The following is a 57,671-nucleotide window of genomic DNA, read 5'->3' as shown; positions in this document are numbered from 1 at the left end:
ATATTCCTTGTAATCCAGAAGTAAACTGTCTATTGGAAGGGCTAAAGTTTGTAAGGAATCTTCGGAAAATTGGTCAAGTTTTGTAATAATGGTTATCAAATCTCTGTCAATCTTGGCCAGCCTTCCACCCATTGAAGGGCTCTCATCGCCTTTTAGAAGATCACCTTTTAACAGAGTTATTTCCTTTAAAATATCTTGTTTGAAATCGAGCAATATGCTATCAATCTTTGGATCTGATTTTTGAATTGAATCATTGGAAAGTAAGTCTAACTTTTTACTCACTGCGTGCAATTCCAAGTTGACTTCCTTTAATTGATCGGCCAAAGATTCGAATTGACCATTTATTCTTTTCGCTTCGGTAATTTGATTGGTCTGAATCCAAACAACAATTGAAAATAAAACAATGTAAAGTACTTGAGTCTCTAATCTAATTAGAGAAATTGCTTTCTTAATGCTCTTAAGGGACATGGTTCATTTTTAAATAATATCTAACCAATAATAATGGTTGGTGGAAATAACCCCTAATATCTTTACCAAAACTTATCTAATAAGCCATTGCTATCAACCTGAATAACAATCATTATGGATCTTAGGCTCCCATTTTTCCTTTTAAGGAACCATTTCAAGTACTGGATTTATGGATTCATTCAACTTGAATCTAGAATATGAGTCCTGACTTTTAATTTAGCCCTTTTTGAGACCTTTACTCAATTATCAAAACATTTCAAATATGTTGTACCGTCGCTTTTAACAATTTTACGTAAGTCCTTGCATTCCATATGCGTGACATCCATTACTCGAAAGTTTTTGATCCTTAGATTATCCATTCCTCTTTCTTTCAAGATTGTATTGAATGCTTCATAGATGTCGCTAATGTTTTCCTTTAGTGCTTTGTGATTTTTTGCATCCATGATTATAATAGAATTTGAATAAATTAGATTTTATTGATTGGGAAGCACGAAAATCTTGATTTCCTCTTCTACCCCCAATGATTCATCATTTAAGTTATAGGCCTCAAGTCGTAGTATGATATCCTGATTTGGTGTTATTTCCCCTGGGCTATAGCTAAAACTGACCTTACTTTCTTCATTCAAGGTTAATTGAGCATTTCTAAACCTGCCATTAACCGGGGTGCCGTTAGTCAATTCGTCAAAAACCTTCACCTTTACGCCTTGAGAAACTTTTCTATTACGTTCATTCAGTAAATTAGCTTCTACAGTTATTTCCGATGCAAAGGAATTTCTAACAGTTAATGCATTAGGTGTAATTTGTATTCTATCGGGAAGCGATGGGTCCGATCTAATATTTTCTTTGATAAAATAATCATTGACATTGAACACCAACTCAACCGTTTTGTTTACCGTAGTGCTTCTGATGGTGAAGATGGCCACTATTTGATTGTTTGAATCTTTGAAGGGTTTTAGAGTAAACGTATCCATATCATTATCGGAAAAAACACCATTGGTAACTTCCCCGGATGCCTTGATATTTTCAATTTTGGCATCTGAATTAAAAACCATAGTATATCGACGTTCATCAACGCCATCTGCAACTAGAAAAGTTTCACCAGGTCTAGGGAAAATACCTAAAACAACTTCATTAAAGGAAAGTTCCTCATCACCACATGACAAAAAAACTGTTAGTATGGTTAAAATATATATTCTTCTCATGACTATTTAAAAACCGTTGTTATCAATTGTCCCAAGTATTGTTGCAATTCCAAATCAAATGAAAGATTGACATATGGAGCAAATTCAATAGGCTCACGGGATATAATTGGATTTATATTTTTTTCACGTAAGATCAATGTGCCTACTCCGACGCGTATTCTTGGGGCTAGCCTAACATTTGCTCCAATTGTCGGAGACAATCCATTGAAAAAATCCGTAAAACCATCTTCGTCTATTCCCCCAATAGTTATACCTATCGACAAGGAAACCATATTTAGAAACTTTCGCTGTTCTATCTCCCTAATTTTCAAATCACGGTCGATGCCTCCCCCAAAGTAAATGTTGATACCAGTGTATGGTCTTGCTAAAAATTCAAACTCACCCCTGTTATTTTTTGGCAAAAATCCTACTAAGCCAAAATCCGAAACAATCGTTCTTCCTGTCTTGACCTTTAACCCTGTACCCTTAGTTTCGGCGCTGAAAGTTCTAGCATGAGAATAATGGGCATCCACAATCTTTCGTAACTCCTTTGATGCTTTCTCTAAGACGGCAACATTTAATGTGGCAACCGTTATATAATCCTTAACCCTATCTCTAAAACCCTCAACGTTTTGGTTATCTGAAACCAGTATCAGTTCAGCTAGTTGATGGTTAAGTTCCTTCAACTTTGTAATAACTGATTTCAATGCTCTAATTCTTAAGTCGACCTGATAGGCTTCTAGTTTCTTTACTTCTTCCAATTGGATATACCCTCTCAATAAGTCATTAAGCGATTCCCTATCCAAGAAATAGTCATAAAACAGCATCAGTTCGTTCTTAATTTGGCTTTGTTTAAAGGCTTTGGAAATTGATTTGAGATTTGACAAAGAGTCAGGGGACACTTTATTATCTATGTTGGCATCTAACTTTAGTCTTAGTTCTTCAAAGGCACTAACAAACAATGGATAAACTATAGTATCAAATTCCATAAAATTTTTGTCCATAAGCCCCGTTGTAATTGTATTTAGATTAGGGACGTTTCTAAGGGATTTTTCAATGCTTTTAATCTGAGAGTCATATATACTTTGACCTTCTTTATACTTGACCAGACATTCTTCCTTTTTATCATCGCAAAAAAGCAAGGAATATACTTTTAACAAGCTATTTAATTTATCATTCGAAAATTTCACTTCAAACATAAATTCATAGATTTTATCAGGGTCTAAAGGTGGTACGATTGTTCTATAAAGTGAGTCTTTAACTCGCACCAAAGACAAAGGCTTTGCTTGGGTTTCTCCATTCCCTTTTCTATCTACTTCAAAGGATTCATAGTTTCTATTGGTTTCCCCATCTTTTCGCTCAAAAACAACCCGAAAAAGAAACAAAGTATCGGCTAGCTTATTATCCTTACTGATAACATCCATGGGGAAAGAGCGATCAAATGGTAAGGTCTCAGATAATTTCCGATTGTCTAAATTCAAACTATAAATTTTGACTTCATCAGAACCTGAACTTACTTGTCCATAGGTATATGTTAGGCATAACCCAACAACAAATACTACTAATGCTTTTGATTTCATTACAAATGCCTTTTATTCCGAAGACTTGGATTGAACAAAATTGAGTTCGTTGCTTGACGGGGGAGAGTGCAAAAACCCATAACCAAAAAAGTTATGGCAAGCGAATGATAAATTATTTAAGGCTCTTAAAATTAAGAGATTAGATGCAATTTCAATTACACAAAATCCTTAAAAAAAATAGGGGTTTTCCTCAATTAAGGTTAAGTTTTCGTAAAGTCACCAATCCCGACTGTTTAAAATCCATTCAACTATTGGTATCCAAGCAATTACTATTTAAATATTATGAATGGGACAATTCACTTGTGAATAGTCAAAGTTGATGAGTCAATTAGAATATCTATTCGGCTTAAAAGCATATAATATTTAAGTTAACTATTTGGATTTATCCATCCATTAAACTCCAGTCCAATGACCTCATAAAAAAGGTGGATTGATAATTATACTAGTTTTGTAGAAAACCTGTCCAAAAGGTTGGAGCAACTACAACAAACAATGCGAGTTGAAAATTTGATTCGGAAAATTACCAAAACGTATTATTCTATTACGGGAATACAATGTCAATATACAATACTTGAAAAAGGAGATACACATAAACCTTCAATGTTGGGAAAAGGAGAACAAGGAGTATATGTTTTCTATAATAATGACATCTGTTTTAAAGTTGGAAAAGCCGGTCCTAAAAGTAAAGCTAGATGGAATTCCCATCACTATAACCTGGATACAACAACTCCAAGCACTATGACCAAATCTATTATAAAGGACTTAAATTCATTTAAAGAACTTTATGACAATACACATCTAACTGATATTGATATGCATCCAAAAAATATTAAGGAGTGGGTAAGGAATAATACTTCCAGAATTGAATTTAAAATTGCAGCATCTGAGTCCAAATTTGCATTGGGCTTATTAGAAAGTTTAGTCCAATTTTATTTCAATCCAATATTTGAACGTACAACCAATATAAACAACAGAATTAAGTACAAATAAACGATTCATACATAATGATTGCTATGACCAAAACTGCTCATTTCTGGGTCAGTAAAAAATTCGTCTCTTAAATGATCAATTATAACCTCTAGCATATGATTTAATCCAAAGCCGAATACAAACCTCCATTTTGTATTAAAATCCATCATTTTTAATGTTAAAAAGGTTAAAGTTTGTTAAAAGGTGAGCAATTCGGTGCCTCCCATTTTAAACCCTCTCGGAAGCCCTATGAATTGGGCATTTTATATAAAAAGTTCGAGTCCCGTCCAGACCGCTCGGAGAAATCCAAATATGTATTAAAAGCCTGTAAATCAATAGTTTACGGGCTTTTTTATTTTCAGGAAATTCCCAGTGATTCATTCGAAAGCAAATAGGAGGGCCTCTCCATCAACCTCTGAAAAATAGCTTTACACCGTATAACCCATAGCCTTTGGGTCCCGGTTTTTTTTCAGCCTTCGGTTCTATAATCGTATTGCGAAGCGAGCTTGCAGCACGAAACTTCGTTTCGCTCGCTTCTTAAAAATTTCCAGTTACAACGAAATTTGTAGTACCATAAAAGGTGAATTACCTAAACTACTAAAAGAGACCAGAAATAGGACACGTTACATAAAGGTCGTCTAGATTGAGAAGAGTGTTTCTTAAAACGGCCGTTTTATGGAAACGGATAATTAGAAAAAATCATAATGTTTAAGATGGTAGATTCTTATCTTAGGTTGTAAGTGATGAAACTGACATCTTACCGACTAAAAGGGTGTATTCACTTTTTAAAATCAAGTCCTACTTCATTGTGAAGCTCGCTATTTTAAAGCGGAATTGAAATAAAGATTGTAAACGAACGTTTCTTTTTATTCAAGAACAACCTCACAAATATTTCGCTGAAAAAGAAGAGCCTAATTTCACTCGTTTATCAGCTGTCAATTTATCCTAGATTAAACCACTTGGTTTTTAGATAGTCTGATTACAAAAACAATTTAATTATGAAAACCAAATCTAATAACCTATTAAGAATAACCTATGCGCTCTTTTTAGTAGTTTTTCTAACAGTCCTTGGCTGCAGTAAAAGCGAAGAGGCAACCGCAGGTATTGAGCAAGTAGAGCAGATTCAGGATAGTGAGGATACAACATCTGACCCAGGTGATTCAAATGGGCCATCTGAAGCTGTTGATTTGACGAGATTGCCCTTTGGTGGTACCGGGGAAACTAAAGTTTTAATTCGAAACGAAGGTGACCGATTTCCAGATTTCTTATCCTTATGGCTCTGTGGTCTCCCAACTGATGGAGCTGGTGCGGATGATGCTGGCGATTGGACCAACCCTGATGGTACTTGGAGTTACGAATTAAAGCCACAAGTTGAGGGGAATGTTACCTGGGATCATGTTTTTGATATTAGTTTAGATGGAAATGGAAATCGGATTATAACAGGAAATAATCTGCCAGACCACCCAACTGGCATATTTCCAATTCAGCAAGGGACCGCAGCTTTTGAATACGATAGAAATCCTAACATTATCTCTGAACAAGTGGTTAATTACACGCTCCCTGCAATGCCGGAAGTTGCCGATGAAGCTAATTGTGTGTTTTTTGGGCCTGCTGGATTTTCAATAACGGGTGCTGCTATATATCATGGTGCATCTACTTTAGGTACCGATGCAGCGGCACACGAAATGTTGGATAGATTCGGTGGTCATACAGATGGCACGGAAAGATACCATTATCACTTTCCTTCCCAAGACCTTCAAGATCACATTCACGAACACGAATCTGGTCACGGAGCGCTTATGGGATATATGTTAGATGGTTTTGGGATATATGGTCCTCAAGGTGAGAATGGCGAAATATTAACTTCGGCAGATTTGGACGAATGCCACGGTCACAAACATCCTGTGATGTGGGATGGAGAGATGATTGAAATGTATCATTATCATTGGACTTACGATTTTCCTTACAATATAGGATGTTTCAAAGGTACACCTCAATAAAATTGATATGACAAATAAGAAATCAACTATAGTTTTATTCAGTATTCTTTTGGGCCTAGTTATTTTTTCCTGTTCAAATGAAGCGTTTGATGTCATAAAGGATACCGATGAGATTGCCGACACGGCTAACACCAACGAAGAAACTATCGATACACCAAATTCAACTTCATCGTCTCCTAATATTTTGTTCATTATAGCTGATGACTTGGGAAAAGATGCCATTAACGGGTTTACTGAAGGTAGCATAAAGCCAAATACCCCAAATATCGATGCCATCAGAACCGATGGAATATCATTTCAAAATTTCTGGACCAACCCGACCTGTACCCCGACAAGAGCCTCTATACTTACGGGAAAATATGGCTACCGAACAAATGTGAAAGGTGCAGGTGATATTTTGGCACAATCGGAAATTTCTTTACAACAATATATCAGCGAGAATACTAATGATGCTTATTCCTCTGCGGTCGTTGGAAAATGGCATTTGGCAGGGAACGATTCCAATGTAAATCCGGAGGATTTCGGCATTGATTATTATGCCGGATTAATCCGTGGTGCCGTTGATGATTACTACCGATGGCAACTTACCGAAGATGGTACGAGTAGTTTGCAAACCGAATACACCACCGAGGTTTTTACCGATTTAGCCATTAACTGGGTCAATGAGCAATCAAAACCTTGGTTTTTATGGTTGGCCTACAATGCGCCGCACGCACCGTTTCACATTCCCCCGAGTAACATGCACAGTCAAGGTAATTTACCTGAATATTCAGATAATTTAGACCCATTGCCCTACTATATGGCCGCTATCGAAGCTATGGATTTTCAAATTGGTAGGTTTTTGGATGCTATTCCTTTGGAAGAAAAAGAAAACTTGGTCATCATCTTTATTGGAGACAATGGTACACCAAATCAAGTAGCCCAGAGTCCCTATTCAAGTAATAAAGTAAAGAACACCTTATATCAAGGCGGTGTAAACGTACCCATGTTCGTTTCGGGAAGCTCTGTTTCTCGTATTGGAACAGATCATAATCTTATCACTAGTACAGATTTATTCGCGACCATAGCCGAAATTACAGGAATCCCTACGCGCGAGATTCACGATAGTAAAAGCTTCAAAGGCTTATTGACTATTGATACGCCAACTAGGGAATTTCAATATTCAGAAATGAACAATGGCTTAACCGACGAATGGACGGCCAGCAATGGTGTGTATAAGTTTATTATTGATTCAAGTGGCGATGAGCAACTGTATAATCTTATGGGTGATTCCTATGAGGAAAATAACCTGTTAAATGGTACTCTGTCTTCAACGGAGCAGGATGCTAAAACTTTGTTAGAAGCTGAACTTAGTGCCATACGAGATTGATATAACTACCTACAAGAAGCACCATGAGGATTTATCTTTTTATTTTTATAGGAATTCATAAGTAGCTAGTAGTCTATTTCTTGAATTGAAATGGTTTATGCCAACCAAATCGCGATACCTTGCGAGGATGTCAGTAACAACGCTTGGTTATTCCTTTAAAACCAAGGTTTCTCGGGTCTTGGCGCATATTCTTCATCAATCCCAACAATTGGCCGATTTTCGGAATAAAAAAACCTGTTTTTCAGGCAACCATTCAGCTAAATTTTGCGTCTTTTTATATGGATGGCCTTAACCAAATTCTACTGGATGGAACCCAATTAACTTCATCTTTTCCTCGTAGTAACGATTTCCATCAACTGTCTAGGAAAAGCAAGTCATTGCAAAAAGTCCAATGCTGGATTTGCCGCTATTAGCTTTATCGATTCGGCCCGAACCTGCAGACCGCATACGGGTTCGGCGGAGAAGCTTCTCCATAGAGAGATAGATGCAAGCCTTTGGTATCCATCTTATGAGAATGTGCATAATACCCTCTTATTTTGCTTTAAAAAACCGTAAAGATTGGAAAAGAGGTAACTCAATACTAAAAAAAGGAATATACGTACCGGTACTTATATAGGATTGTTGGCAACTATTTAAACCAAAAAAGCATTATTCTGTTTTATGAAAAAATTTCACCTTACCCTTATTCCTATTGGCTTCTTATTGGCTTTCTCCAAAAGCAAGGCCCAAGAAAACTACCTGAACTACCATTCGAAAGTAATTGAATGCGAACAGTTAATTGTCGAAGAAAAATACACTTCCGCAATTAATATTTTCGACTCCCTCTTTAAACAATATGATTTCTTGTTCCTAAGGGATATCAAGGTTGCTGCTGAACTTAGTGCATTCGAAAAAGATTATAAATCAGGATTAAAGTTCACCAAGCTCGGGATTAAGGCTGGTTGGACACTGGAAAGCATTAAAAAAAATGACAACTTGCGATCTTTAAGGGAACAACCGGAATGGGCTAGAATAATGTCAACATATGATTCTCTTCACAATATCTACCTATCAAGACTAAACGTTCAGATTAAAGAACAAGTCCATGATATGTTTAAGAAGGATCAGAAAAAGGCGCTAGCGGCATTACTTAGAATTGGACAAAAGGCTAAAAGGAGATATTCTGAAAGAAAATTTGCTCCCCATAGCGAACATCAGTTAGAGAAACTGGAGCAAATCTTAAATGAATATGGTTATCCGGGTGAACGACTTATTGGGAATAACTTATGGAGTTCAGTGATTTTAAGCCATCATAATTCAATTTCGGTGGATTACAATTCCAAAGATACTCTATATGCTCAATTGAGGCCAAAGTTATTGAACTCACTAAAAAAAGGCGAAATATCACCATATGAACTAGCTCAAATAGAAGACTGGAGAATTGCTGCCTTGAACAATCATGAATTAACATCTTATGGGTTTCTCGGAAGCATTCCCGACAATTCTGAACTCAACAAAGTGAATAGAAATCGATCAGAAATCGGTTTAAGAAGTATTGAACTTCGAAACAATCTAATTGATATTGAAAAGTCTACAGGACTGAATTTGTATGTACCAAAAGGATGGCAAAACGGGGAAATAAAAATCGAAGAAAAATAAACAATTACCAATAATAATATTTTACAAAGAGCTCAAAGGTAGTTCCATAAAACCAACCTTTTTCGGTACTCCCATTGTTCGGTTTTTATGATCCTTCAACTGGCCGTTTTGAAAACAGAAAGAAACGTTATAAATACGCGATAAGTTAAAATTTACCAATAATCATACGATTTGTAGGTAGTATAAGGACAACTCTATAACTTTACAAAAAACAAAAGTTGAACCGTTTCATCGCCATACTTCTTTTGATTAGTTTCCATGCGCAACCGGCTATGGTACTTTCCGTATGGGTTGACTACTGCGTGAACAACGATTATATCAGGGAAGTACTCTGTATCAATAAAGAGAAGCCCAAATTGCAGTGCGACGGAAAATGCTACCTTGCCCAGCAATTGAACAAGCAGTCTCAGAAAAAAGAAACCGGTGAGCAAGGGCTCATAATCGAACAAAGTTTTACCCCGGTCTTTTTTGTTGACATCCAAGAGGTGCTATTTGACCACCGAATATATAAGGCGTTCTCTTCCGAGAATTTCAACTATTCCGATCACTATCGACTACTTATCGATAAGGAAAGTGACAGACCACCCAAGTTTTCTTGATTGCTTCGCGACATCGACATATTCCGTCGATCAACCAAAAATAATTCTATAACTACGACACGAAGGTAAGGCGTTCGCTATGCCCGTACATTCGTGCTCAAGAAAATAAACAAATGAAATTTTCATATTTTTTCATAGCTATGTTGCTATGTTCGGCACTCATCTCTTGCTCAAACGATGATGAGCCCACCGGATCCCTAGAGGGACAAACCGGTACTTTGGTCGTAAAATTCGATAATGGGGTAGGCGACCAAGATTTTATATTCGGAACGACCTATACCAAATCGGGCGGGGAGTCCTATGAACTGGAAACCCTGAAGTACATCGTCAGCAATATCGAACTTACGGCTACCGATGGCACGACTTTTATATACCCTGAAGCTAAAAACGTTTTTATCATAGATGAGGCCGATGGCAACAATGCCGGGGAAATTTGGTTGACCCTAGACGACGTGCCAGCGGCCGATTACACCAAAATATCGTTTGGCATTGGCATCGACCAGGAGCGTTATAGTAAGGGTGCTGAAGGCCAAGGCGATTTTCTACAACAGGCCCAAGACGAGGAGATGCTGTGGTCTTGGGCGACAGGTTTTCGTTTTGTACGGCTAGACGGGGTGTATTCCGACGCCACTTTGACCGACGAAGCCCTGAACGTTCATATGGGCAGTGTAGGGACCAGTCTTGACAATTACAGGGAGGTAGGCCTAGACTTGCCCAATTCGGTATTGGTCCGTGAAACGGCCAATCCGCAAATACACATAAAAGCCGATATCGCCAAAGTCTTTGACGGGCAGACCTCGGTCAAATTTTCGGAAGGTTTTAGTCAAGTACATACCGATGAGGCCACTACGCCTGTTATTGCCGATAATATGATGGGTATGTTCACGGTACACCACGTTCATAACAATTAGAAATGGAGATGTTATGCCGTAGGCCACGGCCTACGGCATAATTTAATTGGAATGTTATGGAGAAAAAAATCGTTTTAATTTTTGTGTGCTTGACCTCTTTTTGGAGCTGTGGGCATGACGGCCTTGAAGATGAGTATATGCCTATAGCGCTTCAGGTGGAGCTTCCGGAGAATTTCCCGGAAATACAATATGAACTTGGCAACAATCCTGTTACACAACAGGGTTTTGAACTGGGAAAGAAACTGTTCTATGATGGCAGGCTTTCGTCGAACAATTCCATTCCGTGTGCCTTTTGTCACGAACAGGCTTTTGCTTTCACCCACCATGGCCATACGCTGAGCCATGGGGTGAACGGTGGCATAGGTTTTAGAAATTCACAACCCTTGCAGAACCTGGCCTATTTTTCAGAGTTCATGTGGGACGGTGCCGCCTCTCACCTCGATCTGCAACCTATTATACCCATTACCAGCGAGTTGGAAATGGGCGAAACCTTATCCGGCATTACCGAAAAGTTGAAAGAAGATCCGTACTATCGACAGCAGTTCGCCCTTGCCTTTTACGACGGTGAAATTAGCGGTGAGAACGTATTGAAAGCACTTTCCCAATTTATGCTAATGATGGTCTCTTCCAACTCTAAATATGATAAATATGTCAGAAATGAGGAGGGGGTTACGTTGTCGGAAATTGAACTTCAAGGGCAGATGGTATTTCAAGACAAGTGTGCCTCCTGTCACGCCACCGATCTGTTTACCGACCAAAGTTATCGCAACACGGGGCTACCCGTCAATCCGAAATTGGATGACAAAGGTAGGTTTAGGGTTCTCGAAAACCCGTCGGATCTATACAAGTTCAAAGTACCTAGCCTACGAAATGTAGAAAAGAGCTTTCCGTATATGCACGATGGTCGTTTTGCCACTTTGGAGGCGGTGCTCGATTTTTATGATAGTGGCATGGTTGACAATGGCAATGTGGACGAAAGCCTGCGACGAACCGATGGTAGTTTCGGTATTTCCCTTACCGAGGGAGAAAAGGGACAGCTTGTGGCCTTTCTGAAAACTTTAACCGATAATGAATTTTTAAATGATACGCGCTTTGCAGAATTCTAGACCCTACATCCTTTCATTGATTTCGATTTTTATGGCCTTCCATATCGGTTGGGGGAAAGAAACCCGCTCTTGTAACTTATCCCACGAAGGAATTATGAAACCGTTCTGTGACCTTTGCGGATGTGCTACCAATAGTGGAAGTTTTGGGTTCGGCACCCTTTCCAACAGCAATTTTATCGGGCTCAGGTACGTGCACCAAAGTTTTGAATCCCGTGATGGGATTTTTAGCGATTCCCCCAGTAGTAATGAGTATTTGAACACCTATCAATTGTGGGCACAAATACCGATACTCCAGAATATCTATGCGACGGCAAGTTTACCGTACCAAGACCTTAAAAGGAAATTCGAAAACCGCTCCATCGAGGAGGCGTTGAACGGAATTGGCGACGCAAGCGTGATGGGATGGTACAAATGGCAATTCTATAAAAAAGAGGATACCGTTGCGGTACCCTATCCGGTCACAAGACCGCTCTCCAAACATTCCATACAGTTCGGTGTAGGGGCCAAACTGCCAACGGGGGAGTTCGAAGAGCGCCTTACAGATCGCGTAAACCCTGGCTTTCAGGTCGGAACGGGAAGTTTTGATGGTATTTTTTCTTTGGGATACAATTATGGTGGGGATAAAATCGGTTTCAATGCGCTGTTAACGTATTATCTAAAGGGAGCGAACAAAAATGACTACCGATTCGGCAATCAGTTCAGCTATGTAGGAACCAGTTTTTACAGAATACCTTTCAACAAATTCTCATTAATGCCCTTTTTAGGGATATCAGGGGATATCTATAATGAAATTGAACAGTTTGGGGAAAGGTTGGCCGATACCGATGGTCGAATTTTAAATGGGACAATCGGCGCGGAATGTACCCTGAACAGAGTTATCCTCGGGGCCAATTTGGCAGTACCGGTGGCCCAAGATTTGTTCGGTGATAATGTGCAGGCCCAAGAACGTCTATCGTTCTACGTTAATTTTTCTTTGTAGTACTTAAAATATATCAAACACTTATTTCTCACTGGTTCCGTGAAGTATGGGGTGCCTTGAGTGAAAAATCTTCATTTATAGATACCATATTTTGAAAAATTGATTCATTTAAAGGCATATTGTCCGCTATTTGACCTTTTAAATCGATTTCAAGTTTGGCTCAAATTTGTTTTATATCTTTATGCCTCGATTGTCGAGTGAAAGGAAAAAATTAGTGAACACCGGAAAGCAAATAGGGAAGGCCATTTCATCAATTGTGCTAATAGCGGCATTGATGTTGCCTTCCGTTATCCAATTTTCCCATATCTTCAAAGGTCACGGGCAGGTCGACTGTAAAGAGCAGAGCACCCATTTCCATAGAGACGTTCAGGATTGTGACATCTGTCATTTTCATTTCACGTATTGCGATTACACAATTAACAGCTATTCCGATTTTGCACGTCCTGTACCGCAGGGCGATAGTGTAATCGAATTTTCTCCCCTTGTACTTCATTCTTTCAAGTTCACCAACACCCAGTTGAGGGCGCCCCCACTTTTTCTTAGTTAAAAAAACGGATTCGGTTTTATTTTAAGTAAGAATATCTATGCGCTTTTATGTTATAGTAGTACTGCTATGCTGCAGTATACCTTTATTTTCACAAGACTGTGACTATACCCTTTCGGGCACCGTGGTCGATATGCACGATGGGTCCTTATTGCCAGGGGCTACCCTTATCGTAGCGGGCACGGAACAGGTCGTACAGACCGATTTGGAAGGAAAATACACCTTGCCCAACGTATGTGAAGGAACGTTTTCCATTCAGGTTTCCCACCCCTATTGTCTGACCAAGGGGTATACCGTGACCATTGCGGGGAATACGACCAAGACCTTTCGGTTGGAGCACCATGTAGAAGAGTTGAACCAAGTGATTGTTGAGGGCAAGGCCTATGGCAACAAGACCAAAACGGTGTATGAAAGTGCCCTCTCGGAAGATGAGCTGGAGCGCTTCAGTAGCCGTTCACTTGGCGATGCGCTAAACAGCCTTAGTGGCGTTTCTTCCCTGAATACGGGGAATACCGTGGTCAAACCCCTGGTCAACGGCCTTCACAGTAGTAGGGTCGTGATTATCAACAATGGGGTTCGAATGGAGGATCAAGAGTGGGGTGCGGAACATGCGCCCAATGTAGATATCAATACGGCCGGAAACGTCATTTTGATCAAGGGTGCCGGTGCACTGCAATATGGCGGTGATGCCGTAGGCGGTACTGTTGTTGCCGAGGCGGCAAAGGTGCCGGTTAAGGACAGCTTGTACGGTAAAACCTTGGCTACCGCCGCATCGAACGGTAGGGGCGCAACAGTGACCTCGCAACTGACAAAGAGTTATCAAAGCGGTTGGTATGCGTCGGTTCAGGGTACCCTGAAGCGCTTTGGTGATTTTGAGGCTCCCGACTACATTCTGAGCAATACGGGTACCTTCGAACGTAATGCCTCGTTGCGGATCGGCCTGAACCGCTTCAACTACGGCCTGGAAGGTTACTATTCCATATTTAAAAATGAAATCGGAATCTTGAGGGCTTCCCATCTTGGGGGTGCGCAAGATCAGGTCAGAGCCATCAACGGCCAACGCCCGTTGATCATCAGGGATTTTACCTATACCATTGCAGCACCGAAGCAAGATGTAACACATCATTTGGCACGGCTAAAGGTCTTTAAAAGGTTCGAGGGTCTAGGTAGGCTGAGCCTGCAATATGATTTCCAGCGGAACAACCGTTTGGAATTCGACATACGAAGGGGTGATGATGCGGACAAGGCCTCCCTCGATTTGGATCTTGAAACGCATACGCTGATGCTCGACCTCGATGGGGGCCTCTTCGACGATGGCAACTTTAAGGTCGGTTTGCTGGGGCGGTACCAAAACAACTTTGCCGACCCCGATACAGGTGTACGGCGGTTGATTCCCGATTACGATAAATACGATCTTGGGGTATATGGCATTGTCGATTACCGACCGAACGACCAATGGCTTTTGGAAGCCGGTGGCCGTTTTGATTACAATCGTTTGGAGGCGTTCAAATATTACCGTACCTCCTTTTGGGAATCACGCGGTTACGATACGCTGTTCCCCGAAATCGTAGTCGAAAGGTTGAACAATCAGGTACTGACCCGTCCACGATTGAGTTTTTATAATCCATCGGCCACGGTAGGTGCTACCTATTCCTTCGCCCAAGCCTACAAAGTGTTTTTTAATTACGCCTTGACTTCCCGTGCCCCGAACCCGTCGGAACTGTTCAGTGAGGGGTTGCACCATTCCGCCTCCCGAATCGAGTGGGGCGATTTGCGCTTCGACCCTGAAGTGGGCCATCGATTGGCCCTGACCTTACAACGGGAAAATAAGGGATTCGGTTTTTCCATCAATCCCTATATCAATACCATCGGCGGTTTTATGGTCATCGAACCTACGGAGGTACAACAGACGGTCAGGGGTAATTTTCAGCTTTGGGAATACCGCCAGACCGATGCCCAGTTGATAGGTGTCGATATAGATGCTTCCGTCGCCCTGGGGAGCGATTTTCGGTTCAACCATCAGTTTTCCATGGTCAAGGGGTACGACCGAACGCGAGACGAGCCCCTGATCAATATGCCCCCGGTAAGTACCAAGAACGAATTGGTCTATGAAAATCGGAAGCTGAACAATCTGCGGCTGGCGGTGCAAAGTGAATATGTATTCCGTCAGAACGAATTTCCCGACACCAATTTTGAGGTGTTTATTGCGGAGACGCAAACCACCGAAATTGTGGATGTAAGCACCCCACCGGATGCCTATCATCTTCTCGGTCTTAATTCGAACATCGATGTGGGTCTCGGTGCCCATTCGAAGCTGACCTTTGGTGTTACGGTATCCAATCTATTGAATACCAAGTATCGCAACTACCTGAACCGGCTGCGCTATTATGCAGACGATTTGGGCAGAAATTTTTTAATCACTATTAAAATGAATTATTAATTTTTTAAAATGAAATGCAAATGAAAAATCTAAAATTTTTAAGTATAGCCTGTATTGCCGGACTATTGTTCGTGGCCTGTTCCAATGACGATAACGGCACGCCCCCACCTGTAAACGAAGAAGAGGTAATTACGACAATGACGGTTACTTTGACTCCCGATGGGGGTGGCACTGCCATTACGCTGCAAACACGCGATCTCGATGGAGATGGCCCGAATGCACCCGAAATTACGGTTTCTGGAAACCTCTCGGCGGGTATGGTATACGATGGTAGTATCGAGCTTTTGAACGAAACTGAAAGTCCGGCGGAAAACATTACGACCGAAGTGGAAGAGGAAAGCTTGGAACATCAATTTTTCTATACGGTCAGTACCGGACTTGATGTCACTACCGATTACGAAAATTTTGACGGCGACGACAACCCCTTGGGTACGGAGTTTACCTTGACCGCAGGGGCCGTAAGCTCGGGCACCCTTACCTTTACTTTACGGCATGAGCCTACAAAGCCCAATACGGGGCTTGACGATGCGGGAGGGGAGACCGATTTTACCTCGACCTTCGCCATAGCCGTGCAGTAGTACATTTACTAGTGCTTATCTTTGTATGGATGCCCTTTGAGAACCAAAGGGCATCTGCATTTAATGAGGTATTGTTTCACATCGGTAGCCTACTTCAGACGCATCTTTACGAAGCAGCATCCTTTACTCGCGGTTCAAGAGGCTTGGTCGGTACCTTGTCGGGAGTAATAAGCAAGTCCCTAAAGCAATGTCGTGTCGCATTGAAAATGGCCATGCCCGCGCCCATGCTGGGGCCCCCAATGATTTCCCCAAAGGCGGTTTTGGGGTTCAGTATTTTTCTCAGCCTTCGGTTCTATAATCGTATTACGAAGCGAGCTTGCAGCATGAAACTTCGTTTCGCTCGCTTTATGTATTTTAGGTACGCTTAAAAAATAACCCTTCAGCAGGCGTTACAGACAGGGTATTTTCGAAAAAAGTTCGAGCCCTGTTTAGACCGCTCGGAGAAATCCAAATTAATGTGAAAAGACGGTAAATTAATTACTTACATGCTTTTTTAGTTTTCAGATACACCAATACACCAATACACCAATACACCAAATTAATCATGTGAAAGCAAATACAAGCGCCTCTCACCCAGCCTTTAAAAAATGGTCTTACACCGTGTCGCTGCCATTGCACTTCTACACGCTTATAGCGTGCTTTATGAAAAATATTTTTTAATCTATTCCTGTGCCCGTATATAGCACGTTACCAATTTTTGGAAAGATCAACCTTAGGGTGGTCTAAAGGCAAAATTTGAGGGGACGCAACCTGAACTACTTCAACAATTTTTAGAATCGTTATTGAGGTTGTTTTTTTTTAAGTACCCCAGCTTGGCTAAATCATCTTCATCGTGTACCAAATATGCTTTTGAATCCTTGATCAGTATGTTTTTATCCGATACGGCCAAAACATCCCAATAGTAATGATCCGTAAGTATAATGCCTTTTTCCTCTTTTAGACCGATAAGAAAATCCCGTATAAGACCTTTATATAGGGGTTCGATCATTGAAAATGGTTCATCGAGCAATAGAAAAGGGTGGTCTAGAAAGGAGACCAGTACCAATTCAAAGTAACGCAGCTGCCCGAAGGACAAATTCTTAATGCTTTTATTTACTATTTCATTGATACCGGGAGCATAGAAAACATTGTCCTGTCGCCTCTCATCAGCAAAGTACATCTGAATCGCATTTTTGACCTTAGTATTTTTGGGAAGAAAGGACTCTTGGGGAAGGTATCCGATTTTACCGCTCGGTATGATATCGACTGGATTCATTCCCGAACCATCGATAGCAAGGTTGATAGTATCAGCTTTTAACGTGCCGAAAATACACTTTAGCATCGTCGACTTTCCCGATCCGTTTCGGCCAAATACACCTACTATTTCATTAGTCCGGCACCTCATGGCAATATCTTTAAGTACTTGATGGTTCCCGAATCTTTTTGATAAATTATTGACCTTTAGTTCAGCCATCAACGAAATATAAAAAGGAACACCGCGAGAACCAGTAATGAGAAAAATGGGTTGATCAGAAATACTTTTAAGATCAACTTTCGCTTTGTAATACCTAAGTTATAGAAGAAATAGTATTGGTTTTTATGGAGCATATCGTAGGCAACAATACCTATGATCAATCCTAGGGTGGCAAAAGTCAAAGCACCCCATAAAGCACCTAAAACCAAGCCAATCGCCGCGGAGAAAGTGATGTTGTAAATCAATATGTATTTATAATAATTTATATAGATGTCCAAAATGTGTACTAAGAGGTTTCTCCGATATCTTTTAAAAATAGCTATTGTTTCTGGTATTTGGATTGTCTTTAACCCCATTTTAGGTATTCCAGTTTTAGATTCGAAGCGAATTAGACGGAATAGCTCTAGAGCATAATAGGCCAAGACGGTATCACTATCCGTGAATTTATAAACCACTGTTTCCTATTTTGGAGTATCTATACCCCTTACGTTACCATTTTTCCTTGTCTTTACTACTATAATCGTATTACGAAGCGAGCTTGCAGCGCGAAACTTTGTTTCGCTCGTTTCCCATTCATGAAAGGCTCATTAATATGTTGAACAAAAAGGACTCTATTGAAAATAAAAAAGGCGCCTATAAAAAGTATGAGTCCTAAAATGAAAAATTATGCCTCTTAATTTTTACATAAAAATCAATACGGCAGGTAAAATCTTCACTAAAAATGATTTCTTTTGGAACGTCACTTTTTTTAAGCCTACACTTTATGGTGTTAACCTAATCTTTACTAATACATGCATCGATTTTTTTTGGCTTTCCTATTTCTATGTTTAGCTCGTCAAACGTCTTGTAGCGCCCAAGAATTTTCACAAGAGACCAAATTAGCTTCTACCGCAAAAATCTGGGGATTTTTAAAGTACTATCACCCTCAGGTGGCAAAAGGAAAATTTAATTGGGATGAACAGTTACTTAAGATGCTACCTAAAGTTATCGAGGCCGCCAATAAGGAAGCACTTTCCAAAATATACATGGATTGGATAAACACTTTGGGCAAGGTCAAAGAATGCACTTCATGTCATAAAGCTTCAGAAGAGGAGTTTTTTGATAAAAATTTCGATCTTTCTTGGATTAAAGATTCTATTCTTTTCACCACAGCTTTGTCGAATAAACTTAAGTTTATTGAAAAAAATAGGTTTCATGGCAAACATCATTATATAGAAGCCAAGTATGAAACTGTCGGAAACGTTACATTGAAAAACGAACCGGAATACCCTGATTTCGACTGGAAAGATAGATCAAATAGACTGTTGTTAGGGTTTAAGTATTGGAACGTCATCGAGTATTTTTTCCCATACAAATACCAGACCGATAAACCTTGGAATCAGGTCCTGCTTGAGACAATTCCAAAACTTGACTCAGTCAAAACCGAAGCAGAGTTTCAGCATACGCTTTTACAAATGGTCGTTAATATAGACGATGCACATGGAGCATTCGTTTCTTCGAACGTAAAATATAAATGGCCTCCCTATAAATTAAGATATATTGATGAAAAAATAGTGGTGTCGGGTTATTATAGAAATTCTTTGACCCAATCGTACCCTTTCCAAAGAGGTGATGTGATAGTGGCTGTAAACGATAGACCTCTCCATGATATTATGGCAGAGAAAAAGCCTTTCGTTTGGGGATCTAATGAGGCCAGCAGGAACAGGAATTTAGCAAACTTTATAATGCCGCCTTTTGAAAACAAGAATGTCAAGGTAAATTTTCTTCGAGATGGAGAAAAGAATGAGGCTGTTATAGGATATTATCCAAGCCAAAATACAAAACCGGACAAACCAGAGAAATTTAGGGTCATACAAGATAATATAGGTTATGTGAACATGGGTGTTATTGAAAGAACAGATGTGTCGAAAATAATGGATAGTCTAAAGAACACAAAAGCGATCATTTTTGATATTAGAAATTACCCAAAGGGAACGCTTTACAACCTAGCACAATATTTAATTCCGGAGAGGAGGCTTTTTTTTAAGGCCATAAAACCGGATTTAAGTTACCCAGGTAGATTTCTTTGGACAAATGGGCGTGAATGCGGTAATATTAAAGGAGAGCCAACATACACGGGTAAAATCATTTTATTGGTTAACGAATATACCCAAAGTCACGCAGAGTTTACGACCATGGCTCTTCAAACAGCGGACAAAGTGACCACCATTGGTAACCAAACGGCAGGCGCAGATGGGAATGTAAGCGAATTGGACTTGGGCGCTGGGATTAAGACCTATATGTCGGGGATTGGAATTTTTTATCCAGATGGGTTGGAGACACAGCGAATCGGTGTGAAAATAGATATCGAGGTGCTTCCCTCTATTGATGGCATTAAGGATAATCGTGACGAGGTATTGGAAAGGGCGATTGCTTTTGTTAATAAAGGTTCCTAGAAAACTTTTATAAAATCACTTCAAACCGCGTGTTCCGTCCACCAGTGATCGGTTTGAAAATACCCTTTGCTACCAAATCCTATAGATCCCTTATGGAAGTAGCTTTTCAGGTGTTTGCTAGTGAATCATGTTTTCGGGCCTTTATACTGCCCTCAAAGCGTTTATGACCGCTTCCAAAATTCTATGAACGACTTTTTTGACGATTGTTTCGCTCGCATCTGCTACGTATAATTTTCAGTTACAACGGAATTTGTGGTTTCCTAAAATTAGGAATGAACAAAACCAGTAAAAAAGAGCATACATCAGAAATTGGTAGTATAAGCCTTTTGATTTTTTGAAATACTCCGGAAAGTTGACCGTTCATCGGAACTTCTAAATAATGTACCCCTAGGCAACCATTCCATGAAATTGTACGTCTATGTTATTGCATACCCAAGGGAACGGGAGGTCGGCTTACACAAGGATATCCATATTGGGCATCGGTCGCCTAGAAAGAACCGATGCTGGAAATTTCATTAAAAGTTGAAATGCTCCCAGCTGCATATCATAATTAGTATCGGTTAGCACTGAATTTAATTTAAATGTAACGTTATCATTACGTACTTTAACTACCCTATCATGAAGACACCAATGAAAAAGACAGCCTTAATACTCACATTTCTTTCGCTATCATTGGCGAACGCCCAATACGAAATCGAGCCCGCGGAAAGGTATACGCAAAATATCGGCATAATGGTCAGTATGCTCGAAGACCTGAAGAACAGAATAACCGAGCAGGTAAAAGATCTGGATCAATCACAAACCGATTTTTTATACGACGGGCATGCAAATAGTATTGGGGCGCTGGTTATGCATTTAGTATCTACAGAAGCGTATTACCGAATAGAAACGCTGGAGGGCAGGCCATGGACCGAAGAAGAGCAAGCCCGGTTAGGTGTGGCCGGAGAACTGGGTGATGAATCAAAAAAGAACCTGAAGGGAAAACCAATTCGACACTATCTCGATTTATGGGACGAAGTACGCCAACGAACACTGGCCGGACTCAAAACTAAGGACGATGAATGGTTTGCTTCGAATATTGAGGAAGGTATTAACTACCATTGGGTCTGGTACCATGTACTGGAGCATTCCGCCAATCATATGGGCCAAATAGCGACTATAAAGAACAGATTTCCGGAGTGATAAGGAAGGATTGGACACCTTGCAACGCCCCATTATTTTAAAGTTCCGGTCAAATCCAGTACACCAACGTTTTAATTACTTAGGCGACTAGGGCTTTTGGTATAAGGCATTGCCGAATGGTATCAGCTTTCCGTCCTTGAGGATATAATCTATGACCGAAACCGTACCGTTGTCTTTTATGCGATAGGTGGTCTTGCCTTCTTCGGTCTCCGGATTTCCCCAATACACAATGAGTTCGTTTTCCGTAAACTTTCCCTTCAGGGGAAAGGAATATCCTCTTGAGTCGAACCAAGTACCTGTAAAAGTTCCATTTTCCCAGGGTCGATAAATACCCTTGGACTTGAACCTATATTCCTTGGATGCATCCTGTTGGTTTTGGAAAGATAACTCATAAAATTTCCCATCAAGAATAGGTCGCCAATCCATTTGAAAAGAAGCGGAACGCTTTAACAGTTCTCCTGAGCCCTTCCACTCATTTTGGGAGATTTTTTCAAAGAAACCCTGTGCATTGCCTGTTTGAACCCATAGTAGTATCAGCGAAAGGGTACGTATCGTTCTTTTCATATTCCCGTTTATGTGGTCTTTAAGTTCTATTTTCTGTCCTTTAGCCTATACACAAATTTATGGCCGCTCCACTCCCCATCGATGGCGGCTACCTTGGTATCGACCAGGCCGTTGTCCAATCCGTATTGCATAATACTGGACTTATCAAGTTCGGTTTGGATTTTAGAACTCTTTTTAGGCCAGCTAATCCATAGCATACCGTTCTTCTTGAGGTTAGGTTTGGCTTTTATAAAGTGGGTCTCCAATTCTTCCCTACTCTTGGCAAAAATATGAATGAAATCTATTTGCGCTTCAAGGGTTTGTTGCCCCATATCTACAATGTTCGAAGGAAAATCATGAAAAAAATCGACATACTTTTTTGGGGCATTGAATACTTGTAGGGTAAAGCCGTCTTTTAAACCCAATTTTTTGGCCAAGGGGGTTCCCGAATATCCTGAGGTTCTATTGACGTCCATTTTTCAACTCGGGTTATCATATTAAGAGCGGTATCTGGCTTTTATATCGACTATGGATTTCTGTAGTACTGTTCGTAATTTTTCCATGTCCGTGTTGGCCAAAGATTTAAGATATAAGCAGGAGGAACCCTCCTTGTAGGTACCCAAAGCTTTTAAAATGGAGCCCTTATTTTCAATATCACCTATCACATAGACCGCAATGGCGTTCTTTCTGGCCGCAAACCCAGTCAGGAACCATTCGCCCTGACGACCGCTTTCGTATTTGTAGGTATATTTCCCGAATCCAATGATGTTGCCGTTCCATATTTTGGGTGCTTCTTTGGTGATATCCGTAAAGAACTTCAATAACGCAAAACAGTCTTTCCGTTTTTGGTCATCATCGATTCCCATCAGTATTTCGGTTATTTCGGCTGGTTCATCCCTATCCATGGCAACTACGTCGTACGGAACGCTTTCATCGAAAGCCTACTCGCGTTCCTCAAAAGGTATGATTATCCCTTTTTCCAAATAATTTTTCAATCCGTTCAGTAACATGGCCCAACAAAAGGATGACCGACGGAAGTGGGCATTACGTTCCGGCCAACCTGTATGCCGGAATTTAAGGAGAATACCTTCCTCCTTTCGTTGGATATCAAACCCGAACGACGTGGGGTCCCAATCTGCATCGGATTTGGTCATGCTTAAGTGAAAAGCCGAATCGGGTCGGCACGAAACGACTTCGGCAAACCAATTGTATTCAGGCCCAAAATAAAAATTATAGACCGCGCCCTTCTCCGGTTTTCCGGAACAGCGCAAGGGCCACCAATTTTTGAGGTGTTCGGGATTCGAAATGCCTTCAAATGTTTTGGCCGCCGTTGCCTTGATGGGTAGGTCATGATAGATGTCGAAACTTTCCATTTTATGGATTATTCAAGTTTTGGTCCGGTTACATGTAACAGGTATTTCCTCGTTCACCTCCTCATTGCACCATCATGGTGTTTTAGGCATATAATCAACGTTCTGTTTTTCTCGAAGAAGGGCACCGTTTCATAGCTTTGAACCTTGTTTCAAGAACAAGATTCTAAGGTAATCATAGAATCTATCACATCCTACATGTCACCCCTTGACGTACTTGATTGATTGATGAATAAGCTCCTGTCCGGTACCTCCGAATCTACGGTTTACTGTGTAAAGTAAACTACTTTTAGCTGTAAAAAACTTGCCATAAGACAGGAAAACCTAGTTCGAGAGAATTTCCTTTCGGATTCTGCTCAGCGAAGTGTCGGTAATCCCCAGGTAGGAAGCAATATGTTTTACCTGTGCCTTTTGAATGATCTGTGGTTTGTTTTTGGCCAGTTGTAGGTACCTGTCCGTCGCACTTTTGGTAATCATATCGATGGCCCTTCGTTTTGACTGAAAGAGCTGCCTTGAAAACCACGACCTTCCCCATTCACTAACACCATCGATGCTCTGGAAAAGGTGCTGAAAGGAGTCAAGATCGATTTTCCATGCGGTGCCATCGGTCAATGCCTGAATATTTTCCTGACTCGGGGTTCCCGTAAAAAGCGAGGAAACCTCAATGGAAATATCCCCTTCCTGAAAAAAGTCCGTCGTTATATCGTTTCCTGCAATATCGAATACAAAGGCACGGGCAAGGCCTTTTTCTATAATATGGTATTCGGTGGCCCTTGCCCCAATTTTTAAGAAAAAGTCTCCTTTTGAAAATGCAATCTTTTCATGTGCCGCCATGATGGCATCAATATCGGATGGTTTTACAAGTGGATGGTCGTATATCCTATGGAAAAGTTCCTTGCCCATATCTAAAAATAACGATAATTTTTTGGGTTGTCTTATTGGAATGGAAAGGGCCCTCTGTTCGTGCTTAAAGTTCTTAAAGGGAAGAATATCGAACCTATCGATTCTACTACGGTAAAAGAAAAAGGTATACAGAATGAATCTTGGATTCGAACTAGAGTCGCATCAATCGAACGTAATTGAAACCTGAAATTTTGGTATTCACAATGGTATTTCAAGGTATGTAGCCCAATGATTGGTGTCAAAATAAGTTAAAAACAGCGCCTAAGGTACATCAAAAAATGAATTCAGAAGCTCATGAAATAGGACATTTGCAGACTAAGTTCGAGTGCCGTCCAAACCTTATGTTTTCCGTTTATGGATTTTGATTTTTAAACCGTATAAAAAAGGGAAGCCTTCGATTGAAGACTTCCCTTACTATGATTATGGTGCCCACTTGACGTTTGATCGTTTAGGCCTCGCAGCTGACACAATCCTTTTTTTGCCTGAATTGTTGGGCGGCGTTCATACTGTGTTGATAATAGAGGGACTTAAGCCCCAGCTTCCAAGCGGTGACATGAATTTTGTTGATGTCTTTTGTGGGCATGCTCGGGTGTACGATAATGTTTACCGATTGCCCCTGGTCAATATGGTTTTGTCTGTTGGCGGCCTGATAGACAATGTCTAATTGATCTATTTCGGAATAGGTCTTAAAGACGGCCTTCTCATTTTCATTTAAAAAGTCAAGATGTTGCACAGAGCCATCTCGGTCTCGAATGCTTTTCCATACTTCAGGGGTATTTTGCCCTTTTTCCCTTAGAAGGTCGGTCAAGAATGGGTTTTTGATGGTTACCTTGATCTTGGCGATATCTTTGACGTAACAATTGCTCCATATCGGCTCTATGCCTTGGGATACTTGGCCTAAAATAAATGCGGACGAGGTGGTCGGGGCTATGGCGTTTAACGTAGCATTTCGCCGGCCATACCCTTCGAGCACTTTGGGTTCGCCGAACTTTTCGGCCAGTTCTTCGGAAGCTTTGTATGATTTTTCCTTGATCACCTTGAAAATCTCACTATTGAGATTATAGGCTTCTTGACTGTTAAAAGGTAACATTTTTGATTGCAATAGCGAATGCCACCCCAACGCGCCCAAGCCCAAGGCCCGGTTCTCTCTGGCAAAATTATATGCCCTTTCCATGAAGAGAAAGGTTTGTCGATCATCGCGATTCTCGGAATCACGATAGACTTCAAGTTTTTCGATAAATTCGGTAATCACCGCATCGAGAAAATAGACCATCGTCTCAACGGCATCGGTATCTTTCCACTTGTCGTAGTGCAGTAGGTTGATGCTTGAAAGCACACATACAAAAGACCAATCGTCGTGTGATGGCAACATGATTTCCGTACAAAGGTTGCTGGCATAAATGCGGTGATCTTTGTCTTTATACACATCTGCCCTACCGTTGTTCGCATTGTCGGAGAAGAAAATGTACGGGTAACCCATTTCACCCCTTCGTTGAAGTACTTTTGCCCAAATGGTCCGCTTGTCGACATCGCCATCGATCATCTCCTGCATCCACTGATCGGTTACCGTTACCCCGTGGGTAAGTTGTTGGATGGGATTCCCTTCGGTTCCTACGTCCAAAAATTCCATAATATCTTTATGCTCTATGGGCAGGTACGGAGAAAAACGGCCGCGTCGAACCGATCCTTGGCTGACCACATCGACCATTGATTCAAACAATTGCATGATGTGTACGGCACCCGAGGCTTGACCGTTATTCTTGACCGGAGCACCCCTGTGCCTGATTTTTCCAAAAAATCCGGAAGTACCGCCACCTAACTTTGACATCATGCCCACTTCCGACTGGGTGTACAGAATATTGCCCATATCATCATCAATGTGTGATCCAAAGCAGCTTATGGGCAGACCGCGTTTTTTTCCAAAGTTCGACCATACGGGCGATGCCAATGAATAGAAGCCTTCTGACATGTAGTGGTAAAACTTGTCGGCAAAGCCCTGTATTTTCAAAATATGCTCGGCCCTATCGGCAATTTCACGAATTCTACCTTCTGGGGTAACCCCCTCGGTAAGATAGCCCGAACCCAAAAACTGGCGACTGTGTTTATTCAGCCATTTAAAGGTGTCAGGTTTTGCATTTAATTTGGAGAGTGTTCTTTTTCTGGCTTCTAATAATTCATCGGTTTTATTGGTCTGTTGATGGTCGATTTGTGGTGTTGTAGTTCTGTTCTCCATAATTTAAAAAAGGTCGTCGCTGGTTATACTTTGTACTCTCTTGCTGTAGTTGATGGATCTTTTGACAAAAAAGTCTCCATGTTTGGTTCCTATGATTTCATCGTCGAACCATTCCGTTTCATGTAATAGGGTATCGTCGATATCGAATATTTTGGCAATACCGATGCTCTCTAACGAATTGTTAAAACGGTTCTTGATGAATTCGTTGACCACGTTTTTCGGTAGAAACTCAAGCTCGCCCGCTTCAAATATCCAATCGACGATTTTGCTTTCGGCCTCAAAAGCCTCCTTACAGATGTCTTGGATAGTCGTATTGTAGTCGTCATCGAACCATTTAGGATGTTCGCTTTTTATTATGTTGATGATGTCGATTCCAAAATCACCATGAATCTGCTCTTCCTTTGAGGTGGCCTCTACGACATTTGAAATTCCCTTGAGCACGTTTTTATGTTTGTTGAAGGCCATGATGATCAAAAACTGGGAGAAGAGCGACACATGTTCGATAAAAAGGGAGAAAAGCAATATCGATTCGGCGTATTCCCTGTTGCTCTCGCTTTTGGCATTTTTAAGGGCGGTTTCAAGATACTGCACCCTTTTCATGATTGCGGGTTTCTTTTTTAAGGTTTCAAATTCCTTGTTGAGCCCTAAAATTTCAAGAAGATGGGAGTACGCATCGTGATGGCGTACCTCACTTTCGGCAAAAGTGGCACCCACCGATCCAATTTCTGGCTTGGGCATACGATGATAGATATCGCCCCAAAAAGTTTTTACGGCCACTTCAATTTGGGAAATGGCCAGCATGGTATTTTTTATGGCACTACGTTCGACCTCGGTGAGCCCTGATTTGAAATCTTGTATGTCACTTGTGAAATTGAATTCGGTATGAATCCAATAAGAATGTCTGATCGCCGGAACGTATTCGTACAGATTCGGATACTCATAGGGTTTCAGGTTAATGCGCTTCTCGAAGATATCGGTCTTGCGCATCTGTGCCCTTTTGTTCCTATAGATAATATACGCTTTGGCCACATCGTGAAACTCACTGTTCATCAGTTCGTTCTCTACAACATCTTGTACCTCTTCAACCGTAGGCACATAGTTTTCATCTTTGTCCTTCTGCACCAACAAAACTTGGTGTACTTGGTCGGCGATACGCTGTGCATCAGTGATTTGACCGTGTTCCACGGCCGTCATTGCCTTTAAAATTGCATTTGTAATCTTGTGTAAATCAAAAGGTTGAGTGCTGAAGTCCCTCTTTGTAATCTGTATAATATGCATTGGATTTTTTTTAGAAATACTCTAAATAACGATAGCGTAAAATTCACATTTTCTTTACTATGATTTCACATGGCCCTCATCAGGTTCTCAACATTCTTATCAACATAGGGATAAAAGTGTGCATTTAGAATAAGAAACAAACCCATGATTTTAGAGCTTCGGAAAATTTGACAGCGATCAAAAATTACCCTTTGGGGGTTGCTGAATTCACCGGGAAGCGGAGGTAGGGAAGGAGCTTTTTTTATCGAAACCATTCATTTTTTCACCCAAAAAAGCATCGCGTGATAACGGAAGTAACCCTTCTGTACTTTGAGGTAGCGGCATAAAAAAAACCGCATATTACAGCGGTTTTTTCTAAAATGTGTGTACTTGGTACTTATCGGCTATAAATAGCCGTAGCTTCTTTTACATCTTCTGAAAGGTCGTTCATAGAATCGACGTAGGTATAATTGTTATTATACACGCGCTCCGCTTTTTTACCGACAATAATGTGCTTCACATCAAGGTCAGGTGCATTGATATCTACTTGGTCTTGTACCCTTACGGTTTTGTCGCCCAAGTCGGTATCGAGCTCTTCCAACTCCGAGATTACGTACAGTCTACGGTCAGAAGCCCTAATTTCCTGTATCTCAAGGTCGTGTTCCTTATCGGATACTTCGGCTTCGACCACCAAACTACGTTCTGTATTTTCTTCGTCGGGCATGTCCATGGTAATGTAGGGAACTTCAACTTCTTCCTCTTCCATAACCACTACCACTTTAGGTACTTCTACGGTACGGGTGTTGGTTCCTACTTCGACGTCTGCCCAGTTCACATCATACTCGGGCAATTCCCCAGCGTCCGCTTGAATGTCGACCTCGGGCATTTCCCCGGATTCCTCTTTGTTTATATTGCAGCTTGCTACCAAGGCAACAAGGCTCATACTTGCTATTAATCGCTTCATATCTTTTTGTGTTTTAAGGTTAAAATTTTTTATCCGTTGACTATAAATGCATGTATTACTCCCGGTAGCCAAGCTAATAAGGTTAGCAAAATGCTAATTAGAAAGGCACTGCCTAATCCGTGGTTCATAAATACGGCCAAAGGCGGCAGGAGAATATTTAAAATAATAGTTAACAACGACATATAGTTTCTTTTTTGTTTCTCTCAAATATGCTATTATTCAACGGATTACATTGACGGAGAAGCCATAGTTCTTGGTTCAATCCCGAGAACTAAGTGATAGCGTTAAAAAGGCGAACGGAATGAGTTAAAACACGGCCAAATTTAGCTTTCGTACGGCACAAGACTTACGACTATATCGGCACGGGCGCGGTAAGATCATGCGCATACCATCAATTGAAGTCATTATTGTTCGAAACAGCCCAATGAGGTGGGTAGTACAGGCATTAATTTAGAAAAGCGATATTCCCTGGTGTACTCTAGATCAGCTTAGCCAGCGATACAGCACTAGAATCAGACCAATGACAAAAATTGAAGTAAAAATGAGCTTGTTGTATTTGGCCAACCAGTTCGGTAGAAAAATGTCGAAATTATCTTTTTCGGAATCGGAATAGTTTCGTGCCATGACCGTCAATGGGCACGACATACCAAAAAGAGCTAGTATAAGACCTTCACCAACGATCAGCACGATACCGATCCACGTATAAAGATCAACGGTATCGGTCAAACCACTATACACCACATAGAGGATTACCGTCACCAAGAAGGCCCAGATGAGCGTATGAACGAATTTTATGGCGAGAAGTTTTTGGGCCTTTGACATATCTTCATGCTATTTGAGAGTATATAAATGAAACGTGGTGTGCCATGGGCTGATACATTCACCAGGCTTTCATTGTTTTAATGCCACAGGTCTTTAGAAGGTGAGCACATGCCCCCACCTTAAGAGCAATAGTAGCAGAAAGGTAATTCCGGTACTGATGCCGATTACCCCCTCCCAAAAGAAGGTGCGCTGCCCCCAAAGTTTACCCTTTGAAGTACCGAATTCCTTTTTAAAGCGGCCCTTACTCAGGCGCCAGACGATAAAGGTCATCACTGCAAATAGGATTATGGCAGTCATTACCGTTCCTGTTGTTTCCATATGTCAATGCGTGGTTTAAATCGTTTCCTTTAGTACCTATGTGCCTAAAAGCTTGGCAATATGGTATATCACTGTCGTTCTAAGGTAAAGAAATAATATGAATTCCCTTTTGGAAAATGCAATCATGTGTAAGGTAAGCGGCAATGCTGCTGATCGTAGGCGTTTGCCGGTTAAGTACAAACCAAAAATTAAAGATGAGGTCTTTTTTCTTTTATAAAAGTAACGGAACCGAACCTGGGGGCGAGAAACGGTATGGTGTTCAACATAGAAATGCAGTTCGTCGAAAATTAAGAATATTTAACAGTATTTTTCTTGTTAAATTGTAAATTGTTTTGGATTTAGGCATACGACCGGCCAATTTTTCAAACTAAGTTCAATACCTATTTATAAAACATATCAGTTTGGCCCTGAGCCTATTCCGACGTTTTTTGTTTTGTAAAGTATATTTTAAAAAGACCAACCTTTTGACCTATGGGTTTCTAAATAACATCATATGAGACCACTATTGTTCCACATCTTCATTGTATTGCTCGGTGGAGTAACCCACTTCTCTACGTGTGCTCAGAAAGACTACATTAGGCGCATCAACTGTGGTAGCCAATCGTCAGTCGTCTACGAGGGTAAAGTTTTCGAAGCGGACGTATACCTTCCGGGAGCGGTAGAGTTTGATAGTGATAGTACCTATACTTCAGATTACTTATCCTTGGCAGAGCCCTTTAAAACAATACGTTTTACGACGGGTAATGCGATGCAGTATCGGTTTAATGTTCCTGATGGTATTTATGTAGTTAAACTCTACTTCGCGGAACCCTATTACGGACTAGCCCCGAATACCGATCCCAATCTTCGAGACTTTAGTGTGGATTGGGAAGAAGATGCTTTGCTATCGCGCATTGAGCTTAATAACTTGGCAGGCGGGGCTAATAAGATCCATCTTGTAGAACGGAAGATAACGGTCACTGACGGTGAACTTATTATAACCTTCAATAAGGGTCAAGGAGGTGAACCGATGGTTAATGCTATTGAACTCATAGGTACCGATGCCAAGACCTCAGAATCTCCGGAAAAATTGCTGTTTGTTTATGATACCGCCGGGAACCAAATTATTAGAGGTCCGGAAAAACCTGTTTCCGATGCCGCTAATGAATCAGACCAAGAAATCATTTATCATAACGACGAAGATCCAAAAGAAGATAAAGAGGAGACGATGGTAGATGCTTTCAAGGAAAGTATCAAAATTTTTCCAAATCCCACTCAAGCAATCCTTACACTTCAATGGGCTGACCTACCTGAAGCTCGGCTCATCGATATAAAGATAAGCGATATAGGTAACCGTATGGTGCCTATAGATTTTATGAGAACAAACACTACGGCAAGTTTTGACCTTGGGAACTACCCTTCGGGCATGTACGTGATTACTTTTTTTCTTGATGATGGTAGTATGGTTGTCGAAAAGGTATTGAAAAAATAATGCTTGTAAGTTTTTAAAATTCTTAGAAGAATGAAACTCGTGATCCGTTTTATAGGCGCCTTTCTCTTTTTTGGTTCGTTGGGCATGTTCGGGCAACAGGAGGCTACTGACGTGGGAACTACACCAGGCGCGCTAACAGTTTCTAGAGTTGGTGCGGCCATTTATAACATACCTATTGAGACACCTCCAGGGATAAGGCAGATTGCCCCCGAAATTGGAATCACTTTTAATAGCCAAGTTAGAAATTCACTTGTCGGATGGGGCTGGAATATATCGGGACTTTCATCAATAACTCGAATTGCCCCAACTTTATATCATGACGGATACAAGGAAGCAGTCAATTTTACTAAAACTGATCGATTTGCCCTTGATGGGCAACGTCTTATGGTTACATCCGGTTCTTATGGTAGTGAAGGTGCCACCTACCGTACGGAAAATTATTCAAACATAAAGGTAGTTTCTTATGGCACATCTCAATATGGTAAATTTTATGGCCCCTCTTATTTCATTGTTTATTATCCTGATGGTTCCAGGGCCTGGTACGGAACCTCTACAGCCAGTAGTCGCCTCGAATGGGCCATTGCCAAATGGGAAGACCCCCAAGGAAATTCAATAGTATATCAATACAAAATAGATAATGGGGTTCTCCGTGTCCATAAAATTTTCTATGGGGCAAAAGGGTTCAGTGGCCCCAATTCCATTGATTTCCATTATAAAAAGAGGGTGAGGCCTGAAAATTTCTACGTGGCCAACTTTCCGTTTGATAGAAATTATATTCTAGACCGTATTGAAGTCGCATCTTCTGGGGTCCCTTATAGGAAGTACCAAATTTCACATAAAGTAAATTCATTAGGCTATGAGACCATTGAACGGGTTCAAGAGTTCAACGGCTTGGGTGATTCTTTTGAGCCAATTGTTTTTAATTATGCCGATACTGAAGAAGGAATTAATTTGCTTGCGAATTATAATTCACGTACGATATATCCTGGTATATCATCAATAAATAGCGAGACTCTTACCGGGGACTTCAATGGTGACGGTAGAATGGACCTCCTTTCCTATTTTACGAACGATAAAACCAGAATCAATGTGTTTACTGACCTTCATAAGGGGTCAGATCTTAACTTAGGTTGGGAGATAGCCACTGGTGCCTTTGATAATATAATTTCAGGATCTATACTTTCCTCGAATGGAAAGATGTTGCCGGGTCAGGGAATCACCACTATTAATGAAACCTCAATTGGGGGTAATCCGTCATCCAGTGTATTGTTCAAGACCTTTGCGATGTCATCTACTGGAGCGATTTTTCAATATGATAGAATCTGGAATGCACCAAAGGCAGGAGTTTTGACCGGGTGCACTGGTAGCGACTACTTTAGCCTCATTGAAAAAAAATACATTTCAGGAGACTTTAATGGGGACGGGCTTCTAGATGTCATAGCCCTATCTTTTCCATATAGTGAACAAAATTGTACGACGAAGTTGGATTGTTTAAGGCCTGGCCATATTAGCTGCTGCGATTGTACAGAAAACGAAACAATTAATTCGAAGGCTCATTTTATAGACCTTGATCGTAATAAGACTTCGGGGTTTGTCAATTCCATTGGACAATTAAATGCGCGACTAAGCTCAAAAGATCGCCTATTGGCAGCAGACTTTACAGGAGATGGCAAGACCGATTTAGTTCACATAAAATCTGGCTATTTATATGTATACTCCCTTGAAAATAATAATAGACTAAAGCAAGTGGCTTTTCTTTCGAATGCTACAATCAATTTGGATATGCCCATCTTAATAGGAGATTATAATGGTGATGGGATGATGGATTTATCAATAGCTATCGAAGAAGGGACTAGCGAATGGCAATTCTTTCTTTTTAGAGGCACAGATTTTGAAGTTTTTAGTAAGCATATAACCGCAACCTATCATCCGAATACTCGAACTGCAAACAGTCTTGTCGAAAACCATTATATCGCCCAAGATTTTAATGGTGATGGCAAAACAGATATTCTGCGCCATATCGTCACATCTTTTTTCTCGGGTACCCGTAAAGAAAGACTTTTACTTTATACCAATTCCAATATTGAGAAATCACGGCCGATCTTCGAAAAGAAGATAGATAAAAGTTATGAGTATGCTGCAGCTGCGGGTGAAAACTATGGGTTGCCAATAGCCTTAGAGGCAAGGTTTTCGAACCGTAATTTGGAATATGGGTATATTTCAGGAAACATCCTGCGCGAGTACGAATTCTTAAAGGATAACCGTAAGGATTTAACCTTAACTTCTGTACTTAACAACGGTATTAAAAACCTTATTGAATATCACCCCTTTCCATATTCAGATAATCAGTTTTTTGGCAATGTATACACTCCGGCCAGCGATGAGGTCTATCCTTACGTGAATGTGAACAACGTTACAGAGATGAACTTAGTGAAGGGAATAGAGGAGTCGGGTTCCGGGATATTGCGCAAACGTGACTTTTTCTACGAAGGAGCGGTTGCACACGCAAAAGGTTTAGGTTTTTTGGGTTTTAAGGTTTTACATCGTAGTAATTGGTATGGAGATAACGTCGGTACCTTATGGAGTTCGTCCAGACAAGATCCTCAAAAAAATGGGGCGACAATAGAAGAGTGGACTGCTAATTACCGCAGTAAAAAGCCTTCGAATTACGTCTCAAGGACTTCATATAAATTCATTACAAAGAATACAGGGAACAAAATCTTCATTAATGTTCCCGAATCAACCATAACCCATGACGCGGTGAAAGGCGTAACCACTAGAAGAAATTATATTTATGATAGCTTTTATAATCCGACCAAGATTACAACCACTAATTCTGCGGGTAGTACTTTAGAAGAGTTTGATTATGCCAACAATCCTTCAGCAGATAATCAGCATTACTACATCGGAAGGCCTATCATAAAAATGGCAACCTCCATACTGGACGGTAACTCCTTTTTCACCCAAGAAGAATATGGCTATTCCGATAATTTATTGACCAGTATAAAGAGAAAAGGGAACGGCACCGATTATATTTTTGAAAATTTCCAGCACGATGTGTATGGTAATATAATTGAAAAGCAAACAAAGGCCACGGCGATGGAAACACGCCACCTGCGTTTCACATTTTCTGATGATGGAAGGTTCTTAGTTAAGGAAGAAAATATTGAGGGGCAGACCGCCAACTATCAATACGATAGTACAGGTAATATTATCAGTGCACTTGATTTCATGGGTAAGAAGATGCTTTTTGAATATGACGGCTGGAACCGTTTGAGAAAGCAGACTAATTACTTGGGCAAAAGCACTCGTTATTATTATGAAGAAGCTTCTGGTGGGGGTATGCGTTTATTCACAGATCATGATCAAGGAAGGGATAGCTATGAATATTTTAACGTTTTCGGATGGACATATCTCACCAATACTTTGGTTTTGAATGGAAGATGGATTAAGAAAAGCTTTAAATATGATGCGGTAGGGAGATTGACTCACGAGAGCGAACCTTACTGGGATGGCAAAGTAGCCAATCAATGGAATGTCAATATTTTTGATGAATATGGTAGAACAATTGAGAGAAGGTATTATACAGGAAAAACAGAAGTTATCGAATACCACGGGCTGGTAACGACTGTAAACGAAGGTTCCAAAAACACCATACTCACATATAGTGCCGCTGGAAACATTAAAAACCTTCAGGATTCAAGTGGAAGAATTGCATATACCTACTTTGGTAATGGTAGTTTGAAAGAGGTAGATTACTCAGGGCAAAAAACAAGCATGAGTATTGATGGATGGGGGCGGCGCACCAAATTGGTTGATCCTTCCGCCGGAATGTATACGTATGAATACAATATGTACGGTGAACTTTTGAAGGAAACCACTCCTAAAGGTCAGACGAAATTTGAATATGACAAAACCGGAAAAATCCTCAAGAAGACTGTTTTGGGCGACGAGACCGATTTGCAGATTGAATATTCATATACTACTTACTATAATCAATTGTCAAAGATAATCGGTGTAGATAAGAAAAACGGTAAGCTTTACAATTACTCGTATGGGTATGATACTTATCATAGACCAAGCAGGTTAAGTGAAGATACTCCTGGAGCCTACTATGAGAAAGATATTACATACGATACATTCGGTAGACCCTTGCGCGAAACCTATATCGCTCGCTTAAAAACAGGTATAACTATAGAGTCAAAGGTGAGGGTTCGTAATTCATATGACACCCATTCAGGGATGTTGGAGCAGATTCTAGACGATTATGATAGTTCAATTCTCTGGGAGCTGCAAGCGCATAATCAAAGAGGTCAGGCCAGTAGTATTAGCTATGGAAATGGATTTGAGCGTATTTCTAAATTTGACGTATATGGTCTTCCCAAGAAAATTACCGTTTCTAATGATAGCGGAGATGCTGTATCACATGCTTTGCATATGGATTATAGTTTTAATGCAAAACGTGGACTTTTAAATAGTCGGGAAAACTTGGCCTTTACTTTGCAGGAAACTTTTAGCCATGACCAGATGGACAGGCTAGAAAGTATTTCGGGCTCTACAACGAGAAACCAGAGTTACGATATACTAGGCCGAATTGATACGAATTCTGAAATCGGATCATATGGTTACGATAGTTCCAAGAAGTATAGATTGTCGGAACTAGTATTAAATACTAAAGGCGAGCAATATTTCAGTGGCCGAGCAACTCAATCTATCACTTACAATGTATTTAAAAAGCCTGTTGAAATCTATACAGAAGGCAAAGGAAGGGCAAGCTTTGAGTATAGTGTATTGGGCAGCAGGTCGAATGCTTGGTACGGAGGCTTGGAGGAAAACAAATTAGTACGACGGTATCACAAGCAGTACTCGGCCATCATGCCTGTGGAAATCATAGAGGATAAACGGAGTGGCAATGTAAAGATTTTGACCTATATCGGAGGCGATGGTTATTCTGCGCCCATTGTAAATATAAAAACGAAGAACAATGATATTAGCGGATATCATTATTTGCACCGAGACTATTTAGGTAGTATCTTGGCAATAACCGATGCCCAAGGGGCAGTCAAGGAGCAAAGGCAGTTTGGAGCGTGGGGCACGGTAGACAAGTTCATTGATAGCAAGGGTACAGTTTTCAATCAAGAAAGTATCTTAGGCAGGGGTTTTACTGGTCACGAGCACTTTTTTGAGTTAGGGCTGATACATATGAACGGTCGTATGTATGATCCTCAGATGGGGCGTTTTCTGAGTCCGGACAATTTTGTACAGAATCCTTTCGACACCCAAAGTTATAATCGGTATGGATATGTGATGAACAATCCTTTGGTTCATTACGATCCTAGCGGTGAGATGGCCGAGCAAGGCGGAAACGGATGGCTGTATTGGCTAGGAGCAGGTGCGGTAAGTTCTTTTGCCAGTTCGTGGGAGGGTGTTCAATCATGGGACTGGAAAGGTTTTGGCGACGCTATCGCAAGACCCTTTAGGGAAACAGGTCGTTGGTTTAGAAGACTGTTTGGTGGAGGTAGAGGGCATTCCCCGCCACCCCATGTCGTCGTGGCACCGACCGCTTCGGTGAGTATCGATCCCTTGGTTAGAACGAATGTTGGGTTACAGTCCGTTCTAACCAGTAGGGGAAGTGGTGGCGTTGCAGGAACAATATCATGGTATAAAGGCTTTAGCGTCGGAGCCCTAAGAGGTTTTGTAGCCGGAGCGGAATCTAGTTGGGATTTTGTAAAGAGCCTTACCACAGTTAATGGGTGGATTAGCTTAGGGGGAAGTTTTCTGTCCATGTCGGAAATGGCTTCAGCATATTCCCTGAATGGCGCATTACAACGGGGCCAAATGATTGACGGTACTGCCAATTTCATAGCAAGGATACCGGATATGTCACCGGGCCAACTAGGGTATTTTTCTGGGTTTGCCAGTGAGAAAATTGTAGAAGGGGTAATAGTTAGTAGAGGGGCGGAACTTTTCAGTAATACTACAATTGGGACCAGGGCCGTAGTAGTGGGTGAGGGAATGGATGCAGTAAAGACCACTGTCAAAACATTACAATCCCAAGGGGTTAATGCAAAATGGTATCAATCATGGTCTAAGAATTTTCCGACTAATCGACTGATGACTCCTGTTGAGATTAATGCTGCACACGCAAGAAATGCAAGATGGTTAAATACCAAAATTGATCAAGGGTATAAAGTCTATGATATAGGTATAGATGCTACTCGCACAACTCGTTCATCATTTTATCAACTAGAGAGAAGTATTCTTCAACAGAGAAATTATCCATCAATAATAATTCCTAGATAATATGAGTGCAAAAGACTTTGATATTATAGCTCAGAATGAATTTAAGTTTCTCGAATCTGAATATAATTTTACATTATCCAAGTGCAAGAAAGAAGATTGGGGCTATGAATTGATTTATTTGAATAATACTACAGGTGTCAAAATAGCTTATGAGTATCGTGCAGCTTACATTTTTATTATGCTTTACCAGCTAGTAAATGGAGAGTTGCATGAGAATCCTAGAAATATTGAAGATGGAACAATCATGTATGGCTATGGACTTGATGATTTAATTATTCTTTGTAATCCTGAAAGTTTAGTTAAACCCGCCTATGAGTATGGGGAACAGTCCGATTATTATAATGAAGAGAACGGCATGAGACTATATGTTAATGCCTTTGCTAATAATCTAAAAATTTTTGCAAAAGATATTCTTAATGGAGATTTTGAAATTTTTGCTGATTTAGATAAGATAGTCAAAGAACGTGCGAAAAAGTACAGATAGATGAGACATAGAAATGCTATTCAAAAATTGTCTTGAAATATTGATTTTAATTGTTATTGACACCTTTTTTTTCAAAGAGGTGTTGTTGTAACTACTTTAGAAAGTCCATTTAATTTAATCAAAGTCATCATCTAGGTCTTTAAGAATTTATGTCTTTGAGAGAATTTTCTGTAATTATGACTATCAATATATCATACTGTAGAATAAATGAGGTATGGTAAAGAATAAAATTTTACTGGTTTAAGCCTAGTTAGTAAAATTAGTAATTGCTACTAAGGAAAATAATTTAATGCCTGGACTTTTTATAACAAGACTGTTTAGTGTTTTCTATAAGTCAATTATGAAAACATTGGAGATGACATGTTGCGGGAAAAGTTTTTGGTACAGTTAACACGGATAACCTCGGATAAATTTACTGCACCTTTATGGCAAAGAGCACCAGCATCTTTTACTGGTGGAGCCAAAGGGCCTATTAATTTTTCTCACAATGCCAAAGATGGTGTGCGGATGAATTCTTACTGGGGAGGTATTGAATACTCCATACTAAAGCAGAATGACATTATTTACAAAAATGTTTATAAATGAAGATTACAAAAGATAAACTCAAAATTTATAAAAAATATTCTGGCAATATCGATAGTTGGGCCCGTTCAGGTAAAAGAAAAGAACACGAATTGATGAGTGATGATGATTGGCATCTTATAGGCGAACTGATCCAAGAGCTCGAATTGATCGAAAAGGGCTTGGTCTCGGAGGATTATAAAGATCGAATATTGTCTAAATTCAATGCCGCCTGCCCCGACGAAGCGACGAAACAGGCACTAAAAAGTTTGGTCGGCACCTATTAATTCATCATACGGGTTAGGAGAGATGAAGGGTAGTCAAGGCCAAGAAATTGGGTTCGCTGTGAAAAATAGAAGTCGACAAAAGGATTCATTGCAGTTGGGGTTGTGCTCTGCCGGTTAGTATATAAAGTGTAAGCCATTTCGAAGTATCAAAGTTTTAGTTTAGCAAAAAGTTTGATACGGGCCAACGGTTTTTATTTTACTGAGATATCGGCTATTTTTTTATATAATCTTACCAACTGTTATTCTTTTTTGGACTCTTTCAAAATTTCCACAAACTCACCAACAACTCTCATTTCTGCTGCATTTTCTTGAGTGATAATTATGTCTTGGTACGAGCTGTCGAATGAGTTTGGTCTTAGCACAATAGAAGTATGTCCCCATGTTTCTTCTGAAAAAGTCTTTGTACTAGAGTAGGTTTTGATAGTAAAAGCCGAGTTAAAATCAGGATCTTGAATATCCATGTTTTCTACTAACACAATTTTTCCATTTCTGCTGCCACCCCTATATGGTTTGAACAAGCAAATAGAACCATTGGGTATGACCCTATTCATGGATTCGCCAATGATTCTACAAGCAAAATAATCATTGTTTGAACTATTTTCAGGACCTTCAATGAGAGTAAAATCTTTTTCGGATTGTAATTCGCTAAACGAGCCCGCAGCAGCGTAAAAATCATACAATGGAATCGGGTTTCTCAACTTTTCTTCAAAATTCAACGATTGCTGAATGGGTATGACTTTGCTAGTTTTTTCTGATTTAATACTTTTGAAAACTGACTTCTCCTGTAAATAATTGTACATGATTGCCGTAACAGGGTCAGCTAAATTGAATCTGATTTTTACCACAGAAAGTTGCTTCCCACTGTCGTTCGAAATGGTGGTTTGTTCCACATGATTCAATTCAGGAGTTACCTCGCCCATGTAGTAGAAGTCCATTCCTTCATCATTGTTTTTCTTTATGAACAATGGAAGGCGAATTGGTCCGTTGTAACCTAAAATAGATTGAACATCATTACTGTTCAATGTTCTGTTGGACTTCGACATCCAATCAAACTCCTTGTTGTTTACAAACTCGTCCTCATACTTGGTTGACTCCGAAATATGCTCTTCTTTATGATAGTTTACGAAAATGGGACAATGTTCATTTTTTGGACTTACTAGATACCCGCCCACATTTTGGGCTACCGGATTTTCAGCCACATTCAATATTCTAAAAACATCTTTTCGAGAATACTTTCTGTAAAGCACAAATCCATTTTGCCATTTATCTATGTCAAATAGCTTATCGAATTCGTAAATCGAGTAGTTTGTTGAATCAAGAAGAAAGCGCTTGAAAACTTCTTGGTTTAAATTTGCAATAAACTGGTTTGAAAGGACAAAAATTCCACTTTTGATGCTTAGAATCTCAAAGTCATAAATCTTTTTGGCGGAGAGCATTTTGCCTCCCTTTTTTTCGCGAACAAACTCAAAATTTAAATTAGAAACGCAAGACTTTATGGTCTCATCAGAGATGGAGTAACCATACTTTTTAATAACCAGTTCCTTCAATTCTTTTACCGAAAGTTGACCTGATTCAATGAGTAACTTGAGAATGAGGCTTTCCTCAAGTCGTTTAGAGTTGTTTATTTCTTTCGAAAATAGCTCTAGCAGTTTTGCCTGCTTTTTTGATAGTGCCGGCTTTTCTACTTTGTCGACTTTTAGATAAAAATTGTAAAAAGAATTCGAGTAATCCACGAATAAGAAAGGGTCACGCGAACCATGCTCAATAAAATCCATCATCATTGGCATTCTCCCTAACTTGAATTTCAAAAGGTTATAATCCTTTTTCAACTCAGAAAACAATTTCATATTCGCGGAATCAATGGATTGAAAGATTCTCTCTTTAGTGATTTCATCAAAATTAATGGTGGAAGCACCTGGAATCATTCTACTGCCTTCCGTAATTAATTTCCTTAAAGAATCTTTGTTGTAGGATGTATCGCCATACAAGGCAATAGGGATGAGGTAGTTGTTTTCATAGTTTCCGATGAAATCAATTACCGTTAAATAGTTTTTTCCTTCAACCTTTCTTAATCCTCTCCCCAATTGTTGTATGAAAACAATAGCTGACTCGGTAGGGCGAAGCATGATGATCTGATTGATTTTTGGAATATCAATCCCTTCATTGAAAATATCCACGGTGAAGATGTAATCTAGTTTTTCACCTAAGTTATCCGTTTCTAATTTTTCAATGGATCTGGCTCTTTCTTCTTCAGAACTATCTCCAGTTAAAGCAATGGTTTTAAACCCTTTTAAATTGAATAATTGTGATAATTCAACCGCCTCTTTCTTTCTGGAGCAGAAGATTAATCCCCTCGTAATTCCATTATCGCTTCCGTAGAATTTGGCTTGCTCAATAATTCGCTCAACTCGTTCATTTGATATTAAATACCTGAAGTCCGATTTTTTGTCAACTTCGATGTTTTCAATCGACAAATCAGTAACGCCATAGTAGTGAAAAGAGCTAAGCATTTCCTCCTTCATTGCCCTGCTCAATCGGATTTCATAGGCAATATTGTGATCAAAGAGTTGAAATATGTCATTGCCGTCTGTTCGCTCAGGAGTTGCGGTCATTCCCAAAAGAAACTTTGGTTCAAAATGTTTGATTAGTCGTAAATAGGAGTCTGCACCTGATCTGTGCGTTTCGTCAATTATGATGTAGTCAAAATGATTTTTAGCGAAATTATCTAAGTGAGTAGATTTTGATATCGTTTGAACTGTGGAGAACACAAAATCACAATTTAACTCTTTCTGACTTCCAGAATACAAGCCCATGGTTTTGTCGTCTCCAAAAATATTTTGAAACGTGTGTAATGAGTCTTTTGCAATGGTTAATCTATGAACTACAAAAAGTAGCTTTTTAGGATTGAAAGCCTTGGCGTCAAAAGCTGACAAATAGGTTTTGCCGGTACCAGTTGCTGAAATTATCAGTGCTTTAGTCTTCTGCTCAGCCCTCAAATTTCTAAGATTTTCTAGTGCTTCGATTTGCATTGAATTTGGACTGATTTGAGATTGAGATTCGGATAAGTTTTGAGGATTATTGTGTTGGTTAAGAAGAAATTGTTTTTGATAAATTTCTTCATATGACAAAATATATTTTACCGTTACAGAAGTCCCTTTTTCAAAATCATAATGAAACTCAGATAGCACTTTTTCAACGATACCACTCTCATCCAATGCAGAAATTTTGATGTTCCATTCTTTATTAGTTGATAGGGCTTGTGCAGTTAAATTGCTACTGCCAATGATTAAGTTGTAATGCTCTTTACTCTTAAAAATATATCCTTTGGTGTGGCTATTTCCCGTTGTGGCAATTCTTAGATCTATATTCTTAAATTGCAGAAGCCTTTTTAGTGCTTCGGGTTGGGTAAAGTTTAAATATTGGGAAACCAGTATTTTACCCTTTATTTCTCGGTCTTCCAGTTCTTTGAGTTTGTTGATTATTGTAGCAACTCCGCTGGTTGTGACAAATGCAACTGAAATAAAAAATTGATTACAATGTTCAAGCTCATGAAGAATGGTCGATAGCACCTTTTTTGGTGGATTCTTTTGATTGACAAGCAACTCTGGTTGATAGTCCACATTAGATAAAATGGATTTATCTACATAACCTGTCTGTAAACTCTTAGTGAAGCTCTTGATTAGGTCATCCATTCGAAACCAGTTTATCGACAATTGGAATGTCAGCTGCTGCCCAATCGAGTGCGGTGAGCTCGTTAATTTTCAACCATTTTTGATCTATGTGTTCATGAAGTGTGAGTTCTTTCGAATCGGCTTCACACATAAAGCTATGCATCGTTAGTTCAAAATCTGGGTATTCGTGAACAACGGTAAAAAAGAAGGATTTGATCTTTGTTGAAAGATTCAATTCCTCCAATAACTCGCGATGCAAAGCTTCTTCTTTGGTTTCGCCTTCTTCAATTTTCCCTCCGGGAAATTCAAATTTCTCCGATATGTAATGGAGCTTATTTTTTGGCCTTTGAACACATAAAACCAGATCTTCCCAAAATATTACGCCTGCAACGACTTCAATCTTTTTCATTATTATCTTGCTCTATTATACTTGTTGGTAATGACCAGTAAAAAGTAGTTCGGTTATTTATATGGAAATATAACAAAAACCGGTAATATGAATTGGATATTCGTTTTCATATACGATTCGATATATCTTTCTCCAGCTGCGGCGCAGCACCGTAACTGTCTGGGATTTTGTGGTATTGGGAGTATAAATTGCCATACCAATTTGCTTTTAGCTTTGTGCTATGGCACGTTGGCCGCTTGAGCGGACAGCAGAAAGCTGGTTGTGGCAGTGCTTACCCTGCAATTTGGTTTAGCAGGTCATTCTAACACATTTCTTTTGGGGAGGGAGTGCGGAGCACGTAACGACAAAAGTGAGCTTTAGCTGAATGTGTCCTAAACGCTTGGTATAAGCGTAGTTCGGGATTTCAGAGCAAATTACTGTGCCCCAAAACCAAACTTTTGTAGCTGCCAAAATACTCAAATTTAGCACTTTCGTCCGCATTGCGCTTATACAATGTTACAGGCAGTGTTTTTCTCATTGATTCAATTGCATTTTCAAAACTGTTCGTCTGTTAATTGCTTATTTACTATTGCTCCCGTCATGCCACCTGTATAAACAGCGTTGGCAATAGAACGCATTCCTGAGTTATCTCCACAAGCAAAAACACCTTCTATATTTGTTTCTTGAAAATTATCCACTTTGATATAACCTTGCTCAGTCAGTTCGCAACCTAAAGTTTCTGGGATGTCCGAGTGCTGTTTGAATGGAATTGCGGCATACATCACATCAAATTTCATTTGAGTGCCGTTATTAAAAATCACATTCTTGATATACCCACTTTCGTGTTCAATTTCTAAAATTTCGTCAGCTATAATCAGGATGTTATGTTTATCGAGTTTTGTTAGTTGTTCGCTAGTAAAATCTGCTTTCCCTGTACTTAAAATGGTAATATCGTTCGTTAAATTATTGACCAATGATGTTACGTGAAATGCATCTTCTCCATTTGATAAAATTCCTGTTTTCAAAGTTCTAAATTCATAACCGTGGCAATACGGACAATGAATTACAGAAATCCCCCAACATTCTGAAAAGCCTTTGATGTCTGGCATTATATCCCTTATTCCTGTTGCAAAAATGAGTTTTTTCGCTTCGAATTCTTCACCTGATTGCGTGTTGATTATAAAGCCGTTTTTGGTTCTCTGCCCACTAACAGCTAGGCCATTTAACATTTTAACGGTATCGTATGTTAAAACTTGTGTCTTGGCTTTTTCCGCTATTTCACTTGGTTTTACTCCGTCTTGTGTGATGAAATTATGAGAATGTGGTGTTTGTCGGTTGCAAGGCAATCCACTGTCAATAATAAGGACACTTCTTATTGAACGTCCTAAAGCCATTGCAGATGAAAGCCCTGCATAGCTTCCACCTATGATAATCACATCAAATTCTTTTTTGTCTGTCATACTATTGAATTTTACAAATGCTGTCAAAATGGGTAGGGTATGACCAATGTAATTAATGCAAGTCTCCCTTGTTTAATCATTTCCCGTCTTGTCACCGTTAAGTTTGCTTATTTTTCCGGAATTAATGCTTCTAGTTCTATCTCAATCATCATCTCGGGTAACCCAAGCTCTTTAATTCCAATCCAGCTACCTGTGGGAAAATGATTTTTATAAATTTCGTGTCGGTAAGAAGCGCTTTTTTGCAGCTCAGCCATACTTGTTGTATAAATATTCTCAAGTACAACATCATCAAAAGTGCAACCATAATGTTCTAACATTTTTTCTAAACTTGCATAACAGTTTTTTATCTGTTGCAGATAATCGTCTTTTGCAATAGGATTGCCATTTTCATCAATACTGATTACACCACCTACTTTTATAATATTGTCAACTTTTACAGCTTGGGTGTAACCATACATTTTCTCCAAATCGGGGCGCAGAAAGAAATATTCGGGTCTTTCCGAATTTTCGGTTTCTTGTTTGCAACCGAACAATGTAAAAGACAGCAACAAGAATATTGTAGCTATAAAAGCTAGGTTTGGTAACTGGGTGTGTTCGCTCATAATTTTAAATGTTTTAGGCAAAGGTAAATAAGGTTTTCATTATTGCGACACCTTTGCAATAAATTAATGCGAATTATTTGCATTAACTTTGTTGAAGAAAACAGAATAGATGAAACGGAGGAATACACCGTCAAAAAAAGCAGTGTTGGATTTATTAGTAACAGCAGGAAAGGCAATGAGCCGTGATGCGATTGAACAAAAAATTGATGTAGATATTGACAGGGCTACTATTTATAGGGTATTAAACCGTTTTTGTGAAGACGGATTGGTACATAAAATTGTAGCCGAAGATGGTAAACAATATTTTGCGGTCTGTATGAAATGTGATGAACATAGTTTTACCGATAACCATTTTCATTTTCGTTGCACTAATTGTCAAACGATAGAATGTCTTCCCGAAGCGGTTCATTTTCCAGTGCCCAATGGTTACAATGTCGAAAGTGTGAATTGCGTTCTAACAGGAATTTGTAGGGACTGTTCTATTTAGCTAATTTTTCTGATGCTAGATAAGGTTGTTCTTACATTGCCTGTAACGGCTCGCATAGGCGCTAGCGAAGGCTTCGCCTGGGCATTTCGCTTATGCCATATTAGGCTGTTTTATATTCATTTATTATTGAATCATCCCACACCTGGGCTTCTATGTATTTATCATACTTAAATCTTTCCTCAGTTTGACATTTTTCCTCCGATGGTATTCCATACTCATCTATAAGATCATTTATCTCAGTTAGAAGAAAGATTTGTCCGTTACAAGCTTTTCTATATGTAGCAAGTTTTGGTTCGCCATGAAACTGAAAAGAGACCATACTATCCGGATACGTAAAACTTAGGTGCTCAGCTTTAAAAGCAGACAGAGGTTTTAACCACGCCCGGATTCACATACCAAGATTTTGCCCATTCGCATTCTCCCAACATAAAGTAAAATGGGTCGTCTCTATTAGGTTTCCCTCCTTTGGAAATAAACTGTTTCTTTAGTCTCGCTTCTAGGCTAAACCTTAGTTCGATGTAGTTTGGTGGTCTCTTACTATTAAACCCTTGAGAAATGTTACTTTGAATAGCCAAAGCTTTCTCAATTCCCTGTTCGGTAATATTTCGAAATGGGCCATTTTCTAATTCATAATAGTGGTACAAGTACTCTGGTCTTACCATGCAGTCTGAGTTTGTTCGCAGAAATAGTAAATAAAGCCTAACGGTTAGTATAAGATTAGTAGCCGACTGCCTGGCACTTTCCTGTCAAGTTACAAGAAATTTGAAGAGGGCTACAGGCCTTGAATTCACTGCTGTCTCGGATATTGTTTTATACATTTTTGTGTTTAGTTATTTTATAGATTTTAATTACCGGATCAAATGTGTCAATTGTACTATATTCTATGTCCTGAATTGAATTCAGCAACCCTTCTGTGAATCCATTTTCTTCATATTCTTGAAAATTACGGTAATGTTTAGTAAATCTTTGGTCGAGCCATAGCAACAATTTCTGCTTGAAGTTTTCTGGTTTACTGAACCCACAAATAACTGTTGTCTTTGCATTAGAACTCATTTTCTCTATTAATTCAACTGAATTTTCCCATGGTAGAATATGGAATAAAAGGCTTGCAATAAAATAGTCTTTTTCGGTTTCTAGAAACGTATCCTTTAATATGTCAATCAATTTGAATTCAAGATTTATAACTTGCTCTCTTCCTATTCTGGCATTAGCATAGGCTATTAATTTTTTCGAATTATCTATGCCAACTCCCGAAATTATTTTGTTTGAAAGTTTGAAAAGTAAGTCTCCATTTCCACAGCCAAATTCTAATACAGTTGAGTTAGGCTTTATAAGTTCAACTATCTGTAAACGGATTGGAAGTAGGTATCTATCAACGGTATTTGCTTTAATTTTTCCTTTCATTTCTAATTAAACACAACGGTCTCAGCTAAGAGTAGTTGCGTAGTGCCTCCGACGAGCATAGCGAGAGGAAGGCAGAGCAACTTAACTTTGCAAGTACACACCAAACTGAAAATCTGCGAGGATTTTCCGAGTAGGCTAGAACCAAGCAATTATTTTTACACGGTGTTGTGCTTTCGTTATTTTATTTACAAAAGTATTCAAGTTCTGAAATTAAGTTTTCAGCACTTGATAGGACTTGATTAAGTATTTGTTTTTCTCTGGCACTGACAATAATAGATATTGACATATGGTCTTGAAATTGCTTGTAGATCAAGTTGTTTTTGTCATTATTCCAATCAACATTTGGCATTTTTTCTAATAGTTCTATACCAAAGTCATTTTCATAAAGTGATAATTGATGAATTCCAAAATCAGATAAATTATATTCATAAATATATTTACCTATATCTTTATTATTTGCAACAATTCTATTCAAAGCGCCATCTAAATCAGTATAATGCTGTATTATGGCGTCTTTTAAATTAGCATTTTTAAAGTTTTCAAGTTTTCCTGACGAAACGATATCCTGAATAGCAAGTTTACTCGGTAAAAATTTAATGGACCTAATTGCTGACAGATAGTCTTCCAAAATAACAGACTTATTTGCACCATCATACAGATTATTTAAAGCTCTTTTCGCAGAGGAAATTCTTTCGTTTAGTGATTCAAGACTCCTTTTAATATTGATTTTATCAGATTCTAAATCCTCCTTAATCTTACAATAGTAAATTTTTTCTTGTTGCAGTTTTTTTACATTTTCATTCCAATTGTTAATCTGCAATGCAATAAGAATTCCAATTACGACAAGCACAATTTCTCCAATAGCGTATTTGAAATACTTTCCAGTTTTTCCTTCTGAAAGCAAGTTTTGTCTAATTTTTCTAAAGAATTTTATCATTGGTTATTGGTTGGTCATAATGAAGCACAACGGTAATATATAAGGAAAGTTACGTGTGCAAGCAACTAACTTATTAAAAATGGAATGAACCAGAAGAAAATCCTATGGATTTTCCGAGTAGGCTAGAACCAAGCAATTATTTTTACACGGTGTTGGCAACTGGCTTTTTCAATAATACCATTTAGCACCTTTTTCTTCAACTTCTTTTTTTCTGTATTCGGCAATTTTTCGGATTAGGTTTTCAGGTATTGGGTTCTCAAATAAGAATTGAACCGAATCTTTTTTCGTTTCGAATCCGGTAAGTTCTTTCTCAAAAGGTTTCAAAGCTGGACCTGTCGGAATAAAACTCAAATGAGATTTATGGGCAGAGTATGCAAAAAGTATAGTTTTCGATTCAAACACTGGCTTTCCCCATTTTAACCCTTCTTTTGCATCTGGCGCAAGACTTTTTAAAATCGCTCGCAATTCTTTTATTTTCGCTTGAGCAATTTGAGGTAATTGCTCTATATATTCTTCTACATTTTCAGGTTTCTTTTTTTTCATTATATTCTTTTTTCAGCTTGTTGCCAACGGTTTGTATATGCGGTCGTAGCTGACGACAGGAAGCTATGCCGTATATCTTTTGTTGTGCCTCGTTATTACTAATTCATCTTATCAATTTGTCTAAAATTCCACTGATCTTAACTTTTTCATTAAGATTTAAAGGTTCTGTGAATCTAGTAAAAATCAAATCAATCTTTGGTTTAATTAAGCGCAGTTCTTTAATTCCATTTTTTGTTATCTTGATCCTTTTTGCTCTTTTATCTTCTTCGTCTGGAAACTCTTCTAAAAACTTATTCTTTATAAGTCTTTTAATAATTTCTATTCCTGTTGGTGCTTCAAGGTTATGTATTTCCACTAATTCCATTTTTCTGAAGCTTTCTTGATAATCCAAATGCAAAAGAAAGCTGTACTCATCAATAGAAGAAACATTGGACTCTGACAAAACGCTCTTAGTTTGTTTTTTCAATGCTTTATTCAAATGCATCAATTTAAAAGCTATTAGCAATTCATCGTGTGTCGAATGGCTTCCATTATTCTGACTCGTAAATAATTTGTTGTTAAGCCAAATTGTGAAATCCTCGATTTTGTTCGAAGAGTTTCCTTCTTGATATTCTTCAGCATACTTTATTAACTCCTTGAGTAATGTGTATTTCATCTTGGTGTTTTATATCTATTTTGAACAAATTTATAAAATAAATTGTGGTTCTGATATAAAAAGGTATATTTGTATCAGAAACATAGTTAAAAACTAAAGTTACAATGGATATGAATAAAGTAGCATTATTAGTAATACTATTATTATCGTTCTCTTGTAAGCAAAAAGAAAATCAAAAAATGGAAAAAATGATGAACAATCCAACGTACACTTTTGTATCGGTATCAACTGCTAAACCAGGGAAACTTGAAGACTTAATCCGAATCGCCAAAGCCCCAACTATGAAAATGGACAAAAAATCTGACGGTCTCCTTGCTTATCAAGTAAGTGTAGATAGAGAAAGAAACTCGGTAGTTGTATGGGCAACTTATGACAAAAAGGAAACACTTTACAACTTTCTTGAAACTGAACAAGGGAAAGACGACCACGGTGAAAAAGAGGATATGAATAGCATTATCGAGACATTTGTAATGTATGACCTTGAACCTGTTAGTGGAAGACTTCTTCCTAAAGAGTAATTTTTAATAAAGCAGAGTTCTTTCGTTTAGTCAGAACGCTGCTTTTTCTTAATGAGGCACAACGGTTTAGCTCAGCGTTGTGCGGAGGCAAGGAAACTTTTCGTTTCAGTCTGCGCTCGTAGCCAAAACTTTTGCGTTTGTATTTATCTTATTTTCAAAAATGCTAAACCGAAAAGATTTGGTGGTGCTAGAAAACATGCCCAAGCCAACGAAAATAGCACTTTATGTACTATTTGATCTAGCCGTTGTTACTACACGTTTTATTTCATAATTTTTCAGCTAATATTTCATTTAATTTTTTTGGTTTAACATTTCTTATAATAATTCTTCCTTCTTTATCAACCAATATGTTATAAGGAATCGTTGTAATATTATATTTACTGCTTGTTCCGTTTAATGTATCAATTACTTGTAACCATTCTATTTTATCTTCTTTAATAGCATTTTTCCATTTTTTTAAATCCTTATCTTGGGAAATTCCTAGAATCTCAAAATCCTTATTTTTAAATGAGTTGTAAACTTTTAGGAGTTCAGGATTTGTTTTACGGCAAGGACCACACCAAGATGCCCAGAATTCTAAAAGAACATATTTTCCTTTTAAAGATTCATTGTCAATTAATTCATTTTTTTGATTGGGAAGGACAATTTTTGGTGGGCGATTTCCATAATCTAATATCTTTCTTCGACTAATGATTTTTTTGATATTTGTTAGGTCTTTTTTATTTTGATAAGTAGTATCCAGAATTTTATAAAGATTTTCTATTTGGTTACTACGTAGGTAGTCATATCTATTATTTTTTTCTGCCAGATATTCACCACTCAATACAGATTTAGGGTTAGCACTTATAAATTCATGAAGATTGTTATAAAGAATGATTGTTTTAATGCTATCATTTTTTTCTTTATAAAAAGTATTAGCCATCTTTGAATCAAAATTATTTTTTAAGTCTTCACTCTTTGAACCGATAATACTGTCAATTTCCAAGAACTTAATATTGTTTCCTCTAAACTCTCTTTTCTTATAATTTAATGAGATAAAAATTTGACTGTTTTCAAGCATAAACGGTGCTATTGACATTTGTTCTTTTGAGGATGGAGAGCTTGGATATAAAAACGCTTCTAAAGGTTCTTGAATATTGCCTTTAAAATTAAAAATACCATCTTTCACTAGTATGCTATCAACTCTGTCATTGTATTTTAAATAGATGAAATCGTTGAAGTTTCCTTTAATTTCTCCATTGATTAAAAATCCAATATTTTCATTGTTTTTGCAATTCGAAAAAATAAAGGATAGAATAATGATTAAAAAGGTATTTAATGCTTTCATGTAGTTTTCTTAATGTGTGGCAACGGCCCTGGCTATGGCAAGTGCGGGATTTTGAAGCCGCTTTCTTGTCTCCCTACCGTAAGTTTATTTAATTGTAATATCTTCTTTTTTAAGCAGTCAACCCGCATTTGCTATAGCCGATGTTACCTGCTGGCTTTCTTTCGGATTTTGTTTAGTATCCAAATTCTTCAAAGTTTGCTTTTTCCATTTCTGTCCAACTATTCCAATATGATTTTCCTGTTGAACCCGCACCATTCGGGTCAATTATATAAAAGTCGGGGATTACTTCAAAACTCTTTTTTGACTTTGTTTCAATGAGGAAATGTGTCAAGCATTCTAACATTTTATTGAAAGAAGAAAAAATAATTTCACTTAAACCGCCTAAATCTCCACCGTATTCGTGGTCATAAACTCGTATAGGAAAATCTTTCTTGTCAGTTGTGTTTCTCGTGTCAAATACTAATGGTCCTGCGTCAGTCCCTTCATCTGCAAATGGAATGAGTCCGATCGGAATAAGTTGTTCTGGGATGTACCAGTCAAGATTGTCTATTAATTTCTCCAAAGGTTTTTTCGGCAAAGAATGTGGAAGTTTTATTATTGAACAGTCACAATCTGCGAAAAAATATCGTTTGTGCCATTCAATAAAGTTTTCAGGAAATGTCGCTTTAAATTTTGCTTCTACTTTTTTATACTCGTCAGTCGGTAAAGTCCCAGGAATAAGTTTCCATTCATACCAACCGTCTTTGTCAACTTCTGACAGCATAATTTCTTTCGGTACCTTTTCGGTATATACAGACTTCATTCCTGTTGTCCAATATGCTTTGAAAAATTGTTCGATTCTGTCTGTCAATGTTGTCGTCTTTTTAGCTTGCAGGTAACGGTGCGGCTAAGCGTAGTGAGGTGGCAAGGAAACTTTTCGTTTCCGTCTGCCGACGTAGCCAAAGCTTTTTGTTTTACTTTCGTTATTTTTCTATAAGTAAAACTATACACACCGCTTTGGGTTGTTCCAAAATGTTTATTTCCAATAAATTGAAGAGATTAAAAAGAAGTAGGATTACTATTTAATTCTTAGGTTCAATATAAAAATTCTTACAAGAAAGATAGTAAGGTTTTCTGCAAAATTAGCTATTGGTTGTTACTTGCAACACCTTACTGCCCATAATTAATGGGATAACCTAATTGACCCCAAACCAAAATACCTTCATCTATTATGGCGGTGTTTTTATATCCTAATCTTCTTAACGTACTAACCACTCGGCCCGAAGCTGCATGCGGACAAGCGCAATAAGCAACAATCCAAGTGCCATCATTTGGCAGGTTGTCTACAAATGCTTCTGGCTCTTCATAATAAGGTACTGGTACCGATCCTGGAATATGGGTCTGTCGCCAGGCCACTTCTGATCGTGCATCTAAAATAATCATTCGACCACTGTCTTGCATCGCCTGATACACTTCTTTTGCAGGAACATAAAGTCCTTTTCGTAAATTAAAATTTGGTGCTTTTTTTGTAGGATTCAATATGTATTTATCGGGTGTAGGAACACTAATGGTGTCCGTACTTGGAATATTCCAGCCTGAGGCACGCGTTCTTAAAAAGGCTGTCAGCCCATTAATTTCATCCTCAATTAGGGAGTCTTTGTAAGCTATCATTGGCGTGCCATCTCTCCCTTCTTTAATGGCATATTTTAAGAATTCATCTGTTGCGGTGGCTAAAAACATAGAATTGCCTAGGGCTGGTGCCGATAGACCCTCGCCATCTGCACCATGACATACAGAACAGGTGTTTGCATAGATTTCGGCGCCTATAGCGATATCGCCGGTTACAGGTTCTCTTGAGAGTTCAATAGGTTCTTCTACACCGCTTTGGTCATACAACCATTGCAACAATAGTTCAACTTCAATGTATTCCAAAGGGCCACCTTGTGTATTTAAATAACCGCCCATGGCGGTGCCCTCTCTACCATATTGCACCGTATATCTTTGAAAATTAGTAGTATTTGAAGTTGCCATTAATGAATGAGAGCGAAGCGATGGGGCATTATCTGCCGCGTAGCCTTCTCTATTTTTACCATGACATAAGGCGCAATATTTTTGATACATGCCCGCAGCATTACTGCTCGCTGTACTATCTAGTTTAGTCCCTATTTTATACTGTTCGGCCAGAAGCGCCTGTTCTTTTGGTTCATTTACAAACTCTATTTGAACGCCATAGGCAAATTGACGAGGTACGGTGATGGTATGTACTATGGTATCTCGTAAAAGTGCTTCTGCTGGTAAACGCTGATTTAGATAGTGATAGGTAGAATCAATATTTTTCACATCAAAACGTATGGCATATACGCCAGATTCACGTTCCGCAGTAAACTTGGACATATCATCATTACTGGTTTGTGGGGTGCTTAGTACTAATTCTTGATGTCCTTTTATTTTGAAGCGGGCTATTTTTTCTGATGTATTAGAGTTTGATGCCATAAGCCCCATGTTTTTAATATTCTTGCGGGCAGTATCGAGATTTTTAACGACCACTTTAATGGCATTGATACCTACAACACCATTTGGGTGGTTCGAATAACGTCTGGAATAGGCATAATAGGTCTTCCAGTCCTTATGCATTCTTTCATAATCATTAGTGGCATCTTCTATAAACTGAGGTAGGTACGTAGCATTTGTATTTTTAAAATCTAAACTGCGTTCTTGTAATCCGCCATCATCCCATGACCATCCTTTAACCGAATCGGTCGAGGTGCGGTATGCTTGAATAGAATCCATTTTGAATCCTTTCTCATTCAACCATAAAGCGGTAGTGTCTATAGAAGAACTGGATAAGTAATAGCGCTGTATACCTTCATGATTCGCCAAGAATGACGTGATAAAAGTAGGTGGGGCATTTGTAATTAAGGAATCTTCAACAGAAAGAAAATCTAGTTTTGAGGCATCTGGAAAATTGATGCTGGTAACTAATGTTCCATCAAAAAAACCTTTTTTAAATTTATCGGCATCGCCCATTTTAAACCCAAGGGTATCAGCATAAAAATCTCGCGCGCGATTTAAATCGTTAACCATAAGCGTTGTCCCATGAAGGCCATTCCCTATTCCCAATAGCGAATAATTCTTCTTTATAGCTTCAGTTTCATTATTGGCACAGGATGCTGAAACAACAATAGCCAGAATTGCTATTGTCTTTGATAAGGCTGATGGAAATCTGTTTTCAGTGCTTGCATTGAAGCGATTTAGTAATGAGCGCATATAGGAATGATTGGTTGGTTAAATATTCGGTGATATTAATTGCATACCAGTTACAGTACGCTTTAATCGTTGTATAAAATACATTATGTATTTGCTGTCAGCATTTTTTCCTAATTTTTCTTAAGCATTTTATCATTGGTTAGCGGTTTTTGATAATGAGGGGCAACGGATGGTTATGATGAGTGGGGATTTGAAAGCACTAACCTCTCGTCTTGGACACAGCCACGCCTTGATTTAAATTTAAAACTTGTGGCGGAATTTCCAATCCCCACGAAACTATCCTGACCGATAAACCCCATTCATTCATAGGTGTTGTTACTGGTAGTTAATTAAGTTTTCTGGGGATTTTTTCTTTCATATTATCCAAAGAATATATAATCCAGGCTAGAATCACTGCATTTTTCCTAATGTCATCTTCATGAACATATTCCAGAAGGTCAAGATTTGTATGATGAGTAGAAGTTTTATAAGCTAGTTCATCTTGAATAAATTGAAATGAAGGAATATTATAATAATCAAATGTTAGGTGATCTGTGCCAAGTGTATTTTCAATAGTCATAGTTCCGGAACTCAAATCAGAAATTGGCTCAAATATTTCTTGAAAAATAGGTCTTGCCAATTCATTATTCTGTAAATAAACGCCTCTAATTAGCCCAGCGCCATTGTCTAAATTCAGATAGGCTGATACTTTTGTTGATTCGGTGTTTGGTTTTTCATTTAGAGCTCCAAAGTGTGTTTTTGCAAAGGCAGCTGACCCTAAAAAAGCTTGCTCTTCACCTCCCCAAAGACCAATTCTAATCGTTCTTTTGGGTTTATAGTCAATCTGTTTAAGAATGCGCAGCGCTTCTACTAAAACAATGCAACTAGCGCCATTATCTGTAGCACCTGTTCCAGAATGCCAAGAATCGAAATGCGCTCCTAACAAAATACTCTCTGATTTTAGTTTAGCGTCATTACCTGAGATTTCCCCAATAATATTTACATTATTTTCGGGTTCACTATAAAATTCGGTATCCAAATTAAGACGTAATGTAGGGGTTACATTTAATTTTGTCATTCGGTACAATCTACCAAAATGTTCAGGCACAATTGTAAAATAAGGCAATGGTTTTAGGTCACTATCCTTATAGTAATAAATTTCTTTTGGGTGTAAAACGCCTAAATATCCAGGCCGTGTGTTCAATAAAGCTAACGCACCTTCGGCTTCTAAAAACTCAAGAAAAGGCACTTCTTGTTCATCTTCAATTTCCCATTTCTTAAATAGTGCGGGTAATGGCGTTGTTTTCACTTTAGAAGTTACTTGCTGCTCCATTTGCTTTAATTGTTTATCTGAATATCGAAACTCTATGGCATCTAACAAGGATTTATTCTTTGGTTCTTTTCCTAAGAGAACTATTTTCCCCTTCAGTTTCCCAGAAAACTCATTTCGAATCTTAGTCATATCGCCAATATTCTCAATACTAATTATTTCACCAGTAACAATTCCATCGGTGCTTTTAGACATGGCCAAAGGATAGGCTGCAATTTTCATATAGTTAGGAGTGACCATTTCTACATTAAAGGTTTTAATATTCCATCCTCTACAATCAGAACAATAATTCTCAAAATGCACGTTAGTAAGTCCAACTCTTTCCATCTCATCAGAAATCCAGCTAGCTGCCTTATAGTACTCCCTGGTTCCTGTAAGCCTCTGACCGTAAATATCGGTTAACTGACTTAACATATTCATGGCTTCAGAATTATTAAATCCTTCATTACGAATTTCTGACAATGTGCTTTCATCATTAGTTAATTGGGAGTAACTGTTGAGAGAAAGTCCTATAAAAAGGAATAAAGCAATAATTGTTTTAAGATTCATAATCATGATTTGTTGTATTAGGCTTTTAAATTTTGGATTGGTTTTATTAATTACCAGTAACGTTTAGTGTATGATTAGGTGCGTGGCTAGCACCTAATTGAGTAAACAAACTCGGACCAGAGAAAATTCCGAAGGAATTTTCTAAATAGCAACGACCAAAGCAATTAATTATACACGGTGTTATAAGCTGCCTTTTTTTGATTCAATCATTTTATTGCATATACCGTGTAGGCAACTCCACCTTCTATGCGTCTTCCTATTCCTACAGCAATCGTGTGATTTAGCCAAGCATATTTTTCTGAACTAGTCTCAAAAATTGGGGTAATTCTAAAATAAAGACTTCCATCTTCTTCACGGTAAATAAATCCGTTATAGGTCACATAAATAATGGCGCCATCATCAGTTTTAAGGACAATATTAACGTCTAATTTCTTTACTCCAGAATCGAAAAGAAGCGCCCAATCAGCTCCAATTGGCAAAATCTCACCTTTAATTTTTGGTCCTTCGAAAGAACCACCAGTTACTGGATGAATTAATCTGTTGCCCAAAGGTGTTTTTCCAAGGTCAATAGTCGAATCCAATGTCGCTTCCAATTCATAAAGAAATTCATATTTCAGTTCGCTCGTTTGAGCTGTTAAGACTTGAATAAAAAATAGATTCAAGAAAAGAAAGTATATCAGAGTTAATTTGTGTTTTTTCATATCGTTTATTTAGGTTGCTTATAACGGTTCGTGTATGATTAGTTGCGGACTTTTCCAACGGAAAATGTCCGCCTGTCTCTAAAGATAATTGATTGCAAAGGGTTTCCATTTGGGAAATCCGACCGCAATTGATTTTACATTTTGTTAGGCACTGGCATTTTTATTTTTTAAAATTTTCACTCCTGATTTTTTGTTGGTCGGCCACAAATGTATTTCATAAAAATCTTCTCCGTCCAGTCGGTCTTCACTCAACTTGTCCAAATCATGATAATAAACGCGTACTCTGAAAAGTCCTTTTCCTATTTTGATCCGTTTGGCTTCAGGTAAGTAGTCCGTACAGCCCGCGATAACCAAATTATCGGAGCTCATTTCCAAATCACATTCATTTACGTGATGGATCGAGTCCGAGACGGCCATAAATTCAGGTTCACTGTCAAATATTTTGAGGGAAGTTTGAACGTCCGTATTCCGAACCGTTCCGATTCCGATTGTCCCTTGGTTTATTGCTAAAAGTCGTTCAAGAGTATCTTCTGTCCAGGCTTTTGAAAGGTCCCCGGAAACAAATTCGTCCTTAATGTAAAACTAAAAATAGTCCGCGGCTAGTTCTGATTGAAATTCTTTTATGAGCATTGCTTTTCTTGCTTGTGCCTAACTGCCCGGCTATGGATAGTGCGGGGATTGAAAAGCGATAGTTTCAATCTGCGCAAGATGTGAGCCAAACCAAGTTTAGCGGATTAAATTACTTAAAAATAATTCGTCAAAACTTGTTTTGGCGGAAGAGAAGGGTAGAAGCTTTGTTTTACTACTGAAGCCCGCATTATTTATAGCCATCCTAAGTTTGTCTTTGATTAATTTATATTAGTTAAAACCAAAGAACAAAAGAGCAGAGTAAGGTTACTATAGCCGTAGGAACTTCCGATTCCGTC

Annotated in this window: 50 protein-coding genes (1 of these 50 running past the window's edge); 18 read left to right on the top strand and 32 right to left on the bottom strand. The window is 38.9% G+C overall.

Going from position 1 to position 57,671, the window contains the following annotated elements; all coding sequences use genetic code 11:
* From F2B13_RS11055 to F2B13_RS11045, 3 genes are all read right to left on the bottom strand, one after another.
* A protein-coding gene (locus tag F2B13_RS11055; protein ID WP_149304175.1) for a hypothetical protein crosses the window boundary here: on the bottom strand, positions 1-468 show its 5' portion. 726 nt of this gene lie to the left of the window's left edge; only the first 468 of its 1,194 coding nucleotides appear in the window; its start codon is at positions 466-468; its stop codon lies off the left edge, out of view.
* 473 nt (positions 469-941) lie between these two features.
* Positions 942-1,670: a hypothetical protein gene (locus F2B13_RS11050; RefSeq protein WP_149304174.1), complete on the bottom strand. Its 729-nt coding sequence runs from the start codon at positions 1,668-1,670 to the stop codon at positions 942-944.
* A 2-nt stretch (positions 1,671-1,672) separates the two neighbouring features.
* A complete protein-coding gene (locus tag F2B13_RS11045; RefSeq protein WP_149304173.1) occupies positions 1,673-3,229 on the bottom strand; it encodes a hypothetical protein in 1,557 nt (518 codons plus the stop codon).
* Between the two features lie 492 nt (positions 3,230-3,721).
* On the opposite strand from F2B13_RS11045, the gene F2B13_RS11040 reads away from it, so the two are divergent.
* From F2B13_RS11040 to F2B13_RS11005, 8 genes are all read left to right on the top strand, one after another.
* Positions 3,722-4,219 carry a hypothetical protein gene (locus F2B13_RS11040; protein ID WP_232625221.1) on the top strand — a complete coding sequence of 166 codons (498 nt, stop codon included), beginning with the start codon at positions 3,722-3,724 and terminating at the stop codon, positions 4,217-4,219.
* Positions 4,220-5,196: 977 nt separating this feature from the next.
* Positions 5,197-6,198, top strand: coding sequence for a YHYH protein (locus F2B13_RS11035; protein ID WP_149273000.1), 1,002 nt, complete (start codon positions 5,197-5,199; stop codon positions 6,196-6,198).
* A gap of 7 nt (positions 6,199-6,205) precedes the next feature.
* On the top strand, positions 6,206-7,567 hold the full coding sequence (locus F2B13_RS11030; RefSeq protein WP_149272998.1) for a sulfatase-like hydrolase/transferase: 1,362 nt from the start codon (positions 6,206-6,208) through the stop codon (positions 7,565-7,567).
* Between the two features lie 660 nt (positions 7,568-8,227).
* Positions 8,228-9,205 carry a hypothetical protein gene (locus F2B13_RS11025; RefSeq protein WP_149304171.1) on the top strand — a complete coding sequence of 326 codons (978 nt, stop codon included), beginning with the start codon at positions 8,228-8,230 and terminating at the stop codon, positions 9,203-9,205.
* Between the two features lie 218 nt (positions 9,206-9,423).
* Positions 9,424-9,804: a hypothetical protein gene (locus tag F2B13_RS11020; protein WP_149304170.1), complete on the top strand. Its 381-nt coding sequence runs from the start codon at positions 9,424-9,426 to the stop codon at positions 9,802-9,804.
* 113 nt (positions 9,805-9,917) lie between these two features.
* Complete coding sequence (locus F2B13_RS11015; RefSeq protein WP_149304169.1) at positions 9,918-10,715, top strand: MbnP family protein; 798 nt, start codon at positions 9,918-9,920, stop codon at positions 10,713-10,715.
* A 56-nt stretch (positions 10,716-10,771) separates the two neighbouring features.
* Positions 10,772-11,821: a cytochrome-c peroxidase gene (locus F2B13_RS11010; RefSeq protein WP_149304168.1), complete on the top strand. Its 1,050-nt coding sequence runs from the start codon at positions 10,772-10,774 to the stop codon at positions 11,819-11,821.
* Positions 11,808-12,800: a transporter family protein gene (locus tag F2B13_RS11005; RefSeq protein WP_149304167.1), complete on the top strand. Its 993-nt coding sequence runs from the start codon at positions 11,808-11,810 to the stop codon at positions 12,798-12,800. Before F2B13_RS11010 ends, F2B13_RS11005 begins: the two co-directional genes overlap by 14 nt.
* Positions 12,801-13,059: 259 nt before the next feature.
* Here F2B13_RS11005 and F2B13_RS11000 read toward each other — a convergent pair whose 3' ends face one another.
* Positions 13,060-13,293 carry a hypothetical protein gene (locus F2B13_RS11000; protein ID WP_149272985.1) on the bottom strand — a complete coding sequence of 78 codons (234 nt, stop codon included), beginning with the start codon at positions 13,291-13,293 and terminating at the stop codon, positions 13,060-13,062.
* A gap of 91 nt (positions 13,294-13,384) precedes the next feature.
* On the opposite strand from F2B13_RS11000, the gene F2B13_RS10995 reads away from it, so the two are divergent.
* Positions 13,385-15,784: a TonB-dependent receptor gene (locus tag F2B13_RS10995; protein ID WP_149272983.1), complete on the top strand. Its 2,400-nt coding sequence runs from the start codon at positions 13,385-13,387 to the stop codon at positions 15,782-15,784.
* 20 nt (positions 15,785-15,804) lie between these two features.
* On the top strand, positions 15,805-16,362 hold the full coding sequence (locus F2B13_RS10990) for a type 1 periplasmic binding fold superfamily protein (RefSeq protein WP_149304166.1): 558 nt from the start codon (positions 15,805-15,807) through the stop codon (positions 16,360-16,362).
* A gap of 760 nt (positions 16,363-17,122) precedes the next feature.
* On the opposite strand, the gene F2B13_RS10985 is transcribed toward F2B13_RS10990, so the two are convergent.
* Complete coding sequence (locus F2B13_RS10985) at positions 17,123-17,815, bottom strand: ATP-binding cassette domain-containing protein (RefSeq protein ID WP_149304165.1); 693 nt, start codon at positions 17,813-17,815, stop codon at positions 17,123-17,125.
* Positions 17,815-18,270 (bottom strand): hypothetical protein, encoded by a 456-nt coding sequence (locus F2B13_RS10980; protein WP_149304164.1) that lies wholly within the window; start codon positions 18,268-18,270, stop codon positions 17,815-17,817. The genes F2B13_RS10985 and F2B13_RS10980 overlap by 1 nt, the downstream gene beginning before the upstream one ends.
* Before the next feature lie 336 nt (positions 18,271-18,606).
* Between F2B13_RS10980 and F2B13_RS10975 the strand changes: the two genes are divergently transcribed.
* Together F2B13_RS10975 and F2B13_RS10970 are read left to right on the top strand one after the other, a co-directional pair.
* Entirely contained in the window at positions 18,607-20,250 is a 1,644-nt protein-coding gene (locus F2B13_RS10975) for a S41 family peptidase (protein WP_149304163.1), read from the top strand.
* A 618-nt stretch (positions 20,251-20,868) separates the two neighbouring features.
* Positions 20,869-21,432 (top strand): DinB family protein, encoded by a 564-nt coding sequence (locus tag F2B13_RS10970; protein WP_149304162.1) that lies wholly within the window; start codon positions 20,869-20,871, stop codon positions 21,430-21,432.
* An 87-nt stretch (positions 21,433-21,519) separates the two neighbouring features.
* On the opposite strand, the gene F2B13_RS10965 is transcribed toward F2B13_RS10970, so the two are convergent.
* From F2B13_RS10965 to F2B13_RS10915, 11 genes are all read right to left on the bottom strand, one after another.
* Positions 21,520-21,996, bottom strand: a complete 477-nt coding sequence (locus F2B13_RS10965) for a hypothetical protein (protein WP_149272969.1) — start codon at positions 21,994-21,996, stop codon at positions 21,520-21,522.
* A 26-nt stretch (positions 21,997-22,022) separates the two neighbouring features.
* Positions 22,023-22,451: a DUF3052 family protein gene (locus tag F2B13_RS10960; RefSeq protein ID WP_149304161.1), complete on the bottom strand. Its 429-nt coding sequence runs from the start codon at positions 22,449-22,451 to the stop codon at positions 22,023-22,025.
* Between the two features lie 21 nt (positions 22,452-22,472).
* Entirely contained in the window at positions 22,473-22,880 is a 408-nt protein-coding gene (locus F2B13_RS10955; protein ID WP_149304160.1) for a DUF1801 domain-containing protein, read from the bottom strand.
* Between the two features lie 36 nt (positions 22,881-22,916).
* A complete protein-coding gene (locus tag F2B13_RS10950; protein WP_149304159.1) occupies positions 22,917-23,348 on the bottom strand; it encodes an SRPBCC family protein in 432 nt (143 codons plus the stop codon).
* Positions 23,349-23,669: 321 nt separating this feature from the next.
* The gene (locus F2B13_RS10945) at positions 23,670-24,248 is read right to left on the bottom strand and encodes a Crp/Fnr family transcriptional regulator (RefSeq protein ID WP_149304158.1); all 579 of its coding nucleotides are present in this window, start codon (positions 24,246-24,248) and stop codon (positions 23,670-23,672) included.
* A 448-nt stretch (positions 24,249-24,696) separates the two neighbouring features.
* Complete coding sequence (locus F2B13_RS10940; protein ID WP_149304157.1) at positions 24,697-26,481, bottom strand: ribonucleoside-diphosphate reductase subunit alpha; 1,785 nt, start codon at positions 26,479-26,481, stop codon at positions 24,697-24,699.
* A 3-nt stretch (positions 26,482-26,484) separates the two neighbouring features.
* Positions 26,485-27,759 carry a ribonucleotide-diphosphate reductase subunit beta gene (locus F2B13_RS10935; protein ID WP_149272955.1) on the bottom strand — a complete coding sequence of 425 codons (1,275 nt, stop codon included), beginning with the start codon at positions 27,757-27,759 and terminating at the stop codon, positions 26,485-26,487.
* A 376-nt stretch (positions 27,760-28,135) separates the two neighbouring features.
* A complete protein-coding gene (locus tag F2B13_RS10930) occupies positions 28,136-28,702 on the bottom strand; it encodes a hypothetical protein (RefSeq protein WP_149272953.1) in 567 nt (188 codons plus the stop codon).
* 29 nt (positions 28,703-28,731) lie between these two features.
* On the bottom strand, positions 28,732-28,884 hold the full coding sequence (locus F2B13_RS10925; RefSeq protein WP_149272951.1) for a YqaE/Pmp3 family membrane protein: 153 nt from the start codon (positions 28,882-28,884) through the stop codon (positions 28,732-28,734).
* 301 nt (positions 28,885-29,185) lie between these two features.
* Positions 29,186-29,524, bottom strand: a complete 339-nt coding sequence (locus F2B13_RS10920) for a hypothetical protein (RefSeq protein ID WP_149304156.1) — start codon at positions 29,522-29,524, stop codon at positions 29,186-29,188.
* Positions 29,525-29,617: 93 nt separating this feature from the next.
* Complete coding sequence (locus F2B13_RS10915; RefSeq protein ID WP_149304155.1) at positions 29,618-29,842, bottom strand: hypothetical protein; 225 nt, start codon at positions 29,840-29,842, stop codon at positions 29,618-29,620.
* Positions 29,843-30,335: 493 nt separating this feature from the next.
* Here F2B13_RS10915 and F2B13_RS10910 point away from each other — a divergent pair, with 493 nt between their 5' ends.
* From F2B13_RS10910 to F2B13_RS10895, 4 genes are all read left to right on the top strand, one after another.
* On the top strand, positions 30,336-31,313 hold the full coding sequence (locus F2B13_RS10910; RefSeq protein WP_149304154.1) for a malectin domain-containing carbohydrate-binding protein: 978 nt from the start codon (positions 30,336-30,338) through the stop codon (positions 31,311-31,313).
* 30 nt (positions 31,314-31,343) lie between these two features.
* Positions 31,344-37,616 carry an FG-GAP-like repeat-containing protein gene (locus F2B13_RS10905; protein ID WP_149304153.1) on the top strand — a complete coding sequence of 2,091 codons (6,273 nt, stop codon included), beginning with the start codon at positions 31,344-31,346 and terminating at the stop codon, positions 37,614-37,616.
* 1 nt (position 37,617) lies between these two features.
* Positions 37,618-38,100, top strand: a complete 483-nt coding sequence (locus F2B13_RS10900) for a hypothetical protein (protein WP_149272941.1) — start codon at positions 37,618-37,620, stop codon at positions 38,098-38,100.
* A gap of 581 nt (positions 38,101-38,681) precedes the next feature.
* Complete coding sequence (locus F2B13_RS10895) at positions 38,682-38,948, top strand: hypothetical protein (protein ID WP_149304152.1); 267 nt, start codon at positions 38,682-38,684, stop codon at positions 38,946-38,948.
* A 239-nt stretch (positions 38,949-39,187) separates the two neighbouring features.
* On the opposite strand, the gene F2B13_RS10890 is transcribed toward F2B13_RS10895, so the two are convergent.
* The 4 genes from F2B13_RS10890 to F2B13_RS10875 form a co-directional block, all read right to left on the bottom strand.
* Positions 39,188-42,640: a DUF3427 domain-containing protein gene (locus tag F2B13_RS10890; protein WP_149304151.1), complete on the bottom strand. Its 3,453-nt coding sequence runs from the start codon at positions 42,638-42,640 to the stop codon at positions 39,188-39,190.
* Positions 42,633-43,028, bottom strand: a complete 396-nt coding sequence (locus F2B13_RS10885; protein ID WP_149304150.1) for a (deoxy)nucleoside triphosphate pyrophosphohydrolase — start codon at positions 43,026-43,028, stop codon at positions 42,633-42,635. Before F2B13_RS10885 ends, F2B13_RS10890 begins: the two co-directional genes overlap by 8 nt.
* Before the next feature lie 533 nt (positions 43,029-43,561).
* Positions 43,562-44,467, bottom strand: a complete 906-nt coding sequence (locus F2B13_RS10880) for an NAD(P)/FAD-dependent oxidoreductase (RefSeq protein WP_149304149.1) — start codon at positions 44,465-44,467, stop codon at positions 43,562-43,564.
* A 107-nt stretch (positions 44,468-44,574) separates the two neighbouring features.
* Positions 44,575-45,069 (bottom strand): RidA family protein, encoded by a 495-nt coding sequence (locus F2B13_RS10875; protein WP_149304148.1) that lies wholly within the window; start codon positions 45,067-45,069, stop codon positions 44,575-44,577.
* A gap of 109 nt (positions 45,070-45,178) precedes the next feature.
* Here F2B13_RS10875 and F2B13_RS10870 point away from each other — a divergent pair, with 109 nt between their 5' ends.
* Complete coding sequence (locus F2B13_RS10870; RefSeq protein ID WP_149304147.1) at positions 45,179-45,556, top strand: Fur family transcriptional regulator; 378 nt, start codon at positions 45,179-45,181, stop codon at positions 45,554-45,556.
* Between the two features lie 353 nt (positions 45,557-45,909).
* Here F2B13_RS10870 and F2B13_RS10865 read toward each other — a convergent pair whose 3' ends face one another.
* The 5 genes from F2B13_RS10865 to F2B13_RS10845 form a co-directional block, all read right to left on the bottom strand.
* Positions 45,910-46,218 (bottom strand): hypothetical protein, encoded by a 309-nt coding sequence (locus tag F2B13_RS10865; RefSeq protein ID WP_149304146.1) that lies wholly within the window; start codon positions 46,216-46,218, stop codon positions 45,910-45,912.
* Between the two features lie 148 nt (positions 46,219-46,366).
* Entirely contained in the window at positions 46,367-46,960 is a 594-nt protein-coding gene (locus F2B13_RS10860; protein ID WP_149272927.1) for a class I SAM-dependent methyltransferase, read from the bottom strand.
* Positions 46,961-47,141: 181 nt separating this feature from the next.
* The gene (locus F2B13_RS10855; RefSeq protein WP_149304145.1) at positions 47,142-47,897 is read right to left on the bottom strand and encodes a DUF6090 family protein; all 756 of its coding nucleotides are present in this window, start codon (positions 47,895-47,897) and stop codon (positions 47,142-47,144) included.
* A 168-nt stretch (positions 47,898-48,065) separates the two neighbouring features.
* Positions 48,066-48,440, bottom strand: coding sequence for an iron chaperone (locus F2B13_RS10850; RefSeq protein ID WP_149304144.1), 375 nt, complete (start codon positions 48,438-48,440; stop codon positions 48,066-48,068).
* 103 nt (positions 48,441-48,543) lie between these two features.
* Positions 48,544-49,095, bottom strand: coding sequence for a MarR family winged helix-turn-helix transcriptional regulator (locus F2B13_RS10845; RefSeq protein ID WP_149304143.1), 552 nt, complete (start codon positions 49,093-49,095; stop codon positions 48,544-48,546).
* A 110-nt stretch (positions 49,096-49,205) separates the two neighbouring features.
* On the opposite strand from F2B13_RS10845, the gene F2B13_RS10840 reads away from it, so the two are divergent.
* Positions 49,206-49,613, top strand: a complete 408-nt coding sequence (locus F2B13_RS10840) for a hypothetical protein (RefSeq protein WP_149272920.1) — start codon at positions 49,206-49,208, stop codon at positions 49,611-49,613.
* 265 nt (positions 49,614-49,878) lie between these two features.
* Here F2B13_RS10840 and F2B13_RS10835 read toward each other — a convergent pair whose 3' ends face one another.
* The 6 genes from F2B13_RS10835 to F2B13_RS10810 all read right to left on the bottom strand — a co-directional run bounded on the left by F2B13_RS10835 (position 49,879) and on the right by F2B13_RS10810 (position 57,162).
* On the bottom strand, positions 49,879-50,940 hold the full coding sequence (locus tag F2B13_RS10835) for a TlpA disulfide reductase family protein (protein WP_149304142.1): 1,062 nt from the start codon (positions 50,938-50,940) through the stop codon (positions 49,879-49,881).
* A gap of 172 nt (positions 50,941-51,112) precedes the next feature.
* Complete coding sequence (locus tag F2B13_RS10830; protein WP_149304141.1) at positions 51,113-51,790, bottom strand: SMI1/KNR4 family protein; 678 nt, start codon at positions 51,788-51,790, stop codon at positions 51,113-51,115.
* Positions 51,791-52,089: 299 nt separating this feature from the next.
* Complete coding sequence (locus tag F2B13_RS10825) at positions 52,090-54,186, bottom strand: c-type cytochrome (protein ID WP_149304140.1); 2,097 nt, start codon at positions 54,184-54,186, stop codon at positions 52,090-52,092.
* Between the two features lie 325 nt (positions 54,187-54,511).
* Entirely contained in the window at positions 54,512-56,044 is a 1,533-nt protein-coding gene (locus F2B13_RS10820) for a M20/M25/M40 family metallo-hydrolase (RefSeq protein WP_198440111.1), read from the bottom strand.
* A gap of 206 nt (positions 56,045-56,250) precedes the next feature.
* A complete protein-coding gene (locus F2B13_RS10815) occupies positions 56,251-56,745 on the bottom strand; it encodes a DUF3237 domain-containing protein (protein WP_149304138.1) in 495 nt (164 codons plus the stop codon).
* 144 nt (positions 56,746-56,889) lie between these two features.
* Positions 56,890-57,162 (bottom strand): hypothetical protein, encoded by a 273-nt coding sequence (locus tag F2B13_RS10810; RefSeq protein WP_149304137.1) that lies wholly within the window; start codon positions 57,160-57,162, stop codon positions 56,890-56,892.
* Between the last annotated feature and the right edge of the window lie 509 nt (positions 57,163-57,671).

The sequence above is a fragment of the Pareuzebyella sediminis genome, from assembly GCF_008367235.1.
GTDB classification, from domain to species: Bacteria; Bacteroidota; Bacteroidia; order Flavobacteriales; family Flavobacteriaceae; genus Pareuzebyella; species Pareuzebyella sediminis.
The sequence above is the reverse complement of the archived record's forward strand: the minus strand, read 5'-3'. Positions and strand labels throughout refer to the sequence as shown.

Coding starts and splice junctions, on each gene's coding strand:
- F2B13_RS10875 (WP_149304148.1), bottom strand. CDS start 45,069: ATGAGCGAACACACCCAGTTACCAAACCTAGCTTTTATAGCTACAATA.
- F2B13_RS10905 (WP_149304153.1), top strand. CDS start 31,344: ATGAAACTCGTGATCCGTTTTATAGGCGCCTTTCTCTTTTTTGGTTCG.
- F2B13_RS10900 (WP_149272941.1), top strand. CDS start 37,618: ATGAGTGCAAAAGACTTTGATATTATAGCTCAGAATGAATTTAAGTTT.
- F2B13_RS10865 (WP_149304146.1), bottom strand. CDS start 46,218: ATGGTAAGACCAGAGTACTTGTACCACTATTATGAATTAGAAAATGGC.
- F2B13_RS10925 (WP_149272951.1), bottom strand. CDS start 28,884: ATGTCGTTGTTAACTATTATTTTAAATATTCTCCTGCCGCCTTTGGCC.
- F2B13_RS10825 (WP_149304140.1), bottom strand. CDS start 54,186: ATGCGCTCATTACTAAATCGCTTCAATGCAAGCACTGAAAACAGATTT.
- F2B13_RS10840 (WP_149272920.1), top strand. CDS start 49,206: ATGAATAAAGTAGCATTATTAGTAATACTATTATTATCGTTCTCTTGT.
- F2B13_RS10930 (WP_149272953.1), bottom strand. CDS start 28,702: ATGAAGCGATTAATAGCAAGTATGAGCCTTGTTGCCTTGGTAGCAAGC.
- F2B13_RS10895 (WP_149304152.1), top strand. CDS start 38,682: ATGAAGATTACAAAAGATAAACTCAAAATTTATAAAAAATATTCTGGC.
- F2B13_RS10950 (WP_149304159.1), bottom strand. CDS start 23,348: ATGGAAAGTTTCGACATCTATCATGACCTACCCATCAAGGCAACGGCG.
- F2B13_RS10965 (WP_149272969.1), bottom strand. CDS start 21,996: ATGAAAAGAACGATACGTACCCTTTCGCTGATACTACTATGGGTTCAA.
- F2B13_RS11000 (WP_149272985.1), bottom strand. CDS start 13,293: ATGAAGTACAAGGGGAGAAAATTCGATTACACTATCGCCCTGCGGTAC.
- F2B13_RS10850 (WP_149304144.1), bottom strand. CDS start 48,440: ATGAAAAAAAAGAAACCTGAAAATGTAGAAGAATATATAGAGCAATTA.
- F2B13_RS11045 (WP_149304173.1), bottom strand. CDS start 3,229: ATGAAATCAAAAGCATTAGTAGTATTTGTTGTTGGGTTATGCCTAACA.
- F2B13_RS11035 (WP_149273000.1), top strand. CDS start 5,197: ATGAAAACCAAATCTAATAACCTATTAAGAATAACCTATGCGCTCTTT.
- F2B13_RS10985 (WP_149304165.1), bottom strand. CDS start 17,815: ATGGCTGAACTAAAGGTCAATAATTTATCAAAAAGATTCGGGAACCAT.
- F2B13_RS10955 (WP_149304160.1), bottom strand. CDS start 22,880: ATGGATAGGGATGAACCAGCCGAAATAACCGAAATACTGATGGGAATC.
- F2B13_RS10915 (WP_149304155.1), bottom strand. CDS start 29,842: ATGGAAACAACAGGAACGGTAATGACTGCCATAATCCTATTTGCAGTG.
- F2B13_RS10890 (WP_149304151.1), bottom strand. CDS start 42,640: ATGGATGACCTAATCAAGAGCTTCACTAAGAGTTTACAGACAGGTTAT.
- F2B13_RS10920 (WP_149304156.1), bottom strand. CDS start 29,524: ATGTCAAAGGCCCAAAAACTTCTCGCCATAAAATTCGTTCATACGCTC.
- F2B13_RS11050 (WP_149304174.1), bottom strand. CDS start 1,670: ATGAGAAGAATATATATTTTAACCATACTAACAGTTTTTTTGTCATGT.
- F2B13_RS10995 (WP_149272983.1), top strand. CDS start 13,385: ATGCGCTTTTATGTTATAGTAGTACTGCTATGCTGCAGTATACCTTTA.
- F2B13_RS10835 (WP_149304142.1), bottom strand. CDS start 50,940: ATGAAAGCATTAAATACCTTTTTAATCATTATTCTATCCTTTATTTTT.
- F2B13_RS10810 (WP_149304137.1), bottom strand. CDS start 57,162: ATGGCCGTCTCGGACTCGATCCATCACGTAAATGAATGTGATTTGGAA.
- F2B13_RS10845 (WP_149304143.1), bottom strand. CDS start 49,095: ATGAAATACACATTACTCAAGGAGTTAATAAAGTATGCTGAAGAATAT.
- F2B13_RS10870 (WP_149304147.1), top strand. CDS start 45,179: ATGAAACGGAGGAATACACCGTCAAAAAAAGCAGTGTTGGATTTATTA.
- F2B13_RS10990 (WP_149304166.1), top strand. CDS start 15,805: ATGAAAAATCTAAAATTTTTAAGTATAGCCTGTATTGCCGGACTATTG.
- F2B13_RS10885 (WP_149304150.1), bottom strand. CDS start 43,028: ATGAAAAAGATTGAAGTCGTTGCAGGCGTAATATTTTGGGAAGATCTG.
- F2B13_RS10815 (WP_149304138.1), bottom strand. CDS start 56,745: ATGAAAAAACACAAATTAACTCTGATATACTTTCTTTTCTTGAATCTA.
- F2B13_RS11030 (WP_149272998.1), top strand. CDS start 6,206: ATGACAAATAAGAAATCAACTATAGTTTTATTCAGTATTCTTTTGGGC.
- F2B13_RS10975 (WP_149304163.1), top strand. CDS start 18,607: ATGCATCGATTTTTTTTGGCTTTCCTATTTCTATGTTTAGCTCGTCAA.
- F2B13_RS11025 (WP_149304171.1), top strand. CDS start 8,228: ATGAAAAAATTTCACCTTACCCTTATTCCTATTGGCTTCTTATTGGCT.
- F2B13_RS10935 (WP_149272955.1), bottom strand. CDS start 27,759: ATGCATATTATACAGATTACAAAGAGGGACTTCAGCACTCAACCTTTT.
- F2B13_RS10940 (WP_149304157.1), bottom strand. CDS start 26,481: ATGGAGAACAGAACTACAACACCACAAATCGACCATCAACAGACCAAT.
- F2B13_RS10860 (WP_149272927.1), bottom strand. CDS start 46,960: ATGAAAGGAAAAATTAAAGCAAATACCGTTGATAGATACCTACTTCCA.
- F2B13_RS11040 (WP_232625221.1), top strand. CDS start 3,722: ATGCGAGTTGAAAATTTGATTCGGAAAATTACCAAAACGTATTATTCT.
- F2B13_RS10945 (WP_149304158.1), bottom strand. CDS start 24,248: ATGGGCAAGGAACTTTTCCATAGGATATACGACCATCCACTTGTAAAA.
- F2B13_RS10820 (WP_198440111.1), bottom strand. CDS start 56,044: ATGAATCTTAAAACAATTATTGCTTTATTCCTTTTTATAGGACTTTCT.
- F2B13_RS11010 (WP_149304168.1), top strand. CDS start 10,772: ATGGAGAAAAAAATCGTTTTAATTTTTGTGTGCTTGACCTCTTTTTGG.
- F2B13_RS10970 (WP_149304162.1), top strand. CDS start 20,869: ATGAAGACACCAATGAAAAAGACAGCCTTAATACTCACATTTCTTTCG.
- F2B13_RS10855 (WP_149304145.1), bottom strand. CDS start 47,897: ATGATAAAATTCTTTAGAAAAATTAGACAAAACTTGCTTTCAGAAGGA.
- F2B13_RS10880 (WP_149304149.1), bottom strand. CDS start 44,467: ATGACAGACAAAAAAGAATTTGATGTGATTATCATAGGTGGAAGCTAT.
- F2B13_RS11015 (WP_149304169.1), top strand. CDS start 9,918: ATGAAATTTTCATATTTTTTCATAGCTATGTTGCTATGTTCGGCACTC.
- F2B13_RS10960 (WP_149304161.1), bottom strand. CDS start 22,451: ATGGACGTCAATAGAACCTCAGGATATTCGGGAACCCCCTTGGCCAAA.
- F2B13_RS10910 (WP_149304154.1), top strand. CDS start 30,336: ATGAGACCACTATTGTTCCACATCTTCATTGTATTGCTCGGTGGAGTA.